The sequence below is a fragment of the Streptomyces sp. AV19 genome, from assembly GCF_015999245.1.
GTDB lineage: Bacteria > Actinomycetota > Actinomycetes > Streptomycetales > Streptomycetaceae > Streptomyces.
Genome location: NZ_JAEAMR010000009.1, coordinates 162848 through 220048, shown reverse-complemented (window position 1 = coordinate 220048; position 57201 = coordinate 162848). Strand labels below are relative to the sequence as shown.

The 57201-nt window shown below is 73.5% G+C and carries 47 protein-coding genes (1 of these 47 running past the window's edge); 30 read left to right on the top strand and 17 right to left on the bottom strand.

The annotated features are described in order from the left end of the window. On the top strand, window positions 1-542 hold the 3' portion of the coding sequence (thpR, locus tag I5Q34_RS17435) for an RNA 2',3'-cyclic phosphodiesterase (RefSeq protein WP_199893213.1). 22 nt of this gene lie to the left of the window's left edge; only the last 542 of its 564 coding nucleotides appear in the window; its start codon lies off the left edge, out of view; it ends in the stop codon at window positions 540-542. Between the two features lie 161 nt (window positions 543-703). Here thpR and I5Q34_RS17430 read toward each other — a convergent pair whose 3' ends face one another. From I5Q34_RS17430 to I5Q34_RS17425, 3 genes are all read right to left on the bottom strand, one after another. Then, window positions 704-1681: an aldo/keto reductase gene (locus I5Q34_RS17430; protein ID WP_199893212.1), complete on the bottom strand. Its 978-nt coding sequence runs from the start codon at window positions 1679-1681 to the stop codon at window positions 704-706. 170 nt (window positions 1682-1851) lie between these two features. Further along, a complete protein-coding gene (locus tag I5Q34_RS36080; RefSeq protein ID WP_374193030.1) occupies window positions 1852-2073 on the bottom strand; it encodes a DUF6255 family natural product biosynthesis protein in 222 nt (73 codons plus the stop codon). Then, window positions 2070-2420 carry a hypothetical protein gene (locus I5Q34_RS17425; protein WP_199893211.1) on the bottom strand — a complete coding sequence of 117 codons (351 nt, stop codon included), beginning with the start codon at window positions 2418-2420 and terminating at the stop codon, window positions 2070-2072. Before I5Q34_RS17425 ends, I5Q34_RS36080 begins: the two co-directional genes overlap by 4 nt. Before the next feature lie 119 nt (window positions 2421-2539). On the opposite strand from I5Q34_RS17425, the gene I5Q34_RS17420 reads away from it, so the two are divergent. The 3 genes from I5Q34_RS17420 (at window position 2540) to I5Q34_RS17410 (ending at window position 5545) form a co-directional block, all read left to right on the top strand. After that, the gene (locus tag I5Q34_RS17420; protein WP_234429056.1) at window positions 2540-3697 is read left to right on the top strand and encodes a helix-turn-helix transcriptional regulator; all 1158 of its coding nucleotides are present in this window, start codon (window positions 2540-2542) and stop codon (window positions 3695-3697) included. A gap of 325 nt (window positions 3698-4022) precedes the next feature. Beyond that, window positions 4023-4913 (top strand): hypothetical protein, encoded by an 891-nt coding sequence (locus I5Q34_RS17415; RefSeq protein WP_234429055.1) that lies wholly within the window; start codon window positions 4023-4025, stop codon window positions 4911-4913. A gap of 59 nt (window positions 4914-4972) precedes the next feature. Continuing rightward, window positions 4973-5545 (top strand): Uma2 family endonuclease, encoded by a 573-nt coding sequence (locus tag I5Q34_RS17410; RefSeq protein ID WP_199893209.1) that lies wholly within the window; start codon window positions 4973-4975, stop codon window positions 5543-5545. Between the two features lie 81 nt (window positions 5546-5626). On the opposite strand, the gene I5Q34_RS17405 is transcribed toward I5Q34_RS17410, so the two are convergent. Both I5Q34_RS17405 and I5Q34_RS17400 read right to left on the bottom strand, forming a co-directional pair. After that, window positions 5627-6415: a putative protein N(5)-glutamine methyltransferase gene (locus tag I5Q34_RS17405; RefSeq protein WP_199893208.1), complete on the bottom strand. Its 789-nt coding sequence runs from the start codon at window positions 6413-6415 to the stop codon at window positions 5627-5629. Window positions 6416-6561: 146 nt separating this feature from the next. Next, window positions 6562-7005: a MarR family transcriptional regulator gene (locus I5Q34_RS17400; RefSeq protein ID WP_307811689.1), complete on the bottom strand. Its 444-nt coding sequence runs from the start codon at window positions 7003-7005 to the stop codon at window positions 6562-6564. A gap of 81 nt (window positions 7006-7086) precedes the next feature. Here I5Q34_RS17400 and I5Q34_RS17395 point away from each other — a divergent pair, with 81 nt between their 5' ends. The 3 genes from I5Q34_RS17395 (at window position 7087) to I5Q34_RS17385 (ending at window position 9306) form a co-directional block, all read left to right on the top strand. After that, window positions 7087-7416, top strand: a complete 330-nt coding sequence (locus tag I5Q34_RS17395) for a multidrug efflux SMR transporter (RefSeq protein ID WP_199893207.1) — start codon at window positions 7087-7089, stop codon at window positions 7414-7416. A 21-nt stretch (window positions 7417-7437) separates the two neighbouring features. Continuing rightward, the gene (locus I5Q34_RS17390) at window positions 7438-7758 is read left to right on the top strand and encodes a multidrug efflux SMR transporter (protein ID WP_199893206.1); all 321 of its coding nucleotides are present in this window, start codon (window positions 7438-7440) and stop codon (window positions 7756-7758) included. A 114-nt stretch (window positions 7759-7872) separates the two neighbouring features. Beyond that, complete coding sequence (locus I5Q34_RS17385; protein WP_199893205.1) at window positions 7873-9306, top strand: amino acid permease; 1434 nt, start codon at window positions 7873-7875, stop codon at window positions 9304-9306. A 46-nt stretch (window positions 9307-9352) separates the two neighbouring features. Here the strand turns inward: I5Q34_RS17385 and I5Q34_RS17380 are convergent, their stop codons facing one another. The 4 genes from I5Q34_RS17380 to serC all read right to left on the bottom strand — a co-directional run bounded on the left by I5Q34_RS17380 (window position 9353) and on the right by serC (window position 15265). Next, a complete protein-coding gene (locus I5Q34_RS17380) occupies window positions 9353-11455 on the bottom strand; it encodes a hypothetical protein (RefSeq protein WP_199893204.1) in 2103 nt (700 codons plus the stop codon). 687 nt (window positions 11456-12142) lie between these two features. Then, window positions 12143-12661: a DinB family protein gene (locus I5Q34_RS17375; protein ID WP_199893203.1), complete on the bottom strand. Its 519-nt coding sequence runs from the start codon at window positions 12659-12661 to the stop codon at window positions 12143-12145. Next, window positions 12645-14024, bottom strand: coding sequence for an erythromycin esterase family protein (locus tag I5Q34_RS17370; protein WP_199893202.1), 1380 nt, complete (start codon window positions 14022-14024; stop codon window positions 12645-12647). Before I5Q34_RS17370 ends, I5Q34_RS17375 begins: the two co-directional genes overlap by 17 nt. Window positions 14025-14146: 122 nt before the next feature. Next, window positions 14147-15265 (bottom strand): phosphoserine transaminase, encoded by a 1119-nt coding sequence (serC, locus tag I5Q34_RS17365; protein ID WP_199893201.1) that lies wholly within the window; start codon window positions 15263-15265, stop codon window positions 14147-14149. Between the two features lie 81 nt (window positions 15266-15346). Between serC and I5Q34_RS17360 the strand changes: the two genes are divergently transcribed. The 7 genes from I5Q34_RS17360 (at window position 15347) to I5Q34_RS17330 (ending at window position 26622) form a co-directional block, all read left to right on the top strand. Next, window positions 15347-18160 (top strand): FAD-binding and (Fe-S)-binding domain-containing protein, encoded by a 2814-nt coding sequence (locus tag I5Q34_RS17360; RefSeq protein WP_234429054.1) that lies wholly within the window; start codon window positions 15347-15349, stop codon window positions 18158-18160. 674 nt (window positions 18161-18834) lie between these two features. Continuing rightward, on the top strand, window positions 18835-20514 hold the full coding sequence (locus tag I5Q34_RS17355; RefSeq protein WP_277965524.1) for an acyclic terpene utilization AtuA family protein: 1680 nt from the start codon (window positions 18835-18837) through the stop codon (window positions 20512-20514). Between the two features lie 199 nt (window positions 20515-20713). Continuing rightward, window positions 20714-22312, top strand: coding sequence for an acyl-CoA carboxylase subunit beta (locus I5Q34_RS17350; RefSeq protein ID WP_199893199.1), 1599 nt, complete (start codon window positions 20714-20716; stop codon window positions 22310-22312). A gap of 7 nt (window positions 22313-22319) precedes the next feature. Further along, entirely contained in the window at window positions 22320-24233 is a 1914-nt protein-coding gene (locus I5Q34_RS17345; RefSeq protein WP_199893198.1) for a biotin carboxylase N-terminal domain-containing protein, read from the top strand. Continuing rightward, on the top strand, window positions 24230-25333 hold the full coding sequence (locus tag I5Q34_RS17340; RefSeq protein ID WP_199893197.1) for an acyl-CoA dehydrogenase family protein: 1104 nt from the start codon (window positions 24230-24232) through the stop codon (window positions 25331-25333). The genes I5Q34_RS17345 and I5Q34_RS17340 overlap by 4 nt, the downstream gene beginning before the upstream one ends. 9 nt (window positions 25334-25342) lie before the next feature. Beyond that, complete coding sequence (locus I5Q34_RS17335; RefSeq protein WP_199893196.1) at window positions 25343-26047, top strand: enoyl-CoA hydratase family protein; 705 nt, start codon at window positions 25343-25345, stop codon at window positions 26045-26047. Next, on the top strand, window positions 26035-26622 hold the full coding sequence (locus I5Q34_RS17330) for a TetR/AcrR family transcriptional regulator (RefSeq protein WP_199893195.1): 588 nt from the start codon (window positions 26035-26037) through the stop codon (window positions 26620-26622). The genes I5Q34_RS17335 and I5Q34_RS17330 overlap by 13 nt, the downstream gene beginning before the upstream one ends. A gap of 279 nt (window positions 26623-26901) precedes the next feature. Here I5Q34_RS17330 and I5Q34_RS17325 read toward each other — a convergent pair whose 3' ends face one another. Further along, the gene (locus tag I5Q34_RS17325) at window positions 26902-27996 is read right to left on the bottom strand and encodes a citrate synthase 2 (protein ID WP_199893194.1); all 1095 of its coding nucleotides are present in this window, start codon (window positions 27994-27996) and stop codon (window positions 26902-26904) included. A 452-nt stretch (window positions 27997-28448) separates the two neighbouring features. On the opposite strand from I5Q34_RS17325, the gene pdxH reads away from it, so the two are divergent. Together pdxH and I5Q34_RS17315 are read left to right on the top strand one after the other, a co-directional pair. After that, window positions 28449-29126 carry a pyridoxamine 5'-phosphate oxidase gene (pdxH, locus tag I5Q34_RS17320; protein ID WP_234429053.1) on the top strand — a complete coding sequence of 226 codons (678 nt, stop codon included), beginning with the start codon at window positions 28449-28451 and terminating at the stop codon, window positions 29124-29126. A gap of 378 nt (window positions 29127-29504) precedes the next feature. Then, the gene (locus I5Q34_RS17315) at window positions 29505-30899 is read left to right on the top strand and encodes a PAS domain-containing protein (protein WP_277965525.1); all 1395 of its coding nucleotides are present in this window, start codon (window positions 29505-29507) and stop codon (window positions 30897-30899) included. Between the two features lie 92 nt (window positions 30900-30991). Here I5Q34_RS17315 and I5Q34_RS17310 read toward each other — a convergent pair whose 3' ends face one another. Continuing rightward, the gene (locus I5Q34_RS17310) at window positions 30992-31747 is read right to left on the bottom strand and encodes an SIS domain-containing protein (RefSeq protein ID WP_199893192.1); all 756 of its coding nucleotides are present in this window, start codon (window positions 31745-31747) and stop codon (window positions 30992-30994) included. 221 nt (window positions 31748-31968) lie between these two features. Between I5Q34_RS17310 and I5Q34_RS17305 the strand changes: the two genes are divergently transcribed. From I5Q34_RS17305 to I5Q34_RS17295, 3 genes are all read left to right on the top strand, one after another. Continuing rightward, entirely contained in the window at window positions 31969-32661 is a 693-nt protein-coding gene (locus I5Q34_RS17305; RefSeq protein WP_199893191.1) for a metal-dependent transcriptional regulator, read from the top strand. Between the two features lie 579 nt (window positions 32662-33240). Beyond that, the gene (locus I5Q34_RS17300) at window positions 33241-34119 is read left to right on the top strand and encodes an alpha/beta fold hydrolase (RefSeq protein WP_199893190.1); all 879 of its coding nucleotides are present in this window, start codon (window positions 33241-33243) and stop codon (window positions 34117-34119) included. A 142-nt stretch (window positions 34120-34261) separates the two neighbouring features. Then, a complete protein-coding gene (locus I5Q34_RS17295; protein WP_199893189.1) occupies window positions 34262-35803 on the top strand; it encodes an FAD-dependent monooxygenase in 1542 nt (513 codons plus the stop codon). 234 nt (window positions 35804-36037) lie between these two features. On the opposite strand, the gene I5Q34_RS17290 is transcribed toward I5Q34_RS17295, so the two are convergent. Beyond that, a complete protein-coding gene (locus I5Q34_RS17290; protein WP_199893188.1) occupies window positions 36038-37426 on the bottom strand; it encodes a transcriptional regulator in 1389 nt (462 codons plus the stop codon). Window positions 37427-37742: 316 nt separating this feature from the next. On the opposite strand from I5Q34_RS17290, the gene I5Q34_RS17285 reads away from it, so the two are divergent. From I5Q34_RS17285 to purU, 7 genes are all read left to right on the top strand, one after another. Next, on the top strand, window positions 37743-38417 hold the full coding sequence (locus I5Q34_RS17285) for a bifunctional DNA primase/polymerase (RefSeq protein WP_199893187.1): 675 nt from the start codon (window positions 37743-37745) through the stop codon (window positions 38415-38417). Window positions 38418-38567: 150 nt separating this feature from the next. Further along, a complete protein-coding gene (locus I5Q34_RS17280) occupies window positions 38568-39356 on the top strand; it encodes an ABC transporter ATP-binding protein (RefSeq protein WP_199893186.1) in 789 nt (262 codons plus the stop codon). Next, entirely contained in the window at window positions 39353-40966 is a 1614-nt protein-coding gene (locus tag I5Q34_RS17275; protein ID WP_199893185.1) for a transporter, read from the top strand. Before I5Q34_RS17280 ends, I5Q34_RS17275 begins: the two co-directional genes overlap by 4 nt. A gap of 300 nt (window positions 40967-41266) precedes the next feature. After that, the gene (locus I5Q34_RS17270; RefSeq protein WP_277965526.1) at window positions 41267-42532 is read left to right on the top strand and encodes a transposase; all 1266 of its coding nucleotides are present in this window, start codon (window positions 41267-41269) and stop codon (window positions 42530-42532) included. A 28-nt stretch (window positions 42533-42560) separates the two neighbouring features. Continuing rightward, window positions 42561-44207, top strand: coding sequence for a hypothetical protein (locus I5Q34_RS17265; RefSeq protein WP_199893184.1), 1647 nt, complete (start codon window positions 42561-42563; stop codon window positions 44205-44207). 81 nt (window positions 44208-44288) lie between these two features. After that, entirely contained in the window at window positions 44289-44723 is a 435-nt protein-coding gene (locus I5Q34_RS17260) for a hypothetical protein (protein ID WP_234429052.1), read from the top strand. Window positions 44724-44841: 118 nt separating this feature from the next. Further along, the gene (purU, locus tag I5Q34_RS17255; RefSeq protein WP_199893183.1) at window positions 44842-45735 is read left to right on the top strand and encodes a formyltetrahydrofolate deformylase; all 894 of its coding nucleotides are present in this window, start codon (window positions 44842-44844) and stop codon (window positions 45733-45735) included. A 610-nt stretch (window positions 45736-46345) separates the two neighbouring features. Here the strand turns inward: purU and I5Q34_RS17250 are convergent. Both I5Q34_RS17250 and I5Q34_RS36075 read right to left on the bottom strand, forming a co-directional pair. After that, window positions 46346-47407, bottom strand: coding sequence for a zf-HC2 domain-containing protein (locus tag I5Q34_RS17250; RefSeq protein ID WP_374193029.1), 1062 nt, complete (start codon window positions 47405-47407; stop codon window positions 46346-46348). Further along, window positions 47404-47958 carry a sigma factor gene (locus I5Q34_RS36075; RefSeq protein WP_374193028.1) on the bottom strand — a complete coding sequence of 185 codons (555 nt, stop codon included), beginning with the start codon at window positions 47956-47958 and terminating at the stop codon, window positions 47404-47406. Before I5Q34_RS36075 ends, I5Q34_RS17250 begins: the two co-directional genes overlap by 4 nt. A 451-nt stretch (window positions 47959-48409) precedes the next feature. Here I5Q34_RS36075 and I5Q34_RS17245 point away from each other — a divergent pair, with 451 nt between their 5' ends. Next, the gene (locus tag I5Q34_RS17245; protein WP_199893181.1) at window positions 48410-48793 is read left to right on the top strand and encodes an STAS domain-containing protein; all 384 of its coding nucleotides are present in this window, start codon (window positions 48410-48412) and stop codon (window positions 48791-48793) included. Window positions 48794-48826: 33 nt separating this feature from the next. Here I5Q34_RS17245 and I5Q34_RS17240 read toward each other — a convergent pair whose 3' ends face one another. Together I5Q34_RS17240 and I5Q34_RS17235 are read right to left on the bottom strand one after the other, a co-directional pair. Next, entirely contained in the window at window positions 48827-49939 is a 1113-nt protein-coding gene (locus I5Q34_RS17240) for a sensor histidine kinase (RefSeq protein WP_199893180.1), read from the bottom strand. Continuing rightward, window positions 49936-50634 carry a response regulator transcription factor gene (locus I5Q34_RS17235; protein WP_199893179.1) on the bottom strand — a complete coding sequence of 233 codons (699 nt, stop codon included), beginning with the start codon at window positions 50632-50634 and terminating at the stop codon, window positions 49936-49938. Before I5Q34_RS17235 ends, I5Q34_RS17240 begins: the two co-directional genes overlap by 4 nt. A 206-nt stretch (window positions 50635-50840) precedes the next feature. On the opposite strand from I5Q34_RS17235, the gene I5Q34_RS17230 reads away from it, so the two are divergent. Beyond that, window positions 50841-51719 (top strand): DUF4344 domain-containing metallopeptidase, encoded by an 879-nt coding sequence (locus I5Q34_RS17230; RefSeq protein WP_199893178.1) that lies wholly within the window; start codon window positions 50841-50843, stop codon window positions 51717-51719. 30 nt (window positions 51720-51749) lie between these two features. On the opposite strand, the gene I5Q34_RS17225 is transcribed toward I5Q34_RS17230, so the two are convergent. Next, on the bottom strand, window positions 51750-52925 hold the full coding sequence (locus I5Q34_RS17225) for a tetratricopeptide repeat protein (RefSeq protein WP_277965527.1): 1176 nt from the start codon (window positions 52923-52925) through the stop codon (window positions 51750-51752). Window positions 52926-53587: 662 nt separating this feature from the next. On the opposite strand from I5Q34_RS17225, the gene I5Q34_RS17220 reads away from it, so the two are divergent. Then, entirely contained in the window at window positions 53588-55189 is a 1602-nt protein-coding gene (locus I5Q34_RS17220) for a serine/threonine-protein kinase (protein WP_199893176.1), read from the top strand. Window positions 55190-55273: 84 nt separating this feature from the next. After that, window positions 55274-56884: a succinic semialdehyde dehydrogenase gene (locus I5Q34_RS17215; protein ID WP_199893175.1), complete on the top strand. Its 1611-nt coding sequence runs from the start codon at window positions 55274-55276 to the stop codon at window positions 56882-56884. The last annotated feature ends 317 nt before the right edge of the window (window positions 56885-57201 follow it).

Sequence of the window (57201 nt, the reverse complement as noted above, 5' to 3'; positions counted from 1 at the left end):
TCCCGCCCTCGTCCGCCCTCGCCGAACTCGCCGACGCCGCAGCCCAATTGCGCGGTTTCCCGGACGCCGGGCGGCTGCGCTGGGCCGCCCCCGACACCTGGCACTTCACGCTCGCCTTCCTCGGCGAGGTGGACGAGGGGCTGCTCCCGGAGCTGACCGAGCGGCTGGGGCGGGCCGCGCACCGGCACCCCGCCCACGAGGTGCGGCTCGCGCGCGGCGGCCGGTTCGGCGACCGGGTGCTGTGGGCCGGGGCCGAGGGCGACGTCGGCACCCTCGGCGGCCTGGCCGCCTCCGCCGCCGCGGGCGCGCGGCGGACGGGGATCGGCGTGGACGAGAGCCGCCCCTTCCACGCGCACCTCACGCTCGCCCGCGCCACCGGGCGGCTCTCCCTGCGGCCGTACGCAGAGGCGCTGGCGGACTTCCGGGGCACCCCGTTCCGCGTCGGGCGGCTCGAACTCGTCCGCAGCCGGCTGCCCGGATCGGGCACACCGGGCGAGCGGCCCCGGTACGAGACCGTGGAGAGCTGGCCCCTGCGGACCTAGGTCTCCGGGCAACACGGCCGCCCGGTTACCCTTCGGGGGTGGACCCGAAGACCAGGAACCGGATCATGACCGGCGCGCTCGCCCTGATTCTCGTCGTCGTCGCCGTGGTGTCGGCGGTGCGATAGACCTTTGCCTTTGTGCCCGCTGCCTTTGTGCCCGGTTCACCAGGCGAACGCCTCCGGCGCGGGCCCCGGCCCCGGGAAGATCTCCTCCAGCGAGGCCAGCAGCCCCTCCGGCAGCTCCAGGTCCACCGCCCGCAGCGCGGACTCCAGCTGTCCGGCCGTGCGCGGCCCGATGATCGGGCCCGTGATCCCCGGCTGCGCGAGCAGCCAGGCGAGGGCCACCTCGCCGGGGGCCAGGCCGTATTTGTCCACCACGTCCTCGTACGCCTGGACCTTGTCCCGCAGCGCCGAGTTCGCCAGCGCGTCCGCCGACCGGCCGGTCTCCTGCGCCCGGCGGATCACCCCGCCCAGCAGCCCGCCGCCCAGCGGCCCCCAGGGGATGACCCCCAGCCCGTACGCCCGTGCCGCGGGGATGACCTCCATCTCGGCCCGCCGCTCGGCCAGGTTGTACAGGCACTGCTCGCTCACCAGCCCGTACGTGCCGAGCCGGCGGGCCGTCTCGTTGGCCTGCGCGATGTGCCAGCCGGCGTGGTTGGACGAGCCCACGTAGAGGATCTTGCCCTGCTGGACGAGGACGTCCATGGCCTGCCAGATCTCCTCCCACGGGGTGCTCCGGTCCACGTGGTGGAACTGGTAGACGTCGATGTGGTTGGTCTGCAGGCGCCGCAGGCTTTCGTCCACGGAGCGGCGGATGTTGAGCGCGGACAGCCGCGAGCGGTTGGGCCACTCGGCCTCCGCGCCGGGCGCCATCGCCCCGAACACCTTGGTGGCCAGGACGACCTTGTCGCGCCGCCCGCCGCCCTTGGCGAACCAGCTGCCGATGATCTTCTCGGTCCGGCCGCGGTCGGTGGCCTCGCCGTAGACGTTGGCGGTGTCGAAGAGGTTGACGCCCGCGTCGAGCGCGGCGTCCATGATCGCGTGACTGTCGTTCTCGTCCGTCCGCGGCCCGAAGTTCATCGTCCCGAGAACGATCCGGCCGACGCTGAGTCCCGTGCGCCCGAGCTGCGTGTACTCCATGCCGCCAGCCAACTCCTCGCGGCGGGCCGGAGGCAAGGGTGACTCTTTCGAGGGCGGGGCGGGGGCGGGGTTGCCCCGCCCGGGAGCCGGGGGGACTCCCGGGGGGCGGGGACGATTCCTCGCCGGCCTCGTACGGGGGATGACGAAGCCGGCGAGAACTCGTGTATCCATCATCGATCGCTCCGGCGCGCGGCGTATCGGTCTTCGGTGGGGGAGCCGTCTCGGCCCATAGGTCTAAGGCCGACGGCGGAGGGTGACGTCGTCCCCGTCGCGGGCGGCAGTTCGCGGGGGCGGAGGGCGCCGTAGTCGGTGAAGCGGCGGGTTCCGCAGGTGGTGCAGCGCTCCTGGCCGCCGGCCGATTCCCATCGGCAGCGGGGGCCGGGGTGTGTCATGGACGGCCCTCGCGCAGGCAGTGCTCCATGACCCAGTGGGTCAGGGCGTCGGCGGTGGCGCGGCGGGACGCGTACGAGTCGTCGCCAGTGGCGGCCGCCTGCCGGGCGGCTTCGAGTTCGGCGCACCTGGTGCAACCGGTTTGGTACGGGCGGAGCCCGGCGGTGTTGCGCTCCTCGCGGGTGGCGAGGCGGAGGGCGGTGGGCGGAACCTCCCACTCCAGTCCGCCGCCGGGGCGGCGTACCTGGACGCGGTCGTCGTCCTCGGTGGTGCCGATCACTTGGACGAGGCGGTTCTCGCGTACGTCGACGACGAAGGTGCCGGTTCTGTACGTCACGGGCGACGTCACGGGCGTGCTCCTGGCGTGAAGGGATTCGGGGCGGTCATCGTCCCGAACCCGCGTGCACTGCGGGAGTTGACCAGCGTTGACTATCGTGTCGGTGTAGTGGTCAACGCCCGGAGTGTGTGATGACGGACTTCGCTGCCCTCGCTCGGGACGCCCTCTCGGCTTGTGGGCTGAGCATGCGGGCGGCGGCCCGTGCGCTGAACTACGATCCGGCCTATCTGTCCCGGGTGCTCGGCGGAAAGCAGCCTCCCTCGCGGCAGTTGGCGGAGGGCCTGGACAGGATCACGGACAGTGGCGGCAGGTTGGCGGCGCAGGTCGTCGGTTACGGTGCGACATCCGTTGCGCGTGACCATGCGGACCCGATTGCCGTCGAACTCGCGCATATGCGTTCCTCTGTCGCCCACTTCCTCGACCACGACAACCTCTACGGAGGGGACACGGTGGCGGCCGCCGCCGTACAGGTTTGGCGTGCGGGACAGCGGCGGCTCGACCGCGGCTCCCTTCCGGAGGGCGTCACACGTGAATATCTCGCCGCGGTCGCCGAGGTCGCGCAGGTCGCGGGCTGGCTCCTGTTCGACGCGGACCAGCAGGACGCTTCCCGTGCGGCGTTCCTGGAATCACACATGCTGGCCCGTCATGCCGGGGACCGGTCCAAGCAGTGGTTCGCCCTGGACATGCTCGCCATGCAGAACGTCGAACGCCATCGGACCGGGGAGACGCTGCGCATCGCGGACGAACTGCTCTCCCAGGCCAAGTTGCCGCCCCGGGTGGCTCTCCTGGCCCGGGTGCGGAGGGCGCGCGCACTGGCCCTTGCCGGGTGCCGTCGGCAGGCGCTCGACGACCTGGACGCGGTGAGCGTCGGCCTCGGGGATTCGCTCAACCCCCGTGACCCGTCCTGGACCTGGTGGGTGAACGAGCAGGAAGCTGCCGGGCAAAGGGGAGACGCCCTGCTCGCCCTGGGAGATTCGCAGGCGGCCGTGCCGTCGCTGCAACGGGCGTGCGAACTGGCCGGGGCATTCCGTCCGGACGGCAGGGGAGTGTTCTACTACCGGGTGTCTCTACTGTCCGCGTACGCGCGGACCCGCGCCTGGATGGAGTACGAATCGACCTTGCTGTCGGTGCTTCCGCTGCTGGAGACGATCGGATCGGGGCGCAATCGACGCCGATTCCGTTCGCTGATGCACGAGATCGCCCGGGATACGGAAACCCCGGCGTGGGTCGTGGACTTGATGCGCTCGGCGGAGCCGGAGACAGTGCAGCCGGGCGGCAGGGCCTGCTGAGCCCGGCGGTGGTGTCCGTGGGTGCGGCCCTTTCACTGTTCCGGGCCGCACCGGCGAGACGAACCGTGACTTGAGTTCCGGGATCCGGGGGCCGGGGTCCGAGCGCTCTTTCCAAGGAATGGTGGGTAGTTGAACCCACCCACCCACCCACCCTCCGTGTGCGCGCTCAAGCGCGAGTATACCACGGGTAGTTCACGGCGTGTGGCCGGTTTGCGGCATGCTGTCGCCAGGCCCTAGCGTGCGCAGCAACAAAGCGACCCCGGCCGGTGCTAGCAACACCGGACCCGGGGTCTCACCGACGAGATCGAAGAGTAGGTCGATCCCGATGGCTGACGCCTACCCTAGCGCCCCCACGCCCCTCATGGCCCGTTCCGGCTTCGGCAAGCGCTCCGCGCCCGGCCAAGCGCCGCGCCGCAAGGACGACTTCGCGCACCTGCCGCCCCGTGAGGCGTCGGTCGCTGCCTTCATCGACCGGCTTCCTGAAGGTGCGGCGATCGACGGCAAGTCGCTGGCCGCCCAGCTGCCCGCGTACGGGCAGGCCGCCTGCCTGACCGCGCTGCGGAGGCTCTCCGAAGCCGGTCACCTGCGGCGCTTCACCGAACACCTCAAGAGTGAAGACGGAAGCTCGCGTTGGGTGACGCGGACGTTCTTCTCGCGGACACCGCGCGACGACGCCTGGTGGGAGGCCGTACGCACCGGCGACGTCCCGCAGGACGCACCTCCAGCCCGGGTCCCGGAGCCGTCCCGCTCCGCTCCCGAGCGGCCCCGCTCGCGGGCGTACCGCCTGCTCGCCGCCCTCGGCCGGGCCGATCACCGGTTGACACTGTCCGCAGCCGACTGCGCGGCCCTCGCTCCGTTCGCCCAGCCGTGGTTCGAACGCGGGGTCGGCGACGACGAGTTCATCCGGACGCTGGCCGGCGGGCTGCCGCCCGAGGTCCTCCACGCGGCCGGATTCGTCCGCCGCAGGCTCATCGACAAACTGCCGCCCGAGGCGATGGAGGTCACCACTCCCGAGCGGCCGCACCTGCTCCTGGAGTGCGTCGTCTGCCGCGACCCCGGCACCACCGAAGCCCTCCCCGGCGGCATCTGCCGCACCTGCCGAGGCGAGACCCCGCCCCGGCCCGACCCCTGCCGCACCCTCGCCGACGACGTCCACGCCCGCGTCGACGAACTCCGCTCCCTCAACCGCCGATACGAAAGGAAGGCACGCACATGACCGCCGTACACGACGCCCCGCCCGGTATCGGGGCACCATTGAGGGAAGGAGGCGATCACATGACCCCGACCCCCGCCGAGCGTCTCGTCGAAAAGTTCGAGGAACTGGCCCACTCGGCGCCCGAAACCGTGCGCCTGGAGCTCATCAACGGAAGGATCGAGGTCAAGCCGGTGCCGGACGGGAAGCACGGTGCGATCGTCATGTGGCTGCTCAGGCAGTGCATGCAGCAGCGTCCGGACCTGGATCTCCACCGCGACCAGGGGCTGAGGGTCGAGAAATACCGGAGGGGGCGCGCCATCCCCGACGGCATCCTCGCGCCCGTCGATCACTTCGTCGACGAGCGGGGGGAATGGGCCGACCCCAAGGGCATCCTGATGGTGGTCGAGGTCACTTCCAACGACGCCGACACCGATCGGCGCGACCGCGTGGAGAAACCCGTCGGGTACGCGGCCGCGGGGATTCCCGTCTACCTGCTCATCGACCGGGACGACCGGTCGGTCACCGTCCACTACGGCCCCGAGGCCGACGGGTACCGGCATCGCGTCAACGAGTCTTACGGCACCCCGATCGAGGTCCCGGAACCGGTCGGAATCACCCTGGACACCGAACAGTTGAAGAAGTACGCCGACTGATCGAACCACCTGCCCCGGACGGCTCCCCCGTCCGGGGCAGGCCCTCCGGCAGCACCGGAAAGCCCTCAGCACCGGAAGCCCTCAGCGGCGGCCCGGCCGTGTGCCGATCACCACGTGCGCGCCCCGCTCCTCGTCCCGTACCAGACGCGGGATCAGGCCCGCCCCGGCGAACACCGCCATCGACCGCACCGCCTGACGTTCGCTCGTCTCCACCAGCAGGCGGCCGCCGGGGGCGAGCCAGGACCGCGCCCCCGCCGCCACCCGCCGCTGGACGTCCAGCCCGTCCGCCCCGCCGTCGAGCGTCACGAGCGGTTCGTGGTCCCGGGCCTCCGGGGGGAGCAGGGGGATTTCGGACGTGGGGACGTACGGGGTGTTGGCGACGAGGACGTCGATCCGGCCCCGGAGGGCGGACGGGAGGGCGGCGTAGAGGTCGCCCTCGTACACCCGGCCCGCGCCTCCGAGATTGCGCCGGGCGCACCGCACCGCCGCCGGTTCGATGTCGGCGGCGTGCAGGTCGAGACCGGGGACGGCGGCGGCCAGCGTCGTGGCGACGGCGCCGGAGCCGCAGCAGAGGTCGACGACGACGGAGCCCGGGCGGGCGAGCCGCGCGGCGCGCTCGGCCAGGAACTCCGTCCGGCGGCGGGGGACGAAGACGCCCGGCGAGACGGCGATGCGCAGTCCGAGGAACCCGGCCCAGCCGAGGACGAGTTCGAGGGGTTCCCCGGCGCAGCGCCGCCGGGTCATGGTGTCGAGTTCGTCCGGCGTGCGGGCGGTCGAGAGGAGCAGTTCCGCCTCGTCCTCGGCGAAGACGCAGCCGGCGGCGCGCAGCCTGGTGACGAGGGAGGTTGTTGTTGCGAGTGAGACCGACATGAGGGCCTTTCAGAAAGTCCGAAGGGCGCTCTCGGTGGTCACTTGCGACGAAGTGACCTGTGGGTGTGAGGCGAGAGCACCCAGCCTGCCGCAGCGGTAATGGGACTCACCTCCTAGGTCGTTCACTGTCCCGGAACAGCGTTACCCTACCCGAGACTTCCGCCCAGCGCCTCGCGGAGGGCCGCCACCGCCGCTCCCGCCGGTGCGGCCTCCTCCAGCGCCGCGCCGAGGGTGGACTCGTACGTGGCCGTGGCCTCCGCGTGGCGGGCGCGGCCCTCGTCCTTGAGGACGGTGTAGACGCCGCGCTTGTCGTCCTCGCACACGTCGCGGTAGGTGAAGCCGGCGGCGTTGAGGCGGGCGGCGAGGCGGGTCACCGAGCTCTGGTTGAGGCCCAGCCGGTCGGCCAGTTCCTGCATGCGGAGTTCGTTGCGGGGGGCGTCGGCGAGGAAGCCCAGGGCGCGGTATTCGGAGAGGCCGAGGCCGTGGTGGCGCTGGAGCGCGGCGCTCAGGCGGTGCTCGACGTGGGCGTGGAGGGCGAGGAAGCGGTGCCACATGTGGGCGTCCGCGGAGGGAGTCGGCTGCGTTGACACACGTTATTTGTACATGCATGCTTCTCGGGTCGCAAAGAACATGCACATACATGCAACTACTTGTTCGGGGGGTCGGTCGTCATGGCCTGGATCTATCTGCTCGTCGCCGCCGTCTTCGAGGTCGTCTTCGCCCTCGCCACCAACGCGACCAACGGCTTCACGGAGTTGTGGCCGTCGTTGCTCACCGCCGGCGCCGCGGCCGGCGGGATCTTCTTCCTGAGCCTCGCGCTCAGGACGCTGGACGTCGGTGTCGGCTACACGGTCTGGACCGGCATCGGCTCGGTCGGGACCGTCGTCCTGGGGTCCGTGATCTTCCACGAGTCGATGAACGCGGGGAAGGCCGTCGCGTTCGTCCTGATCATCGGCGGGGTGCTGGGCCTCAAGCTGTCCGACCGCTCCGCCACCGCCTGAGACCTGAAAGGGGCACACATCATGGCCTGGGCCTACCTCGCCGTCGCCGTCGTCTTCGAGATCGCCTTCGCGCTCGGCACCAACGCCACCAAGGGCTTCACCAAGCTCTGGCCGTCCGTCTTCACCCTGCTCGCCGCCGCCGGGGGGATCTTCACCCTCGGCCGGGCGCTCACCACCCTCGACGTGGGCGTCGGGTACACGATCTGGACGGGCCTCGGCTCCGTCGGCACCGTCGTCCTCGGCGCCGTGATCTACCGGGAGAAGATCACCCCGCCCAAGCTGCTCTCCTTCGCCGCGATCATCGCCGGGGTCGTCACGCTCAAGCTCGCCGCCGGGGCGTGAGGGAGGGGACCCGGCGTGTGACGGCGTGTGACGAAGATCCGAAAGCACTTGTGGGTGGCCGAAAGCGGTACCTAGGGTCGCGAGATTGAGATCTTCGAGGAAGGGTTCTGTCGTATGCGGCCACCGACTGTGCGGGGGACGGGGACGAAGCCGGGCGACGCCCCGGCCACGGAGACCGGGGGAGAGGGCTCTCCCGAGGGGTACAAACGGGGGCTCGGCACCCGGCAGATCCAGATGATCGCCATCGGCGGCACGATCGGCACGGGTCTCTTCCTGGGCGCGGGCACCGCGATATCCCAGGCCGGGCCCAGCCTGATCATCTGGTACGCGGTGGCCGGACTCGTCCTCCTCCTCGTCATGCGCGCGCTGGGCGAACTCCTCACCCACCGGCCCGTTTCGGGGAGTTTCGCGGAGTACGCCCGGGAATTCCTGGGGCCGTTCTGGGGGTACGCCACCGCCTGGACGTACTGGATCATGTGGGTCACCACGGGCATGGCCGAGATCACCGCGGCCGGGCAGTACATGAAGTACTGGTTCCCCGGCGTCGCCCAGTGGCAGACCGCGCTCGTCTCGCTGGTCGTCCTGCTCGCCGTCAACATGATCTCGGTGAAGGCGTTCGGCGAGCTGGAGTTCTGGTTCGCGCTGATCAAGGTCGTCGCGATCGTCGGCATGATCCTGGTCGGCGTGGGCGTGCTGGTGATCGGCTTCGGCGACGTCGGGGACACGGCGTCCGTGACCCACCTGTGGAAGGACGGCGGCATCGCGCCGAACGGCGCCCACGACTCGCTGATGACGCTGCAGATCGTGCTCTTCGCCTATCTGGGCGTCGAGTTGGTCGGCGTGACGGCGGGCGAGGCGGAGGATCCGCAGCGGAACATCCCGCGGGCGATCAACAGCCTTCCGCTGCGGTTCGGGCTCTTCTACATCGGCACGCTGATCGTGATCCTGTCCGTGGTGAGCTGGACCGAATTCGCCCCCGGGGTCAGCCCGTTCGTGGCCGCCTTCGCGAAGATCGGCATTCCGGCGGCGGCGGGCATCGTCAACTTCATCGTGCTGACGTCGGCCCTGTCGTCCTGCAATGCCGGGGGCCTCTACTCGACGGCCCGCATGCTGCGGACGGCGTCCGTCAACGGCCACGCGCCCAAGGGGCTGGGGAGGCTGACGGCGCGCGGCGTGCCGGCGCCGGCGCTCGTGGTCTCGGCGCTGACCATGGGGCTGGGCGTGCTGCTCAACGCCCTCGATCCGGACCACGCGTTCGCGTACATCACGTCGGTGTCGACGGGCGGTGCGATTCTGGTGTGGAGCGTGATCCTGGTGACGCACATGCGGTACCGGAAGGCGGTGGCGGCGGGGGCCGCGGAGGCGTCCCCGTACCGGATGCCGGGAGCCCCGTACACGAATGTGCTGGCGCTGGGGTTCTTCGCGTTCGTGACGGTGCTGATCGCGTGGAGTGCGGATACGCGGGTGGCGTTGTACGTGATGGGGGTGTGGGTCGTGCTGCTGGTGCTGGGGTGGGTGGTGCTGCGGGGGAGGAAGCGCGCGGCGTGAATCCGCCGGGCCCGGGGCGGGCCTGATCCGGCCCGCCCCGGTGTCGTCAGTTCCGCCGGCTCCGGCTGTCCCGTGCCAGCTCGTCGAAGAGCCTGTCCCGGTCGCGCTCGGGGTCACGGAACGCTTCCCTCGCGGGGAAGTTCTCCCGCTGCAGATCCCGGACGTCCTTCTCCGACAGGGCGGTGCGGCCCTCGCGGGACAGGGCCCGGCGCACCTCGGCGAGCTTGTCCTCCGTCATCTGCTTCCAGCGCGCCTGGCGGCTGGTGAGCTCCCGCTGATCCCAGGTGGGGGAGCCGGCCGCGCGGTACTCGTCCATGCTGATCTTGTCGATCAGCTTGTCCAGGTACGGCTTGGCGCTCTTCTCGACGAAGTGGTCGGTGAAGACGTCGAAGGCGGCCTTGCCGTCCTTGCCGTCCTTGCCGTCCTTGCCGGGCTTGAGCGTCGCGGCGAAGGCGCCCGTGGCGACCTTGGCGATCTGCTCCTCGTACACCTTGGTCCGGGCGTCCTGCTGCTCCCACACCTTCGCGTTGATCTTCTTCTTCAGCGCGGTCTCGTGCTTCTCGATGCGCTGCTTCTCCTCGGCGGAGGCGGCGCGGGCCTTGGACCGGCCGGCGATCTGCGCGACGGCCGTCTTCTTGGCGTCGGCCCACTTCTTCAGCGTCTTCACGTCCGAGGTGAGGACGCGGTTGAACTTCTCGTTGAGCTGTGGGAACAGCTTCTGCAGGGCCTGGCCCACGAGGTGGTCGCGCCACTGCCCGTCGCGGTGCTCGACCAGGTCCTCGGCGGCGCTGTCCCACTGCTTCCGGTCGTGGTCCAGCTGCTCCTGCCGCTTGAACCACCCGGCTATCTCGTCGTACACGATCTGCGCCAACTGCTCGGCGAACAGGACCGGTTCGAGGAGCGGTACGAGCTCCGGCTGGGCGACCATGGCGACCTGGAGGCCCTCGGCGACCGAGTCGAAGGCGAGGTTCGCGTAGTCCCCGGCCTTGACGTCCTCGGCGATGGCGTAGCCGGTCGCGGCGATGCCCACGTACGGGAGGGCCTTCGCGCCCAGTTCGGCGGCGCGGCCGGCCTGGCGGGCGACCTTCGCGAGCAGGGTCGTGTCCGTGCTGAGCCCGTGCACGGCCCGGAGGTCGCGGCCGAGGGCCTCGGTGACGCGGGTGGAGAACGCCTCGAAGTCCTTCGCGCCGAGCTCGGCGGCCGCGGCGTCGTTCAGGACCCCGTTGGTCTCGCGCAGCGGCGACAGCAGGGACTTGGGGTTCTTCTCGAACTCGTCGAGGGTGGTGACGTATTCGACGTCGTCGCCGTGGGCCCGCAGGCGCTCCTGGTGCTTGCGGGCGACCTCGGCGTGGTCCCGCACCCCGATGTCGCACGCCTCGGCGGACCGCCGCACCCTGCCCGCGCCGCCGCCCGGCGCGCACAGCTCGGAGGCGCCGGCGATCTCGTAGGGGGCGGGGTTGGCGGACTTGGCATCGCCCGGCCGGTAGCCGCTGTTGGTCTGCAGCCGCTCCCAGTCCGGCTCCGGCAGGCCGTTGACCATCTTCACCGGGACGGCGTGCTGCACCAGCTCCGGGCGGATCGAACCGCGCGCCGCCCATTCGGCCTGGTAGCCGTAGTACTTCAGGGTCTGCTTCGCGGCGTTCGCGATCTCCGGCGACTTGCTCTTCGCCGCGCGCTCCAGGCTGGTCCGCACGTTGTGGAACGTGTGGTCGGGCTGGACGACGTAGATCCAGCCCTCGCCGCCGGTGGCCTTCAGGTCGAGCTTCAGCCGCCCCGCGTAGTTGGTGACGTACTCCGTGCCGGTGGAGGTGGAGACGAAGTTGGTGGTGCCCTTGAGGGGGCCGTTCGCCTGCATCGTGCTGCGGCCGTTGATGTGGTCGAGGAGGTTGTTGTTCGTGCCGGCGCCGGGCACCTTGAAGCCGTCGGCGAAGACCTGGGAGGGTGGGCGGCTGTCGACGCGGTATACGCAGGTGGGGGCTACGGTGTTGGCGGCGCAGGCGATGGGGGCGGTGGCGCGCTTCGGGGCGCCGTTGTTCTTCGCCGCGAACGCCTCGCCCGCGAGGGGGGACATCACGCCCAGGGCCGTGGCCATCACCACGGCGTGCCTCCGGGCGGCCCGGCCTGCGGTCTGTCTCTTGCGCGCCCTCATGGTGGGACTCCGTCTCTCGGTTCTCGGCTTGCTCACCGAGATCTTTGAGCGGTGGGGGTTGGGGGTGTAGGGGGCGAAGGTTGTGTCTGTGTCGTCCGGGGGGTGATTTGGTCGGTACGTGCGGGCCGAATCGGGCGAATGGGGTGCCCCTCCCCGCCCTTTCACCGTTTCTTCCGGGGCTGCGCCCCTCGGCCCGGCACCGCGCTTCCGCGCGGTGAGCGGGGGCTGCGCCCCGGCCCGCGCCCCGGCCGGGGCGAGCGGGGCTCCGCCCCTGCACCCCGCCGGGGGCTGCGCCCCCTGGACCCCTGCCGGGGCTGCGTCCTTGGACCTCTGCCGGGGCTGCGTCCTTGGACCTCTGCCGGGGCTGTGCCCTTGGACCTCTGCCGGGGCTCCGCCCTTGGACCCCGAAGCGCCCTTCGGGCGCTGTCCTCAAGCGCCGGACGGGCTGAATTGCGTACCCCGGGCTGGATTGCGCGCCCCGGGCCTTGAAAATCCCGCCTGGGCGCGCCAATTCAGCCCGTCCGGCGCTTGAGGACAACCGCGCGAAGCGCGGTTGCCGCCCCCCGGGGCGGAGCCCCCGCCCGCCCGCGTGCGGCAGCGTGTCGCGGACCCCGGGGGTCACAAAGGGGCGCAGCCCCTGCGGAAAACGGTGAATGGGCGAGGCGGGGGCACCCCCCTCCCGAGGGCTCACGCCCCCGTCGTCCCGTCCACGCACTCCCGGATCAGATCCGCGTGCCCGTTGTGCCGCGCGTACTCCTCGATCAGATGGATCAGGATCCAGCGCAGGGACACCTCCTCCGACCCCAGCGCCTTCCCCTCCTCCCCGGACAGACGCCCCACATCGTCCAGCGACGCGTCCGCCATCAACTCCCTCCCCGCCGCGATCTCCGCGCGCCACGCGGCCAGGGCCTCGTCCAGCCCCGGCCCGGGATCGAGGGCGAAGCCCGCCTCCGGGGCGACCACCGGCACGTCCCGCCGCGCGAACACCCGCTGGAACCAGTTCCGTTCGACCACGGCCATGTGCTGGACCAGGCCCAGCAGGGACATCGGCGAGGGCGGCACCGCGGCCCGCCGCAGCTGCTCGTCGTCGAGGCCGCGGCACTTCAGCTCCAGCGTCGCGCGGTGGAAGTCCAGCCAGCTCTCCAGCGCTTCGCGCTCGCCGGCCTGCGGGGGCGGGACGGGACGGCCGTCAGGGAGTGTCGTCATGCACGTCAGGTTCGCACAACTTGTCGGCCGCCCGTATGCGGTGGAGGTGGATGAGGGCGCCGTAGGAGTGGGTGAGCCGGATATCCGTGAGGGGGACGGGGTACTCGGTGCCGATGGTGCGGGTGGGGCGGCTGGTGTTCAGCCAGGCGCGGGCCGCCGGCGGGGCGTCGCGGAGGTCGAGGAAGTAGTCGTCGTGACGGACCCGGTCGAGGGTGTGCTCGTTCGTGCCCGGTCCGGCCGCACCCACCGTGAACCTCTTCCACGGGCCCTCACTCTTTTCCTGTGACAGGAAGGACCCCTGGGTGAAGGTGAACCCGACGGCCAGGTACTCCTCGCCGAGCATGTCGCGCAGGACGCCGCCCTGGGAGACGGGATGGGTCAGCGGGGTGTCCGGTACGTATGCCACATGGCCGTTGTGGGCCGACACCAGCATCCGGTGGCCGGTGTGCCGCTGCCACCACGCGACGTTCTCGGCCATCACCCGGTCGCGGAAGCGCATAGCGGCGGGGATCACGGCGGGGTCGGTGATGTCATGGCTCAGGAAGCCGGCGGTCTGGGCAATGGACCGGGCGTGCTGGACCGCCCAGCCGAGTTCGCCGCCGTACGTGCCGTGGTGCCGGCCGAGGAGATTCATCGCCTGCTGGGCGGCGGAGGCGAGCCGCTGCCGGTCGGCGAGCGGCTTGCGCAGGTAGGCGGCGCTGTCGTCGAGGGGACGCAGCCCGGTGTACAGCTCGGTGAATCGCGGCAGCAACTCCGGACGGTGGCGCTGTACGTAGCCCGTCACCCGCTCGAAGAGGTCGTCGCCCACCCGGGGGTAGCCGATGTCGTCCCCCATGAAGTGGACCTTGTGCCCGGGCCGGCGCCGGTTGTGGTCCCGCATCCACTGGACGAGGCGCACGAACTCCTCGCGTTCCCAGGGGGAGCCGGCCAGCGCTTCCCCGACCGCCTGACGGGCGGTTCCCGGTCCGCCCTGGACATATGTGTCGATGCGCAGCCCGGCCGGCCAGCTCATCTCCAGGGCGAAGGTGGTGAAGCCCTTCTCCTCGACGAGATGACGGAAGACTCTGTCCTTCATCGCGAAGAACTCGTGCGATCCGTGCGTGGCCTCGCCCAGCCCCACCACCTTGGCGTCGCCGATCAGCGACCCGAGGGGCCGCAGGTCGGCCGGGTCCGCTCCGGGCTCCGTCGTCCGCAGCGGGTGGGCCGCCCGCCGCAGCGCGGGTACCGGGTCGCGGCCGCTGTCCGCCGCCGGAATCACGGCGGCACCCGCCGCCGAGGGAGCGGGCAGGGTCCCCACCGCGCCCGCCGCCGCCGCTGCCAGCAGCAGCCGTCGTGGTATCCGCTCGTCCGTCATTCGGGTCATGCCGGTACACCTCTCAACTCGCTTCCTTCGAGCCGGAGATGATCGTCCCGTGCGACACGGTCGCGGGGCCCTGGGGCTGGCCCCCGGAGTTCTGCGGGGGCCGGCCCCAGGGCGCGCTGCTGCTACAGACGCCCGATGACGTAGTCCACGCACGCCGTCAGCGCCTCGACGTCCGCCGGGTCGATCGCCGGGAACATCGCGATCCGCAGCTGGTTGCGGCCCAGCTTGCGGTACGGCTCGGTGTCCACGATGCCGTTGGCGCGCAGCGCGGCGGCGACGGCGGCCGCGTCCACGCCCTCGTCGAAGTCGATCGTGCCGATGACCTGGGACCGCGCGGCCGGATCGGTGACGAACGGGGTGGCGTGCGCGGACGCCTCGGCCCAGCCGTAGAGCGCCCGGGCGGAGGCCGCCGTCCGGCCGGTCGCGAAGTCCAGGCCGCCCTGGCCGTTGAGCCACTCCAGCTGCTCGTTGAGCAAGAAGAGGGTGGAGAGGGCGGGGGTGTTGTACGTCTGGTTCTTGAGGGAGTTGTCGATCGCGGTCGGCAGGGAGAAGAACTCGGGGACGTGCCGGCCGGAGGCGTGGACGCGCGCGGCGCGCTCCAGGGCGGCGGGGGAGAAGACGCCGATCCACAGGCCGCCGTCGGACGCGAAGGACTTCTGCGGGGCGAAGTAGTAGACGTCCGTCTCGCGGATGTCCACGGGCAGCCCGCCCGCGCCGGACGTGGCGTCCACCAGAACGAGCGACCCCGCGTCCGCGCCCTCCACGCGCCGGATCGGCATGGCGACGCCGGTGGACGTCTCGTTGTGGGTGAGCGCGTAGACGTCCGTGCCGTGCTCGGCCTTGGCCTCCGGGTGGGTGCCCGGGTCCGAGGCGATGACGGTCGGCTCGTCCAGCCACGGCGCCAGGCTCGCGGCCTTGGCGAACTTCGACGAGAACTCGCCGAAGGACAGGTGCTGCGACTTGGCCTCGATCAGGCCGTGCGTGGCGATGTCCCAGAACGCGGTGGAGCCGCCGTTGCCGAGGATCACCTCGTAGCCCTCGGGCAGGGAGAACAGCGCCCGGATGCCGTCCCGCACCGAGCCGACCAGGTTCTTGACCGGGGCCTGGCGGTGGGACGTGCCGAGCAGGGAACTTCCGGTGGCGGCGAGGGCGGTCAACGCCTCCGTGCGCACCTTGGACGGACCGGCGCCGAAACGACCGTCGGCGGGCTTGATGTCGGCGGGAATCTGGATGTCAGCCACGGGGGAAGCCTAATCCGTCGGCGGGGCCGGTGGGACGTGATGTCCACCCGATGAGACGTGCGTTCGGGCAGGCTGGGACGCATGGTTGACCACCACGAGGGACTGCGCGGGGAACTGATCGCGGCCGTACGCGGGACGGTGGACTTCTCGCCCGCCGCCCGCGCGCTGACGACCATGGACGCGTCCAACTACCGCCGCGTACCGCTGGGCGTCGTCGCACCCCGCGACGCGGACGACGTCGCCGCCGCGCTCGCCGTCTGCCGGGGGCACGGCGTACCGGTCACGCCGCGCGGCGGCGGGACGTCGATCGCCGGGCAGGCGACCGGGGAGGGCGTCGTCCTCGACTTCACCCGGCACATGAACGCCCTGGTCGGGATCGATCCGGAGGCGCGGACGGCCGTCGTCCGGCCCGGTGCCGTCCTCGACGACCTGCGGCGCGCGGCCGCCGCGCACGGGCTGACCTTCGGGCCCGATCCCTCCACGCACGGCCGGTGCACGCTCGGCGGGATGATCGGCAACAACGCCTGCGGGGCGCACTCCGTCGCCTGGGGCACGACCGCCGACAACGTGCGCGGCCTGGAGGTCGTCACCTACGGCGGGGAGCGCGTACGGCTCGGCCGGGGGACGCACGGGCTCCCACCCAGGCTCGCGGACGGCCTGCGCGCGCTGGCCGACGGCCACTTGGCCCTCCTGCGCACCGGTTTCCCCGCCCTGCCCCGGCGCATCTCCGGTTACGCGCTGGACGCGCTGCTGCCCGAGCGGGGACGGGACGTCGCGCGGGCGTTCACGGGTGGTGAAGGAACACTCGGGGTGGTGACCGAGGCGACCCTGCGCCTGGTCGAGCTGCCACGCGCCCGGGTACTGGCGGTCCTCGGCTTCGCGGACGAGGGCGAGGCCGCCGACGCGGCCGCGGGCCTGCTCGCCCTCGGCCCGCTGACCGTCGAGGGCATGGCCGCCGACCTCGTCGGGGACGCCGCCGAGCGGCTTCCGGCCGGTGCGGCCTGGCTGTTCGTGGAGACCGGCGGAGCGACGGACGGCGAGGCCGCCGCACGGGCCGGGGAGGTGTGCCGGGCCCACGACGGGCCCTCCCGCGTCGTCACCGGCTCGCGGGAGCGGCGCGCCCTGTGGCGGCTGCGCGAGGACGCGGCCGGCACCGCCACCCGGCTGCCGGACGGCCGCGAGGCATGGCCGGGCTGGGAGGACTGCGCCGTCCCGCCGGAGCGCCTGGGCGCGTACCTGCGCGCGTTCCGCGAACTGCTGGCCGCGCACGGCCTCCGGGGCACCCCGTTCGGGCACTTCGGCGAGGGCTGCGTCCACGTCCGCCTCGACTTCGACCTGCTCAGCGCGGAGGGCGTGCGCCGCTACCGGGCGTTCTCGGGCGAGCTGGCCGACCTGGTCGTCGCGCACGGCGGGTCGTTGTCGGGGGAGCACGGGGACGGGCAGGCGCGCGCGGAGCTGCTGCCCCGGATGTACGGGCCGGAACTGGTCGCGCTCTTCGGCCGGTTCAAGGACCTGTGGGACCCGGACGGCGGGCTCAACCCGGGGATGCTCGTCCGCCCGTACCGGCTCGACGAGAACCTGCGGTTCGGCGTGCTGCCGCGCCGGCCGGTGGCGGTGGAGTTCGGGTACCCGGAGGACGGCGGGGACTTCCGGGCCGCCGTGCGGAGGTGCGTGGGCGTCGCCAAGTGCCGGGAGACGGACGCGGGTTCCGGGGTGATGTGCCCCTCGTACCGGGTGACGGGCGAGGAGCGGCACTCCACGCGCGGACGGGCACGGCTGTTGCACGAGATGCTCGCGGGGGAGGTGGTGACGGACGGCTGGCGGTCGGAGGAGGTGCGGGAGGCGCTCGACCTGTGCCTGTCGTGCAAGGGCTGCCGGAGCGACTGCCCGGTGGGGGTGGACATGGCCACGTACAAGGCGGAGTTCCTGCACCGGCATTACGCCGGGCGGCTGCGGCCGGTCACGCACTACGCGCTGGGCGGGTTGCCCACGTGGCTGCGCGGGATCGCCGCGCTGCGGGCGGAACCGCTGGTCAACGCGGCGGCGCGCAACGGGTGGTTGTCCGCGATCGGCAAGCGGGCGGCCGGGGTCGCGCCGGAACGGGGCGTGCCGGAGCTGGCGCGCGAGCCCTTCAGCCGCTGGCTCGGCGGATACTCCCGGGAGCGGCACGGGGACGGGACGCGGATCCACTCGTCCGGCCAGGTGGCCATGGTGTGGCCGGACACCTTCACCGAATACTTCGCGCCGTCCGTGGGGCGGGCGGCCGTACACGTCCTGGAGGCGGCGGGCCGCCGCGCGCTCCTGGCCGGTGAGGGTGTGTGCTGCGGCCTGACCTGGGTCTCCACGGGACGTCTCGACCGGGCGCGGGCGGTGATGCGCCGTACCCTCGACCGCGTCGCCCCCGTCCTCGGCCACCCCGTCGTCGTCCTCGAACCGAGCTGCGCGGCCACCCTCCGCACCGACCTCCCGGAACTGCTCCACGACGACCCGCGCGCCCGCGAACTGGCCGCGTCCGTCCGTACGTTCGCCCAGTACCTGGAGGAGTGCGCCCCGCACTGGCGGCCGCCCCGCGTCGACCTGCCGGTCGTCGGCCAGACGCACTGCCACCAGCACGCGGTGCTCGGCGACGCGGCCGAGCGCCGGCTGCGCGAGAGGGCCGGCCTGACGGGGGAGCTGAGCGACGGATGCTGCGGCCTCGCCGGCAACTTCGGTTTCGAGAAAGGGCATTACGGGGTTTCGGTGGCGTGCGCGGAGGAGCGGCTGCTGCCGGCGCTGCGCGAGGGGTCGGAGAAGCTCGTCCTGGCGGACGGGTTCTCGTGCCGGACGCAGATCGGGCAGTTGGCGGGGCGGCAGGCGCGGCACCTGGCGGAAGTGCTGGGGGAGGCGCTCGGGTGAATCCCGGCGTGTGGAGCGCGGGAGAAGCCGTGTGCCGAGTGGCTGCCCTCGCCCCGCACCGGTGAGCGGGGCGCCTCCGCGTCTGTCGAGGGGAGGGAGGGCGGCGAAGAGCACGCCGTATGAACGCCGTTCGGGCGCCGGAGCCGCCGTGTGGTGTGGCAGGAGGCGCATCCGGTACGGTGAAGCACGGAAGAACCCCCGCCCGGGAGCCGGTAACTCCTGAGCGAGGGCATGAAGAGCCACGAAGGGCCCTTGATCTGAGCCTCATATTGCGGGGCTCAGGTCAGGGGTCAGTCCCCCCGGAACCACCTCCCCGGCTTCCGCGCGATGCGGATCAGAAGATCCTCACTGCGCCGCCGGGTTGATGGCTTCGGCTTTCCATGTCGCCCCATCGGGTGACGCCTCCCTCACATCGGCCGTCGAAATACCCGGTCGACGGCCATCTGTTGGGATTCGAGCCGGGCCCCGACGGCCGGGGTCCGGAGCGCCCCTTGAGGGAGGCGCACCTTTTGAGGGGAGGCGCACCCTGAGGTGCGTCACATGAGGAAGCTATCGCATCAACTCACCGCCTTATGACGGGATTTGCTGGCAAATCGGACCTGGTTCATCGTGGGTTAGCCGAAAAGCATGCATGCACGCTTGCTTGTTCGACCTTCCCCTGTCACTCTCCCCCCGTGCTGAGGATCGGCAACGCCTCGGGTTTCTACGGTGATCGCTTCGACGCGATGGAGGAGATGCTCACCGGTGGGCCGCTCGACGTGCTCACCGGCGACTATCTGGCCGAGTTGACCATGCTCATCCTCGGCCGGGACCGGATCAGGGATCCGGGAAAGGGCTACGCCCGCACGTTCCTGCGGCAGTTGGAGACGGGTCTCGGGCTGGCCGTCGACGCCGGGGTGCGGATCGTCGCCAATGCCGGAGGGCTCAATCCGGCGGGACTGGCCGAGCGCATCGGCGAGTTGGGCGAGCGGGTGGGCGTGCCCGTCGGGGTCGGGTACGTCACCGGGGACGATCTCCTGGGCGCGCGGGACTGGGGCGCCGGGGCCGTCACCGCCAACGCCTACCTCGGCGGGGGCGGGATCGCCGCCTGCCTGTGCGCCGGGGCCGATGTCGTGGTGACCGGCCGGGTCACGGACGCGGCGCTGGTCAGCGGGGCCGCCGCCGCGCACCACGGGTGGGGCGGGCAGGACCTCGACGCGCTCGCCGGGGCCGTCGTCGCGGGACACGTGCTGGAGTGCGGCGCCCAGGCCACCGGCGGCAATTACGCGTTCTTCGCCGAACACGACGTCCGGCACCCCGGGTTCCCGATCGCCGAGATCCACGCCGACGGCAGCTCGGTGATCACCAAGCATCCGGGGACGGGCGGCGCGGTCACCGTCGGGACCGTCACCGCCCAGCTGCTGTACGAGACCGGCGGAGCGCGGTATTCCGGCCCGGACGTCACGGCCCGGCTCGACACCGTCCGCCTCGCCCCCGACGGGCCCGACCGCGTCCGCGTCCACGGCGTGCGCGGCGAACCGCCGCCCGCCGCGCTCAAGGCGGGGATCACCAGGGCCGCCGGCTGGCGCAACGAGGTCGTCTTCGTCCTCACCGGGCTCGACGTCATCGCCAAGGCGCGGTTGATCCGGGCCCAGTTCGCGGACGTGCTCGCCGCCCGGCCGCCCGCCCGCGTGCGCTGGACGCTCGCCCGCACGGACCACCGCGACGCGTCCGTCCAGGAGGAGGCGAGCGCGCTGCTGCGGCTGGTCGTGCACGACCCGGACCCGGACGTCGTGGGCCGCGCGCTGAGCGGTGCGGCCGTCGAACTGGCGCTCTCCGGCGTCCCGGGGTTCCACCTCACCGCGCCGCCGGGGCCCGGCAGCCCGTACGGGGTCTTCGAGGCCGCGTACGTGCCGGCGGACGAGGTGCGGCACGTCGCCGTACTGCCGGACGGGACGCGGGTGCCCATACCGTCCCCATCGTCCACTGCCACGGAAGAGCCCCTGCCGGAACCCGCTCTCCCCGAGCCCCTCCCCGCCGGCCCCGCCCGGCACGCCCCCCTCGGCCTCGTCGCGGGGGCCCGCAGCGGGGACAAGGGAGGCGACGCCAACGTCGGCGTCTGGGTCCGGACCGAGGACGCCTGGCGGTGGCTGGCCCACGAGCTCACCGCCGAACGCTTCCGCCAACTCCTCCCGGAAACGGCCGAACTGCCCGTCACCCGGCACGTCCTGCCCCGCCTCCGCGCCCTCAACTTCGTCGTCGAAGGGCTCCTCGGGCGGGGCGTCGCCGAGAACGTCCGCTTCGACCCGCAGGCCAAGGCCGTGGGGGAGTGGCTGCGCTCCCGTTACGTCGAGATACCCGAGGTGCTGCTTTGAACCCTCCCCCGGTCGAAGCAGGGGATTCCTGGCTCACGTTGCCTGTGGGTCGACGACCCGACAGGTCTTGCACGATCAACACCAGCCGGGTTGGAACCAGCCCGGTTGTCTTCAAGAACAAGGGATGTGCGCATGCTTGGTTCTCGCGAGGCGCAGTACACACCGTACCCGGTTATGCGGTTGGAGGCATAGGTTTCCGATGACCGTCCTGACCTCGCGGCTCGACACCGCCGGAGCCGAGTACGCGGCCCACCGCGCCGCCATGCTCGACAAGCTCGCCGAGGTCGGGGCCGCCCACGCGCAGGCGGTCGCCGGGGGCGGCGAGAAGTACGCCGCCCGGCACCGGGCGCGCGGCAGGCTGCTGCCCCGCGAGCGGATCGAGCTGCTGCTGGACCCGGACACCCCGTTCCTGGAGCTCTCCCCCCTCGCCGCCTGGGGCAGCGAGTACGCCGTGGGGGCCTCCCTGGTCACCGGCATCGGCGTGATCTGTGGTGTGGAGTGCCTGATCAGCGCCAACGACCCGACCGTGCGCGGCGGGGCGAGCAACCCGTGGACGCTGCGGAAGTCCCTGCGCGCCCACGGGATCGCCCGCGCCAACCGGCTGCCCGTCGTCGCCCTCGTGGAGTCCGGCGGCGCGGACCTGACCGGGCAGAGCGAGATCTTCGTCCCGGGCGGCGCGCTGTTCAAGGACCTCACCCGGCTGTCCGCCGCCGGGATCCCGACGATCGCCGTCGTCCTCGGCAACTCCACGGCCGGCGGCGCGTACGTCCCCGGCATGTCCGACCACGTCGTCATGGTCGCGGACCGGGCCAAGGTCTTCCTCGGCGGTCCGCCGCTGGTCAGGATGGCCACCGGCGAGGAGGCGGACGACGAGTCGCTGGGCGGGGCGGACATGCACGCGCGGGTGTCCGGCCTCGCCGACCACTACGCCGTCGACGAGCACGACGCCTTGCGCCAGGCCCGGCGCATCGTCGCCCGGCTCAACCGGCGCAAGGCGCACCCCGATCCGCCGCCCGCCGCACCGCCCCGGTACGCGGAGGAGGAACTGCTGGGCATCGTCCCCGGCGACCTCCGCAGCCCCTTCGACCCGCGCGAGATCGTCGCCCGGATCGTCGACGACTCCGACTTCGACGAGTTCAAGCCGCTCTACGGGGCGGGGTTGACGACGGGCTGGGCGCGGCTGCACGGCTATCCGCTGGGCATCCTCGCCAACGCGCAGGGGGTGTTGTTCAGCGCGGAGTCGCAGAAGGCGGCGCAGTTCATCCAGCTCGCCAACCAGCGCGACGTCCCGCTGCTGTTCCTGCACAACACGACGGGCTACATGGTCGGCCGGGCCTACGAGCAGGGCGGCATCGTCAAGCACGGCGCCATGATGATCAACGCGGTGTCCAACTCCCGTGTGCCGCATCTGTCGTTGCTCGTCGGCGCGTCGTACGGGGCCGGTCACTACGGCATGTGCGGACGGGCCTACGACCCGCGCTTCCTGTTCTCCTGGCCGGGTGCCAAGTCCGCCGTGATGGGCCCGCAGCAGCTCGCCGGCGTCCTGTCGATCGTCGCCCGGGCGGCGGCGGAGGCCAAGGGGCAGCCGTACGACGAGGAGGCGGACGCGGCGCTGCGGGCGGCGGTGGAGCGGAAGGTCGAGGCGGAGTCGCTGCCGCTGTTCCTGTCCGGGCGGCTGTACGACGACGGGGTCATCGACCCGCGCGACACCCGCACGGTCCTCGGGATGTGTCTGTCGGCCGTGCACAACGCGCCTGTGGAGGGGGTCCGGGGTGGTTTCGGCGTCTTCCGGATGTGAACCTGCCGTGATCCGTTCGGTGCTGGTCGCCAACCGGGGCGAGATCGCCCGCCGGGTCTTCCGCACCTGCCGGGAGCTGGGGATCGCGACCGTCGCCGTCCACTCGGACGCCGACGCCCGCGCCCGGCACGTGAGGGAGGCGGATGCGGCCGTCCGCCTGCCGGGCGACGCCCCGGCGGACACCTATCTGCGCGGCGACCTGATCGTCGCGGCCGCCCGCGCGGCGGGCGCGGACGCCGTGCACCCCGGCTACGGATTCCTGTCCGAGGACCCGGAGTTCGCGCGCGCGGTGGAGGCGGCGGGGCTGGTGTGGATCGGGCCGCCGCCCGGGGCGATGGAGGCGATGGCGTCCAAGACGCGGGCCAAGCGGATCGCGGCCAAGGCCGGGGTGCCGGTACTGGCCCCGCTCGGCCGGGACACCGTGCGCGCCGCCGACCTGCCCGTGCTCGTCAAGGCCGCGGCGGGCGGGGGCGGCCGCGGCATGCGGGTGGTGCGCGAACTCCCGGTCCTGGCGGGGGCTTTGGAGGCCGCCAGGGCCGAGGCCGCGGCGGCCTTCGGCGACGGCGAGGTGTTCGTCGAGCCGTACGTGGAGGGCGGCCGGCACGTCGAGGTGCAGGTCCTCGCGGACGCGCACGGCACGGTGTGGACGCTGGGCACCCGCGACTGCTCGCTCCAGCGCCGCCACCAGAAGGTGATCGAGGAGGCGCCCGCCCCCGGCCTGCCGGCGGGGCCGGCCGACGCGCTGTGCGCGCACGCGGCGGCGCTGGCGAAGACCGTGGGATACGCCGGCGCCGGGACCGTGGAGTTCCTGCTCGACGGGCGGGGGCGGGCGTGGTTCCTGGAGATGAACACCCGCCTCCAGGTGGAGCACCCGGTGACCGAGTGCGTGTACGGCGTCGACCTGGTCGCCCTGCAACTGCGGGTGGCGGAGGGCCGCCGGCTCGCGGAGCGGCCCCCGGAGGCGTCCGGACACGCCGTCGAGGCCCGCCTCTGCGCCGAGGACCCCGCCCGCGACTGGCGGCCCTGGACGGGACCGGTGCACGCGCTGGAGGTGCCGGAGGGGACCGGTCTGCGCGTGGACGCGGGCGTCGGCGCGGGCGACGCGGTCGGCCCGCACTACGACGCGCTGCTCGCCAAGGTCGTGGCCCACGCCCCCGACCGCCCGTCCGCCCTGCACCGCCTCGCCCGCGCCCTGGAACGCGCCCGCGTCCACGGGCCGGTCACCAACCGGGACCTGCTCGTGGGCTCGCTGCGCCACCCGGAGTTCGCGGCGGGGGCGGCGGACACCGGCTTCTACGACCGCCACCTGGACGAACTGGCCGCGCACGACGAGGCGTTCACCGGGTACGCCGCCCTGGCGGCCGCCCTCGCCGACGCCCAGGGGCGCTCCCGCTTCGGCGGCTGGCGCAACGTCCCGTCCGGGCCCCAGGTCAAGCGGCTGCGCCCGGAGCCCGACGGGACGGAGCACGAGGTCCGCTACCGGATCGGCCGCGACGGCCTGGAGGGCGTGCCCGGCGTGCGCCTGGTGGCGGCCGCGCGGGACCATGTGGCGCTGGAGATCGACGGGGTGCGGCGGCCGTTCGACGTCGCGTTCCACGGCCCGTCGTCCGTGTACGTCGACTCCCCGCTCGGCGCCCGGTCGTTCACCCTGCTGCCCCGCCTCCCCGAGCCCGCGCCGCGGACCGAGCCGGGGTCGCTGCTCGCCCCCATGCCGGGCACGGTCGTCCGGATCGCCGACGGCCTCGCGCCGGGCGACCCGGTGGAGGCCGGGCAAGTGCTGCTGTGGGTCGAGGCGATGAAGATGGAACACCGCGTCACCGCCCCGGCGTCCGGTACTCTCACCGCCCTGCACGCCGCCCCGGGGCGCCGGGTCGCCACCGGGGACCTGCTCGCCGTCGTCACACGGGAGGATCACTCATGAGTATTGTTCCGACCGAACTCCTCGATCTGCGCGCCGCCGTGGCCGCGCTGGGCGCCCGTGCTCGCGATCCCGAGGAGCTGTGGGCGGAGGCGGGCAAGCTCGGATACCTGGGTGTCAACCTGCCCGCCGAGTACGGCGGGGGCGGCGGCGGGATCACCGAGCTCGCCGTCGTCCTGGAGGAACTGGCCGCCACGGGCAATCCGTTGACGCTGATGGTCGTCTCGCCCGCCATCTGCGGCACGGTGATCTCCCGGTTCGGCACCGAGGCGCAGAAACGGGCCTGGCTGCCGGGGCTGGCGTCCGGTGGCCTGCGCATGTCCTTCGGCATCACCGAGCCCGAGGCCGGTTCCAACACGCACCGCATCACCACCACCGCCCGCCGTGACGGGGACGGGTGGGTGCTCAGGGGCCGCAAGGTCTTCATCTCCGGGGTGGACGCGACCGACGCCACGATGGTCGTCGCCCGCACCGAGGGGCGCGGGCCCTGCCTGTTCGTCGTCGACCGGGACGCGCCGGGCTTCCGGCGCACCGCGATCCCCATGGAACTCCAGGGCGATCTGCGGCAGTTCGAGCTCGTCCTGGACGACGTCCGGCTGCCGGCCGAGGCGCTCGTCGGCGACGAGGACGCCGGGCTGCTCCAGCTCTTCGCCGGGCTCAACCCCGAGCGGATCATGACGGCCGCGTTCGCGCTGGGGCTCGCCCGGTACGCGCTGGGGCGCGCCGTCGACTACGCCCGCACCCGCGAGGTGTGGGACCGGCCCATCGGCGCCCACCAGGCCATAGCCCACCCGCTGGCCCGGGCCCACATCGACATCGAGCTGGCCCGGCTGATGACCGGGCGGGCGGCCCGGCTCTACGACGACGGGGACGACGCGGGGGCGGGCGAGGCCGCGAACATGGCCAAGTACGCCGCCGCCGAGGCCGCCGTGCGCACCGTCGACCAGGCGGTGCACACGCTCGGGGGGAACGGCCTGACCCGGGAGTACGGGCTGGCCGCGCTGATCACGGCGGTGCGGGTGACGCGCGTGGCGCCGGTCAGCCGCGAGATGATCCTCAACTACGTCTCGCACCACACGCTCGGACTGCCCAAGTCCTACTGAGAGGTTCCCGTGACGATCGTCCGCCGCACACATGACGACGGAGCCGTGCTCCTGACCCTCGACTCCCCGGCCAACCGCAACGCGCTCTCCGGACGGCTCGTCGGCGAGCTGCGCCGGGCGCTGGAGGAGGCGGGGGAGGACCCGGCGGTCCGGTTCGTCGTCCTCGGCCACACGGGTCCGGCGTTCTGCTCGGGCGCGGACCTCACCGAGGACCCGCCGATGGCACCGCTCGAACTCGTGCGGCTGCTGCGGACGGTCGTCGAGCTGCCGAAGCCGGTCGTGGCCCGGGTCAACGGGCATGTGCGGGCGGGTGGTTCGGGGCTGGTGGGGGCCTGTGATGTCGCGGTGGCGGGTGAGGCGTCCTCGTTCGCCTTCACGGAGGCCAGGATCGGGGTCGCGCCGGCCGTCGTCTCGCTGACGCTGCTGCCGCGCCTCGATCCGCGGGCGGTGTCGCGGTACTACCTGACCGGGGAGGTGTTCGACGCGGGGGAGGCCATGCGGATCGGTCTGGTGACCGCGCCCGAGGACGCGCTGCCGTCGGTGCTGGAGGGGCTGCGCGCGGCCTCGCCGCAGGGCCTGGCCGAGTCGAAGGCGCTGGCCACACAGGCCGTGCGGGCCGCGTTCGCGCGGGACGCGGAGCGGCTCGCGGCGCTGTCGGGGCGGCTGTTCGGCTCGGCGGAGGCGCGCTCGCGGATCGCGGCATGGCGGCGGTGACCGACGCCCGGCTCGCCCGGGGCGCGTCGACGCGGCGACGGCTGATGGACGCGGCGGCGGTGTGCCTGGCGGAGTACGGGTGGGCCGGCTCGACGGTGTCGGTGGTGGCGGAGCGGGCGGGGGTGTCGCGGGGGGCGCTGCAGCACCATTTCCCCACGCGGGAGGACTTGTTCACGTCGGCGGTGGAGCATGTCGCGGAGCGGCAGTCGGTGGCGTTGCGGGGGCTGGCGGGCGCGGGCGCGGGGCCGGTGGTCCGCGCGATCGTGGACCTCTACACGGGCCCGCTCTTCCGCGCGGCCCTGCACCTGTGGGTCGCGGCGTCGACCGAGCCCGGGCTGCGGTCCCGGGTCGTCGAACTGGAGGCCCGCATCGGACGGGAGGCGCACCGCAGGGCGGTCGAGCTGCTCGAGGTGGACGAGCGGGTGCCCGGCGCCCGCGAAACGGTCCAGGGCCTGCTGGACATGGCGAGGGGGCTGGGCCTGGCGTCCCTGCTGACGGACGACGGGAGGAGGCGGGAGCGGGTCGTGGACCGGTGGGTGGTCATCGTGGAGGCGGCGCTGGGCGCGGGCCTTTGAGAGTGCCCCGGACCCGCCCTTTCACCGTTTCTCGCCGCGCTCCGCGCGGTTTGTCCTCAAACGCCGGACGGGCTGAATCGGCGCGCCAATCCAGCCCGTCCGGCGCTTGAGGACGAGCGGCGAAGCCGCGATACGGGGTCCGGGGCGGAGCCCCGAAGCGGGGTGCAGGGGGCGGAGCCCCCGCTCACCGCGCGGAGCGCGGTGCCGGCCGAGGGGCGGAGCCCCGGGGGAAACGGTGAAAGGGCGGGACCGGGGCACATCCAAGGGCCCCCGCCCCAACTACCGCCCGGTGTAACCGGGAACCTCCCGCGGGTCCCGAGGGCCAGGGCCCACGTACCGAGCAGACGGCCGCACCAGCCGCCCCGTCCGCCTCTGCTCAAGAATGTGCGCACTCCACCCCGCCGTCCGCGCACACGTGAACATCGACGTGAACATGTGCGCCGGCACCTCCGCGAAGTCCAGCACGATCGCCGCCCAGAACTCGACGTTCGTCGCCAGCACCCGGTCCGGGCGCCGGTTGTGGAGCTCCTCCAGGGCCGCCTTCTCCAGCGCCTCCGCGACCTCGAAGCGCGGCGCGCCCAGCTCCTTCGCCGTGCGCCGCAGCACCCGCGCCCGCGGGTCCTCCGCGCGGTAGACCCGGTGGCCGAAGCCCATCAGACGCTCGCCGTTGTCCAGCGCCCGCCGCACGTACGCCGACGCGTCCCCGCTCCGTTCGATCTCCTCGATCATGCCGAGGACGCGGGACGGCGCACCGCCGTGCAGCGGGCCGGACATGGCGCCGACGGCGCCCGACAGCGCGGCGGCGACGTCGGCGCCCGTCGACGCGATGACGCGGGCCGTGAACGTCGAGGCGTTCATGCCGTGTTCGGCCGCGGACGTCCAGTACGCGTCGACCGCCGCGACGTGCCGCGGATCCGGCTCGCCCCGCCACCGCTTCATGAAGCGCTCGACGACCGTCTCCGCCTTGTCGATCTCCCGCTGCGGCACCATCGGCAGCCCCTGCCCGCGCGCGGACTGCGCGACGTAGGACAGGGCCATGACGGCCGCCCGCGCGAGGTTGTCCCGCGCGGTGGCCTCGTCGATGTCGAGGAGCGGTTTCAGGCCCCAGACGGGGGCGAGCATGGCGAGCGCGGACTGCACGTCGACGCGGATGTCACCGGAGTGGACGGGGATCGGGAACGGCTCGGCGGGCGGCAGGCCGGGGTTGAAGGACCCGTCGACCAGCAGCCCCCACACGTTCCCGAAGGACACGTGGCCGACCAAGTCCTCGATGTCGACGCCCCGGTAGCGGAGGGCGCCGCCCTCCTTGTCGGGTTCGGCGATCTCCGTCTCGAACGCGACGACTCCCTCGAGTCCGGGTACGAAATCGGACATCAGGCGGCTCCTCGTGGTGTGTTCGACAAGCGACGGTGGCCGTGCCGGTGTCCCCTGCCGGTGCGTGCGATGTCTGCTGCTGTGTGCTGCCGGGGCTGCTCCCGACGCGCCCCTGGTGGCCTGCCGGCCGGACGGTTCGCCGGGACGGTTCCGCGGCCGCGGTGGCGCGGCTCGCGATCCGTGCCGGTCTTCCCGGTCATGCCCCGTGCGGGGGCGGTTCACCCGGCCCTTCAGGCCGGAAACGATATCCGGTGGTGCGGTGCTCCCACATCCGTACGACTCCGTACGACCGGCGATTTTGGCGGGTTCGCCACCTGCGGGGAAGGGTGATGTCCGGCACACGTCGCTTTTGGTCGGGGGAGAGGTTGGGAGAGGGCGTTACGGGGCACAATCATCGGTTCGCGGCGGGGAGATGCGGTGCGGACGCGCCGGGCGTGCTGCAAGATGAGCGGATGTCCCACGGTTTCGACGTCGCAGATCCCGACGGCCCGCTCGACCCCTCCGGCATGCGTGCCCAGTACCGCACGGCGGGCCTGGCGGAGGACGACCTGGCCGCCGGTCCGTACGAACAGTTCGCGCGCTGGTTCGCCGACGCGGCGGCGAGCGGGCTCGACGAACCCAACGCGATGGTGGTCTCGACGGCCGACGCCGAGGGACGTCCCAGCTCACGGACCGTACTGCTCAAGGCGTTCGACGGACGCGGCTTCGTCTTCTTCACCAACTACGGTTCGCGCAAGGGCCTGGAGATCGCCTCGAACCCGTACGTGTCGATGCTCTTCCCCTGGCATCCGATCGCTCGTCAGATCATCGTCGCGGGGCGGGCGGAGCGGATCGCGCCCGGGGAGACGGCCGCGTACTTCCGTTCCCGGCCGCACGGTTCGCAGGTCGGGGCGCTGGCGAGCGCCCAGTCGACCGTGGTCGCCTCGCGCGCGGAGATCGACGCGGCGTACGCGCGACTGGCGGCGCGCTACCCGGAGGGGACGGACGTGCCGGTGCCCACGGAGTGGGGCGGGATCCGGGTGGTGCCCGAGAGCGTGGAGTTCTGGCAGGGGCGGGAGAACCGGCTGCACGACCGGCTGCGGTACGTACGGGCCGGGGAGGGCTGGCGGGTGGAGCGCCTCTGCCCGTAGCGCCCCAAAGGGCTTTGTGCGGACGGTCCGTGGGCCGGTGACCCGGGCGCCGGAGAGGACGCCCGGGTGCCGAGCGGACGACTCGGCGGCCCACGGACCGGGTGACTGCTGGGATTTGGCCGACGGCACCGCCGTCGACACCGATGCGCTGTGCGCGACGGCGGGCGTCAGCCCGCAGTCACCTCACGCGTCCGGACGAAAACCATCTGTCCGATCACCTCCCTTCTCGTGTGCCCCACACACTAGGGAGCCCCTCCGGGCACCACAACCGAATTTCCCGGTGCACCGATTTCGCCGAAGACGGTGTGGTGCGGGGCGGCGTCGAGTTGAATGACCCGTCGTGCAGGACATGCAGACGCGTCCAGCTGGGGGTATCTCGTGACCGCTCCACACCACTTCGGTCCCGCCCGCCACGAGGCTGCGGCCGACGGCGAGGACCACGACCTGCTCGTGGCCCTGCTCGACGGCATGGACGCGGCACTGTGCGCGTTCGACGCCGAGGGCACGGTCACCCACTGGAACCGGGAGGCCGAGCGGATCCTCGGCTGGACCGCCGAGGAGGCCGTCGGCCGGCCCGGCCTGGCCGGCTGGGCGGTGCGCGAGGCGGACGCGCCGGAGGTCACCGCCCGGCTGCTCGGCGCGATGCAGGCGCAGGGCCGCCAGGTGGACGAGTTCGCGCTGCTGACCAAGGAGGGCGGCCGGGTCCTGGTGCGGGTCCAGTCGTCGGCCGTGCCCGGCGCGGACGGCAGTCCGGCGGGGGTCTACTGCGCGTTCAGCGAGGTGCACACGCAGATCGACCTGGAGCGGTCGGTGGCGCTGAGCGAGGCGCTGTTCGGCGACGCGTCCTGGGGCGTCGTCCTGGTCGACGCGGACCTGCGCCCGGCCCTCGCCAACGCGCACGCCGCCCGGGCGCTGCGCACCAGCCGTTCCGCGCTGCTCGGCCGCCCGCTGGGCGACCTGCTCGAACAGGGCCTGGACGACGTGGAGAGTGCCCTCCAGCACGTCCTGGCCTCGGGTCCGCCGCCGGCGCCGACGGAGCTGTGGGTGTCGGTGAAGGGCGCGGGCGAGGACGGCGGCGCGGGGGAGCGGCGCTGCTGGCGCAGCGGCTTCCTCCGGCTGTCCACGCCGCTGGTGGAGGAGCCCGTCCCACTGGGCGTGGCATGGCTGTTCCTGGACGTGACCAAGGCGCGGCTGACCGAGCAGGAGAGCGCCCGGCTGCGGTTCCGGGGCAGTCAGCTGCACCGGGCGGGGCGCGCGGTGGCCGAGTGCGAGGACCCGATGGAGGCGGCGGCCCTCTACATGGACTTCACCCTGGCAGGCTTCGCGGACCACGCGCTGATCGACCTGCTGCCCGAGCCCGAGTCCGTCCCCCGGCGGCCGGTCCGCCTGCTGCGGGCGGCGGCGACGCCGACGGGCGCCTCCGGACCGGGCACGGCCGTGGCCGGCAGCGGCATTCCCGTGCCGTACGTGGAAGGCCACCCGGCGGTCCAGGCGGTCGAGCGCTGCGGCTCGGTGCGGGCGGTCTCGGACCGCTCGCGGGACTGGGCGCCGGCGCGGAAGTGGCCCGCGGGGACGCAGCACGCGCTCGCGACGGCGCTGCGCTCGCGGGGGCGGACGGTGGGGGTGGTGACGTTCCTCCGCGGCCCGTCGCGCCGCCCGTTCGACCGGGCGGACGCGACGTACGCGGAGGACATCGCGACACGGGTGGCGGCGTCGATCGACCTGGCGGGCACCATCAGCCCGTCCGGGGGTGCCCCCTCCGGGGGAGTTTGAGGACTGGGGGTGCCCCCTCCGGGGGAGCGCGCAGCGTGCTGCTGCGGAAACGGTGAAAGGGCGGGGCGGGGAGAGTTCGCCCCCTGGCACCCCTAGTGCCGGAAGAAGATCCGTTCCCCGTACTCCCGCAGCACCCGCCCGTTCCACTCGTGCCCGCCGTCCACGTTCCCCGACCGCAGCATCGGCGGCTCGATCCCCCGCTCGGCCAGCTCCCCGGCCGCGGACGCGACGACCGCCTGCATCACGGCGCTCGTGACCACCGTGGACGCGGGCGCGAACGGCGCCGCCACGCCCTCGGCCGTCAGCTCCGCGTCACCGATCCCGACCTTGCTGTCGATGACGACGTCGCAGTGGTCCTTGAGGAACGTCCCCGACACGTGCCGCGACTTCGTCCGCTCCGCGTACGCCAGCGACGTGACGCCGACGACCTTGAGCCCGAGCGCCCGCGCGTTGAGCGCCATCTCGACGGGCAGCGAGTTCCGCCCGGACAGGGAGACGACGATCAGGACGTCGCCGGCCTGGACGGGGCTCGTGTCGAGGACGGCGCCCGCGAGCCCGTCGACGCGCTCCAGCGCGCTGCCGAGCGTGGCGGGCGTGATGTCCACGCCCACCGTCCCCGGCACGGCGAGGAGGTTCATCAGCGCGAGCCCGCCCGCCCGGTAGACGACGTCCTGCGCGGGCAGCGACGAGTGGCCCGCGCCGAAGACGAAGAGCCGGCCGCCCGCCGCGACGGTGTCGGCGAGCATCGCCCCGGCGGCGGCGATGTGCTCCGCCTCCTCGTCGCGCACCCGCCCCAGCAGCCCGATCGCGGCGTCGAAGAACTGGCCGGCCAGCTTGTTCCCGCTCATCGCAAAGGGCTCCTCAGCATCGTCCCGGGGTCGGCGGCGTCGTCGTCGGCGCCGCGGTGGCGCGGCTCACGTTGCGCGGTTGACCTGCGCGCTGTCAATACGGAAGGGCGCGCGCCGGGGAGCCGCGGCGGGTCGTGCCCGGACGGCACGCGCCCCCCTTGTCGGCGGTATGCGTCAGAATTGGGTCCAGGGCCAGCGCACTACTTATCCGAGGGGCACGCATGTCCGGACTGATCGACACCACGGAGATGTATCTCCGCACCATCCTGGAGCTGGAGGAGGAAGGTGTGGTCCCCATGCGCGCCCGCATCGCCGAGCGGCTCGACCAGAGCGGCCCCACGGTGAGCCAGACGGTGGCCCGCATGGAGCGCGACGGGCTGGTGACGGTCGCCGGCGACCGCCACCTGGAGCTCACCGACGAGGGCCGCCGCCTGGCCACCCGGGTGATGCGCAAGCACCGCCTGGCCGAGTGTCTGCTCGTCGACGTGATCGGCCTGGAGTGGGAGCAGGTCCACGAGGAGGCCTGCCGCTGGGAGCACGTGATGAGCGAGGCCGTGGAGCGCCGCGTCCTGGAGCTCCTGCGCCACCCGACGGAGTCGCCGTACGGCAACCCGATCCCGGGCCTGGAGGAGCTGGGCGAGAAGTCCGAGGCCGACCCGTACCTCAACGACAACATGGTCAGCCTCTCGGAGCTGGTCCCCGGCGCCGAGGGCAAGACGGTGGTCGTGCGCCGGATCGGCGAGCCGATCCAGAGCGACGCCCAGCTGATGCACACCCTGCGCCGCGTGGGAGTGCAGCCGGGCGCCGTGGTCAGCGTGACGGAGTCGCCCGGTGGGGTGATGGTGGGCAGCAGCGGCGAGTCCGCCGAGCTGGCCGCGGAGGTCGCCTCGCACGTCTTCGTCGCCAAGCGCTGAGCGGGCGCCGGGCGCCGTTTTCCTCCCCAACGCCCGTGGCTCGCGGGCGGGTTGGTCATGCCGTGCCGCCGGGCGGACGCCCCCGTCCGCCCCTCGCACGGTCAACTGCCCCCTCTCCGGCCGTAGTCGGCGGAAGTCGACGGAACGCGTACATACGCCCCCGAGGCGTGTCACGCTGGCGTCGTGGCATATGCGCCCGCGCCGCACGACCTGGGAGGGGGTCCTCGATGGGACACCGGTCGCGGTGGACGTCGCGATGGACGACGCGGTGGGTATCGCGGTGGGCACGGTCGGGGGCGGAGCCCGTGACAAGGGCCCCGGCGCCCTCGCGGACGGCCGGGGCCCCGCCTCCCCGTATTCCCCCCTCGGCGACCCGGGGCCCCGAGCTCCCAGGGTGCGCCTCGCGGACCTTCTTCCCCGAGCGGTCCGCGCCCGAGTCGATTTCTCCCCTTGGCGACGACGGTCAATCCTCGGCTCCCGTCACTCGAACGAGGGGTGTTGCGTGCGACGGCCGACCCATTCGAAAGGGGGTTCCATAAGGTGGAGCTGTCCGGGGGTGAAGTGGGGGTGTCAGGAGTGATGGCGCGGCGTATCGATGTCAACGGGAGCGGTGGAGTGCGGCTCGCCGCCTGGGAGTTCGCCGACCCGCCGGAAGCCGCCGTCCCGCCCGTCCGGGTCCGGGACGGCGACCTTGGCGGGGTCCTGTTGCTGCACGGGCTGATGGGCCGCGCCGCGCACTGGGCGGAGGCCGCCCGCTGGCTCTCCACGCGGTACCGCACGGTGGCGCTCGACCAGCGGGGCCACGGCCGCAGCGAGAAGCCGGTCGGCGGCCCCTACGACCTGGACGCGTACGTGGCGGACGCGGAGGTCGTGGTCGAGCGGCTGGGCCTGGCGCCGGTCACGCTCATCGGCCACGCCATGGGCGCCCTGACGGCCTGGCGGCTGGCGGCCCGCCGGCCCGACCTGGTCCGGGCGCTGGTGATCTGCGACATGCGGGCGTCGGCGCTGGGCGCGGCGACGCAGCGCCGGTGGGGCGAGTGGTTCAAGTCCTGGCCCGTCCCGTTCGCCACGCTGGCCGACGTGCGCCGGTGGTTCGGCCAGGAGGACCCCACGCTGGAGCGCCCGGCCCCGGCCCGCGGCGACTTCTACGCGGAGGTGATGGCCGAGCGCGCGGACGGCTGGCGGCCGCTGTTCTTCCGCCGCCAGATGCTGCTGGTCCGCGAGGCGTACGCGCACGACGCGCACTGGGAGGAGCTGGCCCTGGTCGAGTGCCCGACCCTGGTCGTCCGGGGGCTGGACGGCGAGCTGGGCCGCGCGGAGGCGCAGGAGATGGTCCGCGTCCTGCCCCGCGGCCGGTACGCGGAGGTGGCGGACGCGGGGCACTTCCTCCACTACGACCAGCCCGGGGCGTGGCGGAGGGTGGCCGAGCCGTTCCTGAGGGACGCGGTGCCGGTGTGACGGCTGCCGCCTGCCGGAGGGGGCGCGCGGACGCCCCTCCGGCAGGCGCGGGGAATTAATTCAACGCTCGTTGACATCTCTGTCCGGGCGGGTGTGCACTGGTGGTAGGCCGGTCGTCGGAATCGAGCCACGGGAGGCCGCCATGTCCGCCGCCACTTTCCCCACCCCCGATGTGATCGTCGTCGGGGCCGGTCCCACCGGCCTGCTCCTGGCCGGCGACCTGGCCGCCGCCGGGGCCCGCACGGTCCTGCTGGAACGGCGCTCCCGGGAGTCCAACCTCACCCGGGCCTTCGCGGTCCACGCCCGCACCCTGGAGGCGCTCGACGCCCGCGGCCTGGCCGAACGGCTGCTCTCCACCGGCTGCTTCGTCAAGGAGTTCCGCCTCTTCGGCCGGACCGTGATCGACCTCGGCCGGCTGCCGACGAGGTTCCCGGGCGTCCTGATGACCCCGCAGTACCACGTCGAGGGGCTCCTGGAGGAGCGCGCCGTCGCGGCCGGGGCCGAACTGCGGCGCGGCGCGCGGTGCGCCGGGCTGCGGCAGGACGCGGACGGCGTCGCGGTGGACGTCGAGGGGGAGCCCGCTCTGCGCGCCCGGTACGTCGTCGGCGCGGACGGGGTGCGCAGCACCGTGCGGCAGGCGATCGGGATGCCGTTCCCGGGGCGGGCCGTGCTGGACTCCGTGATGCTCGCGGACGTCCGGCTCGACGCCTCGCCGGGGGAGGTGCCGGCGTTCCGGGGCGGGCCTGCGGGGTTCTCGTTCGTCGTCCCGTTCGGGGACGGCTGGTTCCGCGTCATCGCCTGGCGCCGGGGGACGGCGTTGCCGGCCGACGCCCCGGTGGACGTCGAGGAATTGAAGGACGTCACCCGCGCCCTCTTCGGCACCGACTTCGGCATCCGGGACGTGCGGTGGACCTCGCGCTTCCACAGCGACGAGCGGCAGGTGCCGGCCTATCGGGACGGCCGGGTCCTGCTCGCCGGGGACGCGGCCCACGTCCACTCGCCGGCGGGCGGGCTGGGGATGAACGCCGGACTCCAGGACGCGGCGAACCTGGGCTGGAAGCTGGCGGCGGTGGTGCGGGGCGGGGCCGGCGACGAACTGCTGGACAGCTACCACGCCGAGCGGCACCCGGCGGGCGAGCAGGTGCTCCGGGCCAGCGGGGCGATCCTGCGGGCCGTGCTGGCCGACTCGCCCGTGCTGCGCGGGGTGCGGAGGACGGCGGCCGCGGCGCTGCGGTTCGCGCCGTTCGCGCCGTTCGTGGTGGACCGGGTGGCGATGACGGTCTCCGGGCTCGGGATCGCGTACCCCGCGCCGCCGGGTTCGCATCCACTGGTGGGACGCCGGGCCCCCGACCTCCCGCTGGCGGAGGAGGGCCCCGGGCGGCCGGTGCGGCTGTACGAGGCGTTGCGGGCGGGGGCGTTCGTGCGGGTGGTGCCGCGGGGGGTGGACGCCGCGCGCTGGGCGCCGCCGCCGGACGCCCGCGCCGTTGTCACCGCCGTCCGGGCGGACGCGGCGCGGACGATGCTGCTGGTGCGGCCGGACGGGTACGTGGGGGAGGCGGAGGAGGTGCCGGTGGGGTGGGTGGGGGGAGTAACGCCCCAGCCCTGCCCCCAGAGGGGGCACCCCCATTTCACCGTTTCTTCCGGAGCTGCGCCCTGGGCCCACAACGCGGCTGCGCCGCGTTGACCGGGGGCTGCGCCCCCTGGCCCCCGCTTCGGGGCTCTGCCCCGGACCCCGTGTCGCGGCTTCGCCGCTCGTCCTCAATCTCCCCCGGAGGGGGTGCCCCAGGCGGGCTGACAGTGCGCGCCCGAGCTGAAGTGCGCGCCCGGGCTGGACATCCAGTGCGGGCGCGAATCCACAGGGGCCCGGGTGGACGGAGTGCCGGAAGGCAACAGCCCCTGCCAAACACTCCGCACCCTCCTACGCCGCCTGCATCTCCAGCCTCACCCCGAAATCCCGCACCGACGGCTCGTCCCGATAGGGCTGCAACCTCTGCTGGAAGTCCTCCAGATACTCCACTCCCCGGTTGGAGCGGAGCGTCCCCAGCAGCTCCAGCGCCCGCGTGCCCGTCGCGCACGCCTCCTCCACCTCGCGCTGCTGCACGTGCGCGGTGGCGAGCACCAGCAGCCCGATGGCGCGGCGGCGCACCCGGCCCTGCGGATGGTGCGCGAGGGCGTCCTCCGCATGGCGCCTCGCCGGCTCGGCCTGGCCCAGATCGCGGTGGCAATGGGCCAGTTCGTCCGACAGGTAGGCCCGGTCGAAGTGGCGGATCCACGACGGGTCGTCGCCGGAATCCGTTCCTCCGTCGGCCTGTTCGAGCTTGGTGACGGCCTTCGCCGCCACCGTCTGGCACGAGCGGGCGTCGCCCAGCAGCGCGTGCCCGCGGGCCTCCGCGGCGTGGAACATCGCCTCGACGCGCGGCGTGACCTGCCCCCGCGCCCCCTCCTGGGCCGCCTTCGCGAGCTGTGCGATCTCGCGCGGGTTGCCGAGGGAGGCGGCGAGGTGGCTCATGCTGGCGGCGAGGACGTACCCGCCGTACCCGCGGTCGCCCGCGGCCTGGGCGAGCCGCAGCGCCTGGATGTAGTACCGCTGGGCGAGCCCGGGCTGCCCGGTGTCGACGGCCATGTAGCCGGCGAGCTCCGTCAGCCGCGCCACCGCCGCGAACAGCTCCCGCCCGACCGCCTCGCGGTACGAACCGGCGAGCAGCCCGGAGACGACGCTGTTGAGGTAGTGCACGACGACGGGCCGCACGTGCCCGCTCCCGTACCGGTGGTCGAGCTCGACGAGCGCCTCCGTCGTGGACCGGACGGCCTCGACGTCGGAGACCCCGACGCGGGCGCCCGCGCTCCGCGCGACCTGCGGGTCGGCCCCGGTGATCAGCCAGTCGCGGCTGGGCTCGACCAGCGCGGACGAGGCGACCGAGGTGCCGCTGAGGAAGTCCCGGCGGCCGACGTCACTGCGCCACAGCTCGCAGACCTGCTCGATCGCCCCCATGACGGTCGGGGAGAACTGCAGGCCCACGCCGGAGGCGAGGTTCTTGCCGTTGGCCATGCCGATTTCGTCGATGGTGACGGTCCGGCCGAGCTTGCGGCCGAGCGCCTCGGCGATGACGGCCGGGGCACGTCCGCGCGGCTGCTGGCCGCGCAGCCAGCGGGCGACGGATGTCTTGTCGTAACGGAGATCGAGACCGTGCTCGGCGCCGCACATGTTGACGCGGCGTGCCAGTCCGGCATTGGAGCAGCCGGCTTCCTGGATGAGCGCCTGCAGCCGTTCGTTCGGCTGCCGCGCGACGAGTGGCCGTGCGGCCATCTGTACCCCCTGAGACTGCTATGCGTTCGCGAAGTCCATCGCGAAGTGCGGAGAAGCTGAGCCGGCTGAGAGCGCCTTCCTCTGTGATCTTTCCCCCCTGATGTCCTGAGAATGCGGGACTTTCCCGTATTGATGCCAGAGCGGTCGTGAATGCACCGGCCGTGCCCTGCTTCTGCCCGCAGGTGGCTACCCCTTCGCCGGGGCGAAGCCGCCCCTGCGCCCCCGCACATGCATCCGTGCGCCCCGTGTGCTGTTCACCGACGGGGACGGCGGGCCCGTGTCCGCCCCGTAACCCTTGGTGACAACGGGAGTTGTGATGAACGTGGAAGAGACGATCGGAGTAGGGACCCCGCGCATTCCCCAACAACGCGGTGAGCGCGTGCTCGACGCCGCGGTGCGGTACGCGGAGGAGCGGCACTGGGACGTTTACGCAGGCGCCTGGCTGGAGGCCGTGGAGGGCCGGGAGCGCTGCTCGTGCGGCAAGCTCGACTGCCCCGCCCCGGGCGCCCATCCGGGCCGTCCGGACTGGGCCGAGCAAGCCACCGGCAGCGCGGTCGGCGCGCGCCGGATGTGGGCGAAACACCCGGCCGCCTCGGTCCTGCTGCCGACGGGCCGCACGTTCGACGCGCTGGACGTCTCGGAGTCCGCCGGCTGCCTGGCGCTGGCCCGTATGGAGCGGATGGGCATCGAGCTGGGGCCGATCACCTCCACCCCGTTCCGGCGGATGCTCTTCTTCGTGCTGCCCGGCGGCGCGCTCAAGGTCGCCGACGCCGCCCGCAAGCTGGGCTGGCGGCCGTCCTCGCTGGACCTGATCGCCCGCGGCGAGGGCGACTACGTGGTGGCCCCGCCGAGCCGGGTGGGCAACCGCGGGGCCGTCCAGTGGGCGCGCCAGCCCACCGCCGCCAACCGCTGGCTGCCCGACGCGGAGGAGCTCGTCAGCGCCCTCGCCTACGCGTGCGGCGGACGGGCCGCGGACACCCGCGCGCGGTAGGGCGTTCCCCCGCGGAATCCCCGCGGGAATCCCTCCGTGCGGACGTCCCGTCGAATCCCTGACGTTTGTCACCTGTGCCCGCCCCCGCCCGAACCTAGGCTGGTTCCGGGGGCGGGGCCTGCCGCCCCTTGGGCACCACAGGAACGAGGGATGGCAGTGGGACAGGGGACCACATCCGCGGCCGTGCGGATCGAAGGGCTGTGGAAGCGGTTCGGCGAGCAAGTGGCCGTCGCCGGCGTCGATCTGGAGATACCGGCGGGGCAGTTCATCGGCCTCGTCGGCCCCAACGGGGCGGGCAAGACCACGACGCTGTCCATGGTCACCGGCCTGCTGCGGCCCGACGCCGGGCGGGTGGAGATCGCCGGGCACGACGTCTGGGCCGACCCGGCCGCCACGAAGGCGGTCATCGGCGTCCTCCCCGAGGGCCTGCGGATGTTCGAGCGGCTCTCCGGCCGCGAACTCCTCGCCTACACCGGGCGGCTGCGGGGGCTGCCCGGCGACGAGGTGGACCAGCGGGCCACCCAGCTCCTCGACGTCCTCGACCTCACGGGCGCCCAGCACAAGCTCGTCGTCGACTACTCCACCGGCATGCGCAAGAAGATCGGCCTGGCCGCCGCGCTGCTGCACAACCCCGAAGTCCTCTTCCTGGACGAGCCGTTCGAGGGAGTGGACCCGGTCTCGGCCCAGACCATCCGCCGGGTGCTGGAGCGCTACACCGCCTCCGGCGCCACGGTCGTCTTCTCCAGCCACGTCATGGAGCTGGTGGAGTCGCTCTGTTCCTGGGTCGCCGTACTGGCCGGCGGCCGCATCCGGGCACACGGCCCGGTCGCGGAGGTCCGCGGGGACGCCCCCACGCTCCAGGACGCCTTCCTCGAACTCGTCGGTGCCCGGGGGCTGTCGGAGGGCCAGACCCTCGACTGGCTGGGCGGTGCCCGATGAGCGCCGCGCCGTCCGCCGGCCTGCTCTCGCTGACGCCGGTCCTCGCCCGGCTGAAGCTGGCCCTGCTCCGCAACGGCCTGCGCCAGTCCAGCAAGCGCAAGGCCGTCTACATCGTCTCCCTCGTCCTCACCGCCCTCTTCGGCGCGCTCCAGCTGCTCGGCCTGTGGGCCCTGCGCGGCACCGGGCACGCGGCGGCGCTGACCGTGCCGCTGGCCGCGCTGCTGGCCCTGGGCTGGGCGGTCGCCCCGCTGTTCCACCCCTCCGGCGACGAGACCATGAATCCGGCCCGGCTCGCGATGCTGCCCCTGCGGCCGGCGCCGCTGGCCATGGCCCTGCTGGTCAGTTCGCTGATCGGCATGGGCCCGGCGTTCACCGTGCTGATCCTCGTCGGATCGGTGATCGCCACGGCGTACGGCGCCGGGGCGTTCGCCGTCGCCGTGCTCGCGGTGCCGCTGGCGCTGCTGGTGTGCGTGGCCCTGGCGCGGGCGGTGGCGACGGCCAACATACGGCTGCTGTCCAGCCGCAAGGGCCGCGATCTGGCCCTGCTCAGCGGCGTGATCATCGGCGTCGGCCTCCAGGCCGTCAACTTCGCCCTGCAGAAGCTGTCCGACGCGGGCCTGTCGAAGCTGGAGCCCGTCGCGGACGTGGCCCGCTGGATCCCGCCCGGCTCCGCGCTGGACGCCGTCCGGGCCGCGGGCGAGGGCGAGTACGGCCTCGCCGCCGCCGAACTCGCCCTGACCGCAGGGGTACTGGCGGCCCTGGTGTACTGGTGGCAGCGGACGCTGACGAAGGTGATGGTCTCGCCGGACTCCTCCACGCTGGCCGCGGCGGAGCCGGCGCGGGACCGGGAGCGCTCCTCGGGCACCGGCCTGTCCCGGCTGCTGCCCGCCGGGCGGGCGGGCACGGTCGCGCAGCGCTCGCTGCGGTACGCCTGGCGCGATCCCAAGACCAAGATGTCCTGGGGGTCCACCCTGGCCATCGGCGCGGCGATTCCGCTCTTCAACGTCCTCCAGGGCAACCACAGCCTCTACTTCGTGTTCATCGCCGCCACGATGATCACCAGCCAGATGTTCAACCAGCTGGGGCAGGACGGGTCCGCGTTCTGGATGGTGCTCCAGACGATCGGCTCCCGCCGCGAGGCCCTCTCCGAACTGTGGGGCCGCGCCCTGGCGTTGGTCCTCGTCACCGCGCCGTACCTGACCCTGGTGGTCACCGGCCTGGCGCTCCTCATAGGCGACTGGCGCGACTTCGCGGAGGTGCTGGGCCTGGCCCTGGCCCTGCTGGGCGGCCTCCTCGGCACGGGCGCGCTGGCCTCCGTCCTGCTGCCGTACTCCGTCCCCCAGGACAACGCGTTCAAGAACGTCGCCCCCGGCCAGACGGGCATCGCCTGGATGGGCATGCTCTGGGTCCTGGTCGGCGCGGCGGTCTGCGCCCCCCTGGCCGCCCTGACGATCTGGCTGCACGCGGCGGACGCGCGGGGCCTGTCGTGGGTGCTGCTGCCGCTGGGGGTCGTGTACGGGGCGCTGGCCGCGTGGACGGGCCTGCGGGCGGCGGCGGGACGGTTGACGCCGCGCTTGCTGGAGGTGTTGGCGGCGGCGAGCCGGGCGTAGCGGCCCCGGGGCGGGGTGCCGGGTTTTGCCCCTCCCCGCCCTTTCACCGTTTCTTCCGGGGCTGCGCCCCGGACCGGCACCGCGCTCCGCGCAGTGAGGCGGGGGCTCCGCCCCCTGCCCCCCGAAGCGCCCTCCGGGCGCTGTCCTCACGCTCCCCGGAGGGGGCGACCCCCAGACGGGCTGATCCCCCTTCGTCCCGGGACCTGACACAGGGGCCGAAGGTCGAAGTGCCCAGGATCTACGCCTACTTGGCGGTCGGTAAGTTGATCCGTTGTGTTTGTGCGTACTAGCTTGATCTGTGTGAAGATTGTCGTGCGGGTGAAGTTGCTGCCGCGGTCGGTGCATGACGCCGACGCTCTGGCCGCAACCCTGCGCGCGTGCAACCGGGGTGCGAACTGGGTATCCCGCGTCGCGTTCGAGAAAGGCCTCAGGCGGCGCAACGAGTTGCAGCAGGAGGTGTACTACGGCCTGAAGGCAGCCTTCGATCTGTCGGCGCAGCCGGCGGTGCGGGTGGTGAAAAAGGTCGTGGACGCCTATGCCACGTTGGCGGGGAACATCAGGAACGGGCAGTTGACCGGCAGGGCGCGTCGCAAGGCGGAGGCCAAGCCGGTGGTGTTCCGTGAGGACGCGGCGCAGCCGTTCGACGATCGCTGTCTGTCGTGGAGTGTGGACGCCCGTACGGTGTCGCTGTGGACGGTGGCCGGGCGGATCAAGGGCATCCCGTTCATCTGCTCCGGTGAGGCGCTGAAGCTCCTTGCGCACCGTAAGGGCGAGAGCGATCTGGTGGTGCGGGACGGCAAGTTCTTCCTCGTCGCCACTGTCGACCTGCCGGAGCCCGACGTGTACGAGCCGGAGGGCTGGCTCGGTGTGGATCTGGGCATCGTGAACGTCGCCACCACCTCGGACGGCGAGGTCATGTCCGGGCGACGGCTGAACCGGTACCGACGCCGGATGCGAAGACTGACCGCCAAGCTCCAGAAGAAGGCCACAAAGTCCGCCAAGCGACGGCTGAAGCGCATTCGTCGCCGTGAGGCCCGGTTTGCCGCCGACATCAACCATCTTGTCTCCAAGAAGCTCATCAGCACCGCTGAACGCACCTCACGCGGGGTGGCCCTGGAACAGCTCAAGGGCATCCGGCAGAGGGTCACGGCCAGGAAAGAACAGCGGTACGGACTGCACTCGTGGGCCTTCGCCCAGCTCGGCGCCTTCGTCGAGTACAAAGCCAAGCGGGCAGGGGTCCCGGTCCTGTTCGTGGACCCCCGCAACACCTCCCGCCAGTGCTCCGAGTGCAAGCACACCCATCGGTCGAACAGGGTGTCCCAGTCCTGGTTCGCGTGCCGCTCCTGTGGAGCGGTCGTGCACGCGGACCACAACGGCTCCCGCAACATCGCCCACCGGGCCGATGCTGTGTGGCAGCGGGGCGCGGTCAACCGCCCCAGCCGCGCCGGGCGACCCGCCCGGTGCGGCAGGACGCAGGCCCCCGCCGAAGCCATCGGCGGGCAGGACCTGCCATCAACGCCTGAAAGACTGGGCGCCAGGCCCAGTCCCACAGGGCTGAGAAGTTGACGCTACCCGTACAGCCTGAGGAGTCCCGGTGACGCAGAGCGGACAGGGAAACGAGCCGCAGCTCCCTGCGGCCCCGCCCGCGCACGAGGGCGTCGTGCCGCCTTCCCGCCCGGCCGCCCCCGCCGGACCGCCGCCCGGGCAGCCCTGGGGCGGTTCGTGGGGGCCGCCGGTCGCGGCGCAGCGGTCGCCGCTGCCGCCGGAGATGCCGCCGGCCCGGCCGGGCGCGTCCGACTCCGAGGCGACGCAGTACCTCCCGCCCATGGGCGGGACGCCGATGCCGGGCACGCCGCCGCCGTCCCCGCCGTACGCGCAGGAGTTGGGCCGGGGGGACGCGGCGACCCAGTACCTCCCGCCGGTGCCCGCCGCCGCGCCGAACCGTTCCGCCGCGGCGGACGACGGGGGTGCGCCCCAGTACCTGTCGCCGTCACCGGTCCCGCCCGCGCCGCAGGCGCGGCCCGCCGGTGTGCCGGACGACGCACCGGCGACGCAGTACCTTCCGCCGATACCGGCCGCCGGCCTGCCGGACGACGGGGCCGCGACGCAGTACTTGCCGCCGGTCCAGGGTGCGGGGGCGCCCTCCGCCGGGCCGGCCGACGACGCGGCGGCGACCCGCTACCTCCCGCCGGTCACCGGCGGCGGGCAGGGCGGCGACGGGGCGGCGACGCAGTACCTTCCGCCGGTGCCGGGGGCCGTGGCGCCGGGCATGCCCGCCGCCGGCCTGCCGGACGACGGGGCGGCCACGCAGTACCTTCCGCCGGTCCGGGGGGCCGGTGCCCCTGGTGGGCCGGACGACGCGGCGACGCGGTACCTGCCGCCCGTTCCGGGGGCGGGCGCGCCAGCCGGCGGCGGGGAGCGCACGCCGCCCATGGAGTTCGACACGCTGTTCCGGCAGAGCGCCGCCGCGCAGTCGGCTCCGCCCCCGCCGGGCCCCCGAATACCCGGGCCCGTGCCCGGGGCGTACGCGCCGCCGCCCGCTCCGGCTCCGGATCCGGTCCCGGTCGCGCCCGCCCGTTCCGGGCGGGGGAAGAGCCTCGCCGTCATCGGCGGCGTCGTCGCCGGCTGTGCCGTCGCCGGACTCGCGGCGGGAGCGCTGTTCTGGGGCGGGGGTGACTCAAAGGACAAGGAACAGGAGCCCCAGAAGGCCGCCGCGGCCACGGCCGGGCCGAGTGCCCCGTCCACTCCGAAGGCCGCCGGGAGCAAGAAGCCCAAGCCCGTCGACCCGGCCGAGGGGCAGGCCAAGGCGCTGTACGCGCTGCTGAAGGACAGCGGCAGCAGCCGGGACAGCGTCATCAAGGCCGTGGATTCCACCAGGAGTTGCAAGAACCTCGGCAAGTCGGCCGCGGATCTGCGCGCCGCCGCGAAGGACCGCAACGGCCTGGTGGACCGGCTGCGCAGGACGGACGTGGACAAGCTCAAGGGCCACGCGGACCTGACCGGGCAACTGACCAGGGCGTGGCGGGCGTCCGCCGCGGCCGACAGCCACTACGCGGCCTGGGCCGACAAGGTGGACGGCAAGCACGGCTGTCACAAGGGCCACGCCCGTCCCACGAGGGATGCCGTCGCGGCCGACCGCGCCAGTGGCGAGGCGACCGCGGCCAAGAAGCGGGCCGCCGGTCTGTGGAACCCGATCGCGAAGAAGTACGGGCTCCCCCAGCGCCAGTGGACGCAGCTCTGAGGCGGGAACGTACGATCGACTGCTGTGCAAGGTTCGGAGAAGTCTTCCCGTCGCGGCCGCCGCTCGACCACCATGGACGGCATGCCGCTGAATGACATGCCGTGGTGGCGCTGGCGGGCCAACGTCCGCTCGGCGCTGCACATGCTCGCGGACGAGGCCTTCCAGCGGGAGTGCTGGCTGGCCGGACGCGAGGAGTACGGAGACGTGACCGACGCCGTCTACCGCCTGGTCGAGGACACCTGGCTGGACAACTGGTCGGCCGAGAAATACGTCGGGACGGTCTTCCGTGACTCGGGCGAGGCCGCCCTGGTGGACACGGCGGTGCTGCGGGTGCTGCGGATCATGCACCAGGTCGGGCCCGACGCACCCGTCTCGGCGTACCTGGAGCACCACGGGTGGCCGGAGGTCGTCCGCGCGGCCCGTGAGGCGCACGTGCGGCTGGCCGCGGGGGACGGGGACGACCCGGACGTGCCGCCGAGGTCGCTGCCCGTGCTGGCCATGCTGACCAAGGTGTGACCAAGGTCTGATCGAGGTCCGATCGAGGTCCGATCAAGGTCTGACCGGGATCGAGGGCGGGGAGGAGCGGAACCTCGTGGTCCGGAGGGGGTCCGCGGGTGTGCGACGCTATTGGGCTATGAACGCCTCGCAGCCCGTCGCGCCCGTGCGGCCCGCCGCCCAGCCCGACCAGTACGTCCTCACCCTCTCCTGCCCGGACAAGCAGGGCATCGTGCACGCGGTGTCCAGCTACCTCTTCATGACCGGCTGCAACATCGAGGACAGCCGGCAGTTCGGCGACGGTGACACCGGTCTGTTCTTCATGCGGGTGCACTTCAGCGCCGAGGCGCCCGTGACGGTCGAGAAGCTGCGGGCCAGCTTCGCGGCCATCGGTGACTCCTTCCAGATGGACTGGCAGATCCACCGGGCCGACGAGAAGATGCGGATCATCCTGATGGTGTCCAAGTTCGGGCACTGCCTCAACGATCTGCTGTTCCGCTCGCGGATCGGGGCGCTGCCGGTCGAGATCGCCGCCGTGGTCTCCAACCACACGGACTTCGCCGAGCTGGTCGGCTCCTACGGGGTCCCCTTCCATCACATTCCGGTGACGAAGGACACCAAGGCGGAGGCGGAGGGGCGACTGCTGGAGCTCGTCCGGGACGAGAACGTCGAGCTGGTCGTGCTCGCGCGGTACATGCAGGTGCTCTCCGACCAGCTGTGCAAGGAGCTGTCGGGGCGGATCATCAACATCCACCACTCCTTCCTGCCGAGCTTCAAGGGCGCGAAGCCGTACCACCAGGCGCACGCGCGGGGTGTGAAGCTGATCGGCGCCACCGCGCACTACGTGACGGCCGACCTCGACGAGGGGCCGATCATCGAGCAGGAGGTCGAGCGGGTGGGGCACGAGGTGACGCCGGAGCAGTTGGTGGCCGTCGGGCGGGATGTGGAGTGCCAGGCGTTGGCGCGGGCGGTGAAGTGGCACAGCGAGCACCGTGTGCTGCTGAACGGCAGCCGGACGGTTGTCTTCGCCTGACGGCGTGGTTTTCTTCTCCCCGCCCCTCCCCCAGAGGGGGCACCCCCATTTCACCGTTTCCTCCGGGGCTCCGCCCCTCGGCCCGGCACCGCGCTCCGCGCGGTGAGCGGGGGCTCCGCCCCCTGCGCCCCGGTCGCCCTTCGGGCGGAGATCCGGGCGTCGGGTTGACGCGCGCGATGGCGGGCGGCTTGCCCCTGCGTCCTGACTCGCCGTCCGGACGGCTGCCGGGGCTCCGCCCCGATGGCCGGGAGGCAGCGCCCTGTGGGGCGCCGGGCGCCGCTCCCGCTGTGGGGTGGGTCCGGTGCCGCTCCCGTTGTGGGGTGGGGGGCTCCGCCCCCGCGCCCCGGGACTGCGCTCCGCGCAGCGTCCTTGAACTCCCCTGGGGGCGGCACCCTGCTGGACCGGGCCGTATCTCCGAGCCCGGGGCCGAGCCGGACCCGCGTCGGTCTGCGCCGACGTCCGCCCGCATGGGTGCCTGCCCGCACAGGGCAGGCTCATGCGGGCCACGCGCTCATGCGGGCCACGCGCTCATGCGGGCCACGCGCCCGTGCGGGCCCCCGCCCAAGCGAACTCCCCTCCCACCCCGGGCCTCCGCCCACCCCCCCTCGCATCACATCCGCGACAACGAAGCCGTCGCGAACAGCACGTCCCGTACCGCCTCCCGGTCGCCGTCCTGGCCCGCCGCCGCCTCCTGCGGGAGCATGCGGCCGGCGGCCAGGCGGCAGAACTCCAGGCCGTCCAGGGCCACATGGGCCACCTCCGTCCCGGGGGCGGCCTTGGCGGCGGGGGAGTCCAGGGCGATGTACCAGTGGCCGCCGCCGCTGCCCTCGATCTCCAGGTGGAGGGCGCGGCCGGGGGCGCCCGCCGTGGTGAGGGTGTGCGGGGGCGGGGCGAGGCCCGCGCGGCGGCGGCCGGCGATCGCGCGGGGCAGGAGCCGGGCCGCGAGGTCGATCATGTGGTGCATGTGGGACGGGGAGGGCGGCGTGTAGGGGTAGGCGACCGCCTCGGCCACGTCCTCCGCGTGCACCCAGCACTCGAAGGCGCGGTCCAGGAACGCGTCGGACAGCGGCAGGCTGAACGGGCCGTACTCCACGGTCCGTTCGGCCGTGCCCTCCTTGGCGAAGGAGGCGCTCCGTATCAGGGCGCGGCTCTGGTCGCGCCAGGTCGCGTGCGTGCCCGCGGGGGCCTCGCCGGAGGCGGCGGGCGGCGCCGGGAGGCCCAGGAAGCCGGCGACCAGGCCGTCCACCGCGGTGAGGTGGGTGATGACGGCGGCGACGTCGACCTCCCGCTCGGCGGGGGCGCGTCCGTCGAACCAGGTGAGCCGGACCGGGGCGGTCCAGTCCGCGTCGTCGATGTCCCTCAGGAGGGCGTCGAGGCGGGCGGTCTCGGCCTCGTAGGGCGCGGCCCAGGCGGGCACCGGGATCTTGGCCGGGCGGCGGCCGAGGCAGTGCGCGAGGACCCGGGAGCGCAGGCCGGGGTCGAGGTCGAGGCTCTCCTCGTGGTGGAGGAGGGCGACCGCGTCCCGCAGCCGGAGGGCCTCGTCGGCGCAGGCGGCGCAGTCGGTGAGGTGCTCCTCGACGGCCGCGGTCTCCTCGGCCGAGCAGGCGGCCAGCGCCCAGGCGCCGAGCAGGGACTTGAGGACCCGGTGCGGCCGGGTCGCGTGCGTGGTCATCGGTGGCCTCCGCCGGCGGGCCGGCGCGGGCCCTGGTGGGCCGTGGAGAGCAGTTGGAGCCCCAGCCGGAGCCGGCGCCGGGCCTCGTCCTCGGTGACGCCGAGCCCGGCGGCGGCCTTGCGGTAGTCCAGCCGGCGGGAGTACGCGAGGTCGAGCGCCTCGCGCAGGGAGGCGGGCATGGAGGTGACGATGTAGTCGGCGCGGGCGGCGGCGGAGGCCGCGCGGACCCGCTCGTCGATCTCCTCGGGGCCCGCCTCGCCGACGCTCTCCGCCTGGCGCAACCGGGCGACGGCCTGCCGGTGGGTGACGTCGGCGATCCAGGAGCGCAACGGGCCCTCGCGGGGGTCGTAGGCGTCGGGGTGCTCCCAGACGTAGCCGAAGACGTCGCGGGTGACGCGGTCGGCGGCCGCCTCGTCGTCGAGGACACGGTGGGCGAGGCCGTGGACGAGGGAGGCGAAGCGGTCGTAGAGCTCGCCGAGCGCGGCGGCCTCGCCGTGCGCGAGCCGCTGCTGCATCCTGCGGTCCCATCGTGGTGGTGCGTCGTACGTCATGCCGACCCTCCTCCCGGGTGCTCCTCGCAATGTAACGGGACGGTCCGGGACCGGGCCCCGCTTCGCACCGAAATCGGGGAAGATCCAAGGGAGATCGGACAACCGGCCCGCGTCGGCCGGGCGGGGATGCTATGGCTGCGGTGCGCTTTGCGGTGGTCTGTCACGATCCGGCCGATCGGTGTGGATCGGACATGCTCGAATGTGCCGATGTGTTATGCGGGTGTGACCGGATCTATGGGGATGAAGGGTTCGAGCGGGGCATAGGCTCAACGGTGGTGGTTTATGCCAGACGGCAATTCGCGACGGATCCGGGAGGGCGACCTCCGGATCCGGGGAACCGGACGGCCGTCGCGGAGCGTACGTGCCGGCGGCCACACCGCGGAAGGGCTCAGTCCGGAAAAACGCCGGAAAGCGCGAACACCGGCGGACCGAGTGAGAAGGGCTCGAACGCGTGACGTTGAAGGTATGGGAGCGCGAGCAGGGGGACTGGGCCGTGCTCCAGGTCTGCGGCGAGATGGATCTGGTGACCTCGCCGGCGGTGCGCCAGCGGGTCCACGACGCGGTGGCGGACGGCCGGCGGAGCCTGGTGCTGGACCTGGGCGAGGTCCGGTTCTGCGACTCCAGCGGGGTCGGGGTGCTGATCGCGGCCCGTCGTCTGATGCGCTCCTGCCAGGGACAGCTGCGGCTGATCCTGCCCGCGCAGGGCGCGGTCGAGGGCTCGCACGTCAACCGGGTGCTCGCGGCGCTCGGTGTGCGCCGCCTCTTCGAGGTCTACCCGGACCTCGCGAGCGCGACGGACGACACCGACGACACCACCGGCCCGCTGTCGGCGTAAGCACGTCGGCTACCGGCTATCGGCGCAAGCACGTCAGCAGCGCGGGAAGTCGGCCCGCACCAGGAAGCCCCCGTCCTCGGTCGCGTGCGCCCGGAGCGTGCCCCCCAGACTCTGCGCGCGCTCGCGCAGGCCCACCAGGCCGTGGCCGCCGCCGGGCAGTTCCGGGCGCGGGACGGCCGAGTCCGCCGGGCCGTTGCGGACCTCCACCCGCAGGCCGCCGCCCTCCGGCTCGCCGACCCGCACCCGCACCTTCGCCCCCGGGGCGTGCTTGCGGACGTTGGTCAGCGCCTCCTGGACCGTGCGGAACGCCGCCCGCTCGACGGCCTCGGAGCGCCGCGCGTCCGGGTCGTGGGCGGCCTCGTACGTCACGTCCAGGGCGCTGAGCTCCAGCAGCCGCGGCAGGTCCGCCAGCTTCGGCTGCGGGGTGAGCTCCTCCTTGTCCGCGCCCGCCGCGCGCAGGATGCCGACCATGTGACGCAGCTCGTCCAGGGTGCGCACGGACAGCTCGCGGATGGTGCGCGCGCCGGCCTGCGCCTCGGTGTCCTCGGTGCGCACCTGCACCGCCCCGGCCTGCAGGCTGATCAGGCTGACCTGGTGGGCGACCACGTCGTGCATCTCGCGGGCGAGCCGGGCCCGCTCGGTGGCCACCACCTGGTCGGCCAGCAGCCGGTCCTCCCGCTCGCGGCTGCGCGTCAGCTCGTCCAGCCGCCCGGCCAGCTCGTGCCGGGTGCGGGAGAGCAGCCCGACGGCGATCGGGGCGGCCGCGATGACGACGGCGGTGACGGCGTCCAGCGCCAGCGCGCGGAGGTCGTGCACCGGGAGGCGGGAGACGGGGTAGGGCAGGAAGTGCGCGATCGCGAACACGGTGCCCGCCAGGGCGAGCACCCGGCGGTCCGGGGGGCGCACGGCGGCCACCGTGTAGAGCGCGATCAGCGGCGCGAACCAGATGTAGCCGATGAACAGGCCCGCCAGGGTGACGGCGAGCACCGTCAGCGGCAGGCGCCGCCGCCACACCAGGGCGAGCGCAGCGGCCAGCGAGAGCGCCAGGGGCAGCCCGGGCTCGGCCCCGTTGACCAGGAACGCGTCGGCGAGGGCCAGTGCCACGGGTGCGGCGACCGGCAGCCAGGCGGGCGGGCGGCGGGTCACCGCGGGTCGCCCCCGGCGCCGCCCGGGCCCGTCCCGGGCCGTCCGGCCGGGACGAGCCCGGCGCGGTCGGCGACGATCGCGGCCTGCACCCGGTTGAGGCCGCCGAGCTTGCCGAGGACGGCCCGGACGTGGTCCTTGACGGTGCTGGGGGCCAGTCCCATCCGCTCGGCGATCTGCGGGTTGGCCAGGCCGGCGCCCAGGTGCGCCAGCACCTCCCGCTCGCGCGGGGTCAGCGCGCGCACGGCCTCGGCGGCGGTCGGCTCCGGGGCCCCGGCGCCCGCCGACAGGTACCCGCCGATCACCGTCCGGGTCACGCCCGGGTCCAGCACGCTGCCGCCCCCGGCCAGGGTCCGCACGGCCCGGACGAGCTGCTCGGGGTCGGTGTCCTTGAGCAGGAACCCGGCGGCGCCGCCGCTCAGCGCGGCGGAGAGGTACTCGTCCGCGTCGAAGGTGGTGAGCATGGCGACCACCGGCGGTGTGGGCAGCACCCGCAGCGCGCGGAGCACGGCCAGCCCCGAGACGTCCGGCATCCGGATGTCCAGGAGGACGACGTCGGGCGCGGCGGCCAGGACGGTGTCCACGGCCTCGCCCCCGCCGCAGTCCGCGACGACCTCGATGTCCCCGGCCGTGCCCAGGATCATCCGCAGCCCGGACCTGACGAGCTGTTCGTCGTCCACCACCGCAACACGGATCACCGTCCGCTCCCTCATCCCTTCACACCCGGGGACCTCATGGGTACCCGGCACCTTCCAGCCTGCCGCACCGGCGGAGGGAAAGAGGAAAACCGGCGCTCCGCCGGCCGGCGGCGGGGTCCTCCGGTGTTTCCGGTGGTTTCCGGTGGTCTTCCGGTGGTCTTCCGGTGGATTTCCCTCCTGACCTGCCGTCCGGCAGAGTGCAGTCCATGCTGCACCATGCCGGATCCGTCCCCCGTACGCCGCCCCGGCCGCCGCGGGGGCCGCGCGCCCGCGTGCTCGCCGTGACGACCGCGTGCGCCCTCCTGGTCACGGCCTGCGGCGGCTCCCACGACGGCCGGCCCGCGGCGAAGGGCGTCCTGACGGTCTCCTACGAGGCGGCGAAGGCGCGCGACGTCCGCGACCGGGACTTCCTGCGGCAGCGCCGGCTGGCCGAGCAGGTCGCGGACGACCTCAACGGCTCGCTCCGGCTGCCCCACGACATCGCCGTCACCGGCCGCTCCTGCCCCGAGGGCGACTTCCCCGACTACGACCCGGAGACCGGGCGGGTCACCCTCTGCTACGGCTACGTGGGCGAGGTGCGGACGATGTTCGAGGACGCCGACGAGGGGAAGGCCGGGAAGGCCGGGGACGCCGGGGACGCCGGGGACGCCGGGGACGCCGGGGACCGCACCGCCGGTGTCGTCACCGAGACCCTCTACCACGAGCTCGCCCACGCCCTCATCGACCGGCTCGACCTGCGCTTCACCGGTCACGAGGAGGACGTGGCCGACCAGTTCGCCGCCTACCGGCTCATCCCCCGGGGCGCCGCCGGCCGGGCCGCGCTGCGGGCCGCCGCCGACAACTACGCCCAGTACGCCGCCGACAGCGAACCCTCGGACGACGACCCCAGCGACGAACACGCCCCGGACGCCGCCCGCAGCGCCAACTACCTGTGCTACCTGTACGGTTCGGCCCCCGGCGCCGGCCGGAAGCTCGTGGACGGCAGACGCCTCACCAAGGACCGCGCCGAGCAGTGCCAGGACGAGTACCGCAGCCTGCGCCGCGGCTGGGACGCGCTCCTGGCGCCGCACGCGGCCGGCCGCTGAGCCGCGCCCCGCTCACCTCGTTCACCCCGCTCACCCCACGAGCCGTCGCAGCGGCAGTGGCGGCGCCGGCCCCAGCGTCGTCGTCCCCGGCGCGGCCCGGTGCCCCAGGCCCGTGCGGTAGGCGTTGAGGGCCGCGTCCGTACGGCCCGTGCGCCGCAGCAGGTCGCCCAGCAGGCGGCACAGGTCGGCCAGGTCGCCGGCCGCGCCGGTGCGCTCCAGCAGCGACAGCGCCGCGCAGTAGTGCTCCTCCGCGGTGTCGGTCTCGCCCCGGTCCTCGGCCATCAGGCCCAGCAGCCGGTGCGCGCCCCCGGCGTGCACCGCGCCCCGCTCGGCGCCCAGGGCCGACGGCGCCAGCAGCGGGGCCAGCAGCGCCGCCGCCTCGTCCGCCCGGCCGCGCCGGCGCAGCACGTCCGCCAGCTCCACCTCGACCTGCACCCTGAACAGCGGGGCCTTCTTGGAGGCCAGCATCTCGCGGGCGGTGCGCAGTTCGCGTTCGGCGGCGGCCAGGTTGCCGTCCTGGGCGTGCACATAGCCGCGCATCCAGTGACAGTGCGCCAGTTCGGTGCGGATGCGCAGCCGGCTGCAGAGCTCCTGGGCCTTGGTCAGCGAGGCGTCCGCCTCGGCGAACCGGCCCTCGGCGACCAGCGTCCGCGCCACGCCCCGGTGGGTGCTCGCCACCAGCACCGGATCGTCCACCTGCGCCGCGAGCCCCAGCGCCAACTCCGCGGCGCGCGCGGCCCTGGCGTGTGCCCCCATGTCCATGTACGGCGCTATGGCCGCCGTGTAGAGCAGCAGCAGCGCGCCCGGGTCGCGCGCCTCCGAGGCGTTCAGCTCGTCGAGCGCGCTCTCCAACAAGTAGCAGCAGTAACGGAGTTCACCGGCCAGCAGGTGCGCGGTGGCCCGGCCCCGCAGGGCCGGCACGCGGCACGGCAGCGGCTCGTCCGCCAGCAGCAGCTCCGCCTCCGCGAAGTGGTCGCGCGCCTCCGCCAGGTCGCCGGACTCCAGCGCGCAGTCCCCCAGGCCCACCAGGGCCGCGGCCCGTTCGGGGACCAGCCCCAGCCGGGCGGCCTCGCCGCGGAGCGCCGCGAAGAGCGCGGCCGCGTCCTCGGCCGCCCCGGAATTCAGTGTGCGCCGGGCCTTCGCCAGGCGCGGAGCGATGTCGGCCGGCTCGTGGGCCGGTATTCCGTGGGTGCCGTTCCCGTTCACTTCCACCCCCCGGTACATGACGCCGTGATGCGCGCCGCGGGTTGCGTCCGCATACGTCACTCATGCCCAGAACGGGGGGTGTCCACAGCGTTCCGCCGTATTCCGCCGAAGCGGGCCCCGGGGGAGGGGGGTTGAGCTGCCCCCGGCCCGCCCTTTCACCGTTTCTTCCGGGCTCCGCTCGGGGCGGTGAGCGGGGGCTGCGCCCCTCGGCCCGGCACCGCGCTTCGCGCGGTGAGGCGGGGGCTCGGGGGCTCCGCCCCCTGGACCCCCGAAACCGCGCTGCGCGCGGTTGTCCTCAAGCTCCCCGGAGGGGGCAACCCCCAGACGGGCTGAAGTGCGCGCCCGCACCGGATATCCAGCCTGGGGCGGGATGTCCAGCCCACACCGGATATCCAGCTCGGGCGCGCCGACTCAGCCCGTCCGGCGTTTGAGGACGAGCGGCGGAGCCGCGATACGGGGTCCGGGGCGTAGCCCCGAAGGGGGGCCAGGGGCGCAGGGGGCGCAGCCCCCGCCTCACCGCGCGAAGCGCGGTGCCGGGCCGAGGGGCCTGCCCCGGGAGAAACGGTGAAAGGGCGGGCCAGGGGCGAAAGCCGAAGGAACCCCGGCCAGGGCCGCAGGCGCGGGAGGCGTCGCCCTTCCGGCCCGTGGGGCAAGATGTGCCCATGGGGAGTTTCGCCGCACACGACGGCGTGATCGCGGGGCGCTATCGGTTGGGGCGGCGGATCGGGCGCGGCGGCATGGGCACGGTCTGGCGGGCCACCGACGAACTGCTGGGCCGCGAAGTGGCGGTCAAGGAGCTGCACGCGGACGACGCCGGGTCGCCCGGCGCCGACCGGTCCTACCAGGACCGCACCCTGCGCGAGGCCCGCACGGTCGCGCTGATCAAGCACCCCAACGTCATCGTCCTGCACGACATCGTCGAGCAGGACGGCCGCCCGTGGATCGTCATGGAGCTGGTGGACGGCCGTTCGCTGTCCGACCGGCTGGCGGCGGACGGCCCGGTGGACCCCCGCGAGGCGGCCCGGATCGGGCTGGCCATGCTGGGCGCGCTGCGCGCCGCCCACGCGCGCGGCGTCCTGCACCGCGACATCAAACCGCCCAACGTGCTGCTGGAGTCGGGCACGGGCCGCGTCGTGCTCACCGACTTCGGCATCGCCCAGGTCTCCGGTGCCACGACGATCACCGAGACCGGGGCGTTCGTCGGCTCGCCCGAGTACACCGCCCCCGAGCGGATGGCTGGCGGGCAGGCCGGGCCCGAGTCGGACCTGTGGTCGCTGGGCGTGCTGCTGTGCACCGCGCTCAGCGGGGCCTCGCCGTTCCACCGCGACTCGCTGGGCGGCATCCTGCACGCGGTGGTCTACGACGAGATCCGCCCGCCCGAGGCGGCCGGCCCGCTGCTGCCGGTCGTCCGCGGGCTGCTGGAGCGCGACCCGGCCCGCCGGATGGGGACGGACGAGGCGGAGCGGCTGCTGCGCGGGTATCTGGACACCGGCCGCGCCCCGGCCGCTTCCGTCCACTACACCCCGACCCAGAGCAGCGTCCCCGCTCCCGCCCTCACCCCGCCCCCGGCGCCCGCCCGCGCCGTCCGGGTGCGCACCGCCCTGCTGGGCGGCGTCGCCCTGGTCACCCTGGCAGGGCTCGGCGCGGGCGTGGCGGCGCTGCTGATGATCCGGGACGAGGACGGGCGGGACGACAAGGCCGTGCCGCGGGTGACGCGCACCGTGACCGGCACCCCGCAGTCCCCGCGCGGCCCGGCGCTGCCCACCGCCTCCGCGACCCCGCCGCCCGCCGCCGCGGACGTCAAGGCCCCGCCGGGCTACCGCGCCGTCCAGGACCCGGCGGGCTTCGCGCTCGCCGTCCCCGACGGCTTCACCCGCTCGTTCGAACCGCCGCGCGTCTTCTACTACTCGCCCGGCAAGGAGTTCCGCATCGGCGTGCTGATCCAGGACCCCAAGGACGGCGGTCCGATCGGCGTGATGCGCGAATCCGCCTCCCAGGCGCCGGACCGCTACCCCGGCTACCGCGACGCACGGGTCACGCGCACCACCCACAAGGGGAACGAGGCGGCCTCCTGGGAGTTCACCTGGAACGGCTTCGAGGACACGGCGGGCCCCCGGCACACCCTCGACCTCGCCTGGAACGAGGGGGAGAAGATGTACGACGTGTGGGTCTCCGCGCCGGACGCCAGGTCGGACGAGGGACGGCGCCACTTCGAGACCGCGCTGGACACGTTCGTCCGCACCCGGCCCTTCTCCGGGCAGTAGACGGCCCGCCGCGCCGCGACTGCCGCTGAAAACAAGCTACTTGCGGGTATCCAAAGGTCGGGTGCACGTCCTACGCTCGCCCCCATGACCGACTCGAAGGACGTCGCCCCGGCCGGGGGCAACCCCGTCGCACCGGGCACGGACATCCGCACGGCGGCGGACGTCGTCACCACCGCCCTCGTCGACCGCCTCGCCCGTGGAGTGACCGGCTCCGGGGAGACCGTGAGCCACGCGCCGTTCACCGGCGAGGTCCTCGCCCGGCTCCCCGAGTCCTCGTCCGAGGACGTCGAGGCCGCCTTCGCGAGGGCCCGGGAGGCCGGGCGCCGGTGGGCCGGGGTGCCCGCGCGGCAGCGCGCCGCGGTTCTGCTGCGCTTCCACGACCTGCTGCTGGACCGGCAGTCCGAGGCGCTGGACCTGATCCAGCTGGAGACCGGCAAGGCGCGGCTGCACGCCCACGAGGAGGTGCAGGCGGTGGCCATCGGCGCCCGCTTCTACGGCCGTTCGTCCCCCGGCCTGCTGCGGCCCAGGGCGCACACCGGGGTGCTGCCATTGCTGACCCGGGTCGCCGAACTCCGCGTCCCGCGCGGCGTGGTGGGCCACATCGCGCCGTGGAACTACCCGCTGGAGCTGTCGGCCGGCGACGCCCTCCCGGCGTTCGCGGCGGGCAACGCCGTGGTGATGAAGCCCGACACCGAGACCGCGCTCAGCGCCCTGTGGGCCCGCGAACTGCTCGTCGAGGCGGGCCTGCCCGAGGACGTGTGGCAGGTCGTCCTCGGCGAGGGGCCCGTCGTCGGTCCGGAGGTGATCGCCCGCGCCGACTACGTGACCTTCACCGGTTCCACCCGCACCGGCCGCGAGGTCGCCCGCGCCGCCGCCGGCCGCCTCGTCGGCTCCTCGCTCGAACTCGGCGGCAAGAACGCGATGCTGGTGCTGCGGGACGCCGACGTCGAGCGGGCCGCGGCGGGCGCGGTCCGCGCCTGCTTCTCCTCCGCCGGGCAGTTGTGCATCTCCATCGAGCGGCTGTACGTCCACTCCTCGATCGCGGACCGCTTCCTGGAGCGCTTCGTCGCGCGCACGCGGGCCCTGCGGCTGGGCCGGTCGCTGTCCTACGGCGCGGACATGGGATCGCTCGCCTCCGCGCGGCAGTTGGCGACCGTCGTCCGGCACGTGGAGGAGGCCGTCGCCAAGGGCGCCACCGTCCTCGCCGGCGGCCGCCCGCGGCCGGACATCGGCCCGTTCTTCCACGAGCCGACGATCCTGGAGGGCGTCGAGGCCCCCATGGCCGTATGCACGGAGGAGACCTTCGGCCCCGTCGTGTCGGTCCACCGCTTCGAGGACGAGGACGAGGCGGTCGAGCGCGCGAACGCGACGCCGTACGGGCTCAACGCGAGCGTGTGGACCCGGGACGGGCGGCGGGGCCGTGCCGTTGCCGCCCGGTTGCGGGCGGGCACGGTCAACGTCAACGAGGGGTACGCGGCCGCGTACGGCAGCGCGCGGGCGCCCATGGGAGGCATGGGCGACTCCGGGCTCGGACGGCGGCACGGCGCGGAGGGCCTGCTCAAGTACACGGAGGCGCAGACGGTCGCCCAGCAGCGGGTGGTGCCGTTGGGGCCGGCGTTCGGGCTGTCAGATGCGGGGTATGCGCGGCTGATGACGGCGGGCCTGCGCGTGCTGAAGTCGCTGCGCGTGCGCTGATCTTGCCCCTGGCCCTCCCCCAGAGGGGGTACCCCCACTTTCACCGTTTCTTCCGGGGCGAGCCCCGGCCCCGTAACGCGGCTTCGCCGCGTTGACCGGGGGCTCCGCCCCCTGGACCCCCGAAACCGCGCTGCGCGCGGTTGTCCTCAAGCTCCCCGGAGGGGGCAACCCCCAGACGGGCTGAATTGCGCGCCCGCACCGGATATCCAGCCTGGGGCGGGATGTCCAGCCCACACCGGATATCCAGCTCGGGCGCGCCGACTCAGCCCGTCCGGCGTTTGAGGACGAGCGGCGGAGCCGCGATACGGGGTCCGGGG

Bases quoted from the DNA above. Each gene is read 5' to 3' on its own strand.
- I5Q34_RS17330 (WP_199893195.1), top strand. From the start codon at position 26,035: ATGGCGGCGGTGACCGACGCCCGGCTCGCCCGGGGCGCGTCGACGCGG.
- I5Q34_RS17415 (WP_234429055.1), top strand. From the start codon at position 4,023: ATGGCTGACGCCTACCCTAGCGCCCCCACGCCCCTCATGGCCCGTTCC.
- I5Q34_RS17280 (WP_199893186.1), top strand. From the start codon at position 38,568: ATGGCAGTGGGACAGGGGACCACATCCGCGGCCGTGCGGATCGAAGGG.
- I5Q34_RS17375 (WP_199893203.1), bottom strand. From the start codon at position 12,661: ATGACGACACTCCCTGACGGCCGTCCCGTCCCGCCCCCGCAGGCCGGC.
- I5Q34_RS17360 (WP_234429054.1), top strand. From the start codon at position 15,347: ATGGTTGACCACCACGAGGGACTGCGCGGGGAACTGATCGCGGCCGTA.
- I5Q34_RS17380 (WP_199893204.1), bottom strand. From the start codon at position 11,455: ATGAGGGCGCGCAAGAGACAGACCGCAGGCCGGGCCGCCCGGAGGCAC.
- I5Q34_RS17420 (WP_234429056.1), top strand. From the start codon at position 2,540: ATGACGGACTTCGCTGCCCTCGCTCGGGACGCCCTCTCGGCTTGTGGG.
- I5Q34_RS17285 (WP_199893187.1), top strand. From the start codon at position 37,743: ATGAACGTGGAAGAGACGATCGGAGTAGGGACCCCGCGCATTCCCCAA.
- purU (WP_199893183.1), top strand. From the start codon at position 44,842: ATGAACGCCTCGCAGCCCGTCGCGCCCGTGCGGCCCGCCGCCCAGCCC.
- pdxH (WP_234429053.1), top strand. From the start codon at position 28,449: ATGTCCCACGGTTTCGACGTCGCAGATCCCGACGGCCCGCTCGACCCC.
- I5Q34_RS17370 (WP_199893202.1), bottom strand. From the start codon at position 14,024: ATGACCCGAATGACGGACGAGCGGATACCACGACGGCTGCTGCTGGCA.
- I5Q34_RS17325 (WP_199893194.1), bottom strand. From the start codon at position 27,996: ATGTCCGATTTCGTACCCGGACTCGAGGGAGTCGTCGCGTTCGAGACG.
- I5Q34_RS17385 (WP_199893205.1), top strand. From the start codon at position 7,873: ATGCGGCCACCGACTGTGCGGGGGACGGGGACGAAGCCGGGCGACGCC.
- I5Q34_RS17395 (WP_199893207.1), top strand. From the start codon at position 7,087: ATGGCCTGGATCTATCTGCTCGTCGCCGCCGTCTTCGAGGTCGTCTTC.
- I5Q34_RS17230 (WP_199893178.1), top strand. From the start codon at position 50,841: ATGCTGCACCATGCCGGATCCGTCCCCCGTACGCCGCCCCGGCCGCCG.
- I5Q34_RS17275 (WP_199893185.1), top strand. From the start codon at position 39,353: ATGAGCGCCGCGCCGTCCGCCGGCCTGCTCTCGCTGACGCCGGTCCTC.
- I5Q34_RS17340 (WP_199893197.1), top strand. From the start codon at position 24,230: ATGAGTATTGTTCCGACCGAACTCCTCGATCTGCGCGCCGCCGTGGCC.
- I5Q34_RS17295 (WP_199893189.1), top strand. From the start codon at position 34,262: ATGTCCGCCGCCACTTTCCCCACCCCCGATGTGATCGTCGTCGGGGCC.
- I5Q34_RS17350 (WP_199893199.1), top strand. From the start codon at position 20,714: ATGACCGTCCTGACCTCGCGGCTCGACACCGCCGGAGCCGAGTACGCG.
- I5Q34_RS17430 (WP_199893212.1), bottom strand. From the start codon at position 1,681: ATGGAGTACACGCAGCTCGGGCGCACGGGACTCAGCGTCGGCCGGATC.
- I5Q34_RS17305 (WP_199893191.1), top strand. From the start codon at position 31,969: ATGTCCGGACTGATCGACACCACGGAGATGTATCTCCGCACCATCCTG.
- I5Q34_RS17405 (WP_199893208.1), bottom strand. From the start codon at position 6,415: ATGTCGGTCTCACTCGCAACAACAACCTCCCTCGTCACCAGGCTGCGC.
- I5Q34_RS17390 (WP_199893206.1), top strand. From the start codon at position 7,438: ATGGCCTGGGCCTACCTCGCCGTCGCCGTCGTCTTCGAGATCGCCTTC.
- I5Q34_RS17250 (WP_374193029.1), bottom strand. From the start codon at position 47,407: ATGACCACGCACGCGACCCGGCCGCACCGGGTCCTCAAGTCCCTGCTC.
- I5Q34_RS17220 (WP_199893176.1), top strand. From the start codon at position 53,588: ATGGGGAGTTTCGCCGCACACGACGGCGTGATCGCGGGGCGCTATCGG.
- I5Q34_RS36080 (WP_374193030.1), bottom strand. From the start codon at position 2,073: ATGACACACCCCGGCCCCCGCTGCCGATGGGAATCGGCCGGCGGCCAG.
- I5Q34_RS17410 (WP_199893209.1), top strand. From the start codon at position 4,973: ATGACCCCGACCCCCGCCGAGCGTCTCGTCGAAAAGTTCGAGGAACTG.
- I5Q34_RS17215 (WP_199893175.1), top strand. From the start codon at position 55,274: ATGACCGACTCGAAGGACGTCGCCCCGGCCGGGGGCAACCCCGTCGCA.
- I5Q34_RS17260 (WP_234429052.1), top strand. From the start codon at position 44,289: ATGCCGCTGAATGACATGCCGTGGTGGCGCTGGCGGGCCAACGTCCGC.
- I5Q34_RS17310 (WP_199893192.1), bottom strand. From the start codon at position 31,747: ATGAGCGGGAACAAGCTGGCCGGCCAGTTCTTCGACGCCGCGATCGGG.
- I5Q34_RS36075 (WP_374193028.1), bottom strand. From the start codon at position 47,958: ATGACGTACGACGCACCACCACGATGGGACCGCAGGATGCAGCAGCGG.
- I5Q34_RS17300 (WP_199893190.1), top strand. From the start codon at position 33,241: ATGGCGCGGCGTATCGATGTCAACGGGAGCGGTGGAGTGCGGCTCGCC.
- I5Q34_RS17290 (WP_199893188.1), bottom strand. From the start codon at position 37,426: ATGGCCGCACGGCCACTCGTCGCGCGGCAGCCGAACGAACGGCTGCAG.